Origin of the sequence: Rhizobium leucaenae USDA 9039, from assembly GCF_000426285.1 — a bacterium.
GTDB lineage: Bacteria > Pseudomonadota > Alphaproteobacteria > Rhizobiales > Rhizobiaceae > Rhizobium > Rhizobium leucaenae.
The window spans coordinates 1-57671 of the sequence record NZ_AUFB01000004.1; the positions used below are offsets into that span (position 1 = coordinate 1).

At 60.9% G+C, this 57671-nt stretch carries 51 protein-coding genes (1 of these 51 running past the window's edge); 16 read left to right on the top strand and 35 right to left on the bottom strand.

The annotated features are described in order from the left end of the window. Positions 1-263, top strand: a 263-nt coding sequence (locus K290_RS33880) for an IS256 family transposase (protein ID WP_037135081.1), incomplete at its 5' end; no start/stop codon positions are given. On the opposite strand, the gene K290_RS35830 is transcribed toward K290_RS33880, so the two are convergent. Together K290_RS35830 and K290_RS0107025 are read right to left on the bottom strand one after the other, a co-directional pair. Next, on the bottom strand, positions 238-1062 hold the full coding sequence (locus K290_RS35830; RefSeq protein ID WP_051263953.1) for a DUF2971 domain-containing protein: 825 nt from the start codon (positions 1060-1062) through the stop codon (positions 238-240). The two genes, K290_RS33880 and K290_RS35830, sit on opposite strands and share 26 nt — an antisense overlap. A 519-nt stretch (positions 1063-1581) precedes the next feature. Next, positions 1582-1848 (bottom strand): BON domain-containing protein, encoded by a 267-nt coding sequence (locus K290_RS0107025; RefSeq protein WP_028751236.1) that lies wholly within the window; start codon positions 1846-1848, stop codon positions 1582-1584. Between the two features lie 200 nt (positions 1849-2048). On the opposite strand from K290_RS0107025, the gene dxr reads away from it, so the two are divergent. Together dxr and K290_RS0107035 are read left to right on the top strand one after the other, a co-directional pair. Further along, positions 2049-3242 carry a 1-deoxy-D-xylulose-5-phosphate reductoisomerase gene (dxr, locus tag K290_RS0107030; RefSeq protein WP_028751237.1) on the top strand — a complete coding sequence of 398 codons (1194 nt, stop codon included), beginning with the start codon at positions 2049-2051 and terminating at the stop codon, positions 3240-3242. 87 nt (positions 3243-3329) lie between these two features. Further along, the gene (locus K290_RS0107035) at positions 3330-4244 is read left to right on the top strand and encodes a pyridoxal-phosphate dependent enzyme (RefSeq protein ID WP_028751238.1); all 915 of its coding nucleotides are present in this window, start codon (positions 3330-3332) and stop codon (positions 4242-4244) included. Positions 4245-4324: 80 nt separating this feature from the next. Here K290_RS0107035 and hemA read toward each other — a convergent pair whose 3' ends face one another. From hemA to K290_RS0107055, 4 genes are all read right to left on the bottom strand, one after another. Then, positions 4325-5536 (bottom strand): 5-aminolevulinate synthase, encoded by a 1212-nt coding sequence (gene hemA / locus K290_RS0107040; RefSeq protein ID WP_028751239.1) that lies wholly within the window; start codon positions 5534-5536, stop codon positions 4325-4327. A gap of 219 nt (positions 5537-5755) precedes the next feature. After that, the gene (locus K290_RS0107045; protein WP_028751240.1) at positions 5756-6550 is read right to left on the bottom strand and encodes an FAD binding domain-containing protein; all 795 of its coding nucleotides are present in this window, start codon (positions 6548-6550) and stop codon (positions 5756-5758) included. A 20-nt stretch (positions 6551-6570) separates the two neighbouring features. Beyond that, positions 6571-8916 (bottom strand): xanthine dehydrogenase family protein molybdopterin-binding subunit, encoded by a 2346-nt coding sequence (locus tag K290_RS0107050; protein ID WP_028751241.1) that lies wholly within the window; start codon positions 8914-8916, stop codon positions 6571-6573. Between the two features lie 83 nt (positions 8917-8999). Continuing rightward, entirely contained in the window at positions 9000-9488 is a 489-nt protein-coding gene (locus tag K290_RS0107055) for a (2Fe-2S)-binding protein (RefSeq protein WP_028751242.1), read from the bottom strand. A gap of 298 nt (positions 9489-9786) precedes the next feature. Here K290_RS0107055 and K290_RS0107060 point away from each other — a divergent pair, with 298 nt between their 5' ends. From K290_RS0107060 to K290_RS0107070, 3 genes are all read left to right on the top strand, one after another. Beyond that, positions 9787-10083 carry a YMGG-like glycine zipper-containing protein gene (locus tag K290_RS0107060; protein WP_028751243.1) on the top strand — a complete coding sequence of 99 codons (297 nt, stop codon included), beginning with the start codon at positions 9787-9789 and terminating at the stop codon, positions 10081-10083. A 362-nt stretch (positions 10084-10445) separates the two neighbouring features. Next, positions 10446-12371 (top strand): autotransporter assembly complex protein TamA, encoded by a 1926-nt coding sequence (locus K290_RS0107065; RefSeq protein WP_172831052.1) that lies wholly within the window; start codon positions 10446-10448, stop codon positions 12369-12371. Between the two features lie 62 nt (positions 12372-12433). Continuing rightward, positions 12434-16624 carry a translocation/assembly module TamB domain-containing protein gene (locus tag K290_RS0107070; protein WP_028751245.1) on the top strand — a complete coding sequence of 1397 codons (4191 nt, stop codon included), beginning with the start codon at positions 12434-12436 and terminating at the stop codon, positions 16622-16624. A gap of 189 nt (positions 16625-16813) precedes the next feature. Here the strand turns inward: K290_RS0107070 and K290_RS0107075 are convergent, their stop codons facing one another. After that, positions 16814-17242 carry an Lrp/AsnC family transcriptional regulator gene (locus K290_RS0107075; protein WP_028751246.1) on the bottom strand — a complete coding sequence of 143 codons (429 nt, stop codon included), beginning with the start codon at positions 17240-17242 and terminating at the stop codon, positions 16814-16816. A 198-nt stretch (positions 17243-17440) separates the two neighbouring features. Here K290_RS0107075 and rocF point away from each other — a divergent pair, with 198 nt between their 5' ends. From rocF to K290_RS0107090, 3 genes are all read left to right on the top strand, one after another. Beyond that, entirely contained in the window at positions 17441-18376 is a 936-nt protein-coding gene (rocF, locus tag K290_RS0107080) for an arginase (protein ID WP_028751247.1), read from the top strand. Between the two features lie 19 nt (positions 18377-18395). Beyond that, the gene (gene rocD, locus K290_RS0107085; protein WP_028751248.1) at positions 18396-19598 is read left to right on the top strand and encodes an ornithine--oxo-acid transaminase; all 1203 of its coding nucleotides are present in this window, start codon (positions 18396-18398) and stop codon (positions 19596-19598) included. Positions 19599-19831: 233 nt separating this feature from the next. Beyond that, positions 19832-20311 (top strand): chemotaxis protein CheW, encoded by a 480-nt coding sequence (locus K290_RS0107090; protein WP_028751249.1) that lies wholly within the window; start codon positions 19832-19834, stop codon positions 20309-20311. 115 nt (positions 20312-20426) lie between these two features. On the opposite strand, the gene K290_RS0107095 is transcribed toward K290_RS0107090, so the two are convergent. The 10 genes from K290_RS0107095 to K290_RS0107140 form a co-directional block, all read right to left on the bottom strand. After that, positions 20427-22085, bottom strand: a complete 1659-nt coding sequence (locus K290_RS0107095) for an OFA family MFS transporter (protein WP_028751250.1) — start codon at positions 22083-22085, stop codon at positions 20427-20429. 118 nt (positions 22086-22203) lie between these two features. After that, positions 22204-22461: a formate dehydrogenase subunit delta gene (locus tag K290_RS0107100; RefSeq protein ID WP_028751251.1), complete on the bottom strand. Its 258-nt coding sequence runs from the start codon at positions 22459-22461 to the stop codon at positions 22204-22206. Further along, positions 22451-23278 carry a formate dehydrogenase accessory sulfurtransferase FdhD gene (gene fdhD / locus K290_RS0107105; protein ID WP_028751252.1) on the bottom strand — a complete coding sequence of 276 codons (828 nt, stop codon included), beginning with the start codon at positions 23276-23278 and terminating at the stop codon, positions 22451-22453. The genes K290_RS0107100 and fdhD overlap by 11 nt, the downstream gene beginning before the upstream one ends. A 187-nt stretch (positions 23279-23465) precedes the next feature. Next, complete coding sequence (gene fdhF, locus K290_RS0107110; RefSeq protein WP_028751253.1) at positions 23466-26345, bottom strand: formate dehydrogenase subunit alpha; 2880 nt, start codon at positions 26343-26345, stop codon at positions 23466-23468. A gap of 5 nt (positions 26346-26350) precedes the next feature. After that, complete coding sequence (locus K290_RS0107115) at positions 26351-27907, bottom strand: formate dehydrogenase beta subunit (RefSeq protein ID WP_028751254.1); 1557 nt, start codon at positions 27905-27907, stop codon at positions 26351-26353. Next, positions 27904-28383 (bottom strand): formate dehydrogenase subunit gamma, encoded by a 480-nt coding sequence (locus K290_RS0107120; RefSeq protein ID WP_028751255.1) that lies wholly within the window; start codon positions 28381-28383, stop codon positions 27904-27906. Before K290_RS0107120 ends, K290_RS0107115 begins: the two co-directional genes overlap by 4 nt. A 116-nt stretch (positions 28384-28499) precedes the next feature. Then, the gene (locus K290_RS0107125; RefSeq protein WP_028751256.1) at positions 28500-29396 is read right to left on the bottom strand and encodes a LysR family transcriptional regulator; all 897 of its coding nucleotides are present in this window, start codon (positions 29394-29396) and stop codon (positions 28500-28502) included. A gap of 110 nt (positions 29397-29506) precedes the next feature. Next, a complete protein-coding gene (locus K290_RS37855; RefSeq protein WP_154668564.1) occupies positions 29507-29722 on the bottom strand; it encodes a type 1 glutamine amidotransferase family protein in 216 nt (71 codons plus the stop codon). Between the two features lie 182 nt (positions 29723-29904). Continuing rightward, positions 29905-30240: an ArsR/SmtB family transcription factor gene (locus tag K290_RS0107135; protein ID WP_028751257.1), complete on the bottom strand. Its 336-nt coding sequence runs from the start codon at positions 30238-30240 to the stop codon at positions 29905-29907. Positions 30241-30343: 103 nt separating this feature from the next. Beyond that, entirely contained in the window at positions 30344-31114 is a 771-nt protein-coding gene (locus tag K290_RS0107140) for an SDR family NAD(P)-dependent oxidoreductase (RefSeq protein WP_028751258.1), read from the bottom strand. A gap of 98 nt (positions 31115-31212) precedes the next feature. Here K290_RS0107140 and K290_RS0107145 point away from each other — a divergent pair, with 98 nt between their 5' ends. Both K290_RS0107145 and glpD read left to right on the top strand, forming a co-directional pair. Then, on the top strand, positions 31213-31986 hold the full coding sequence (locus K290_RS0107145) for a DeoR/GlpR family DNA-binding transcription regulator (RefSeq protein WP_028751259.1): 774 nt from the start codon (positions 31213-31215) through the stop codon (positions 31984-31986). Between the two features lie 117 nt (positions 31987-32103). Next, the gene (gene glpD / locus K290_RS0107150) at positions 32104-33615 is read left to right on the top strand and encodes a glycerol-3-phosphate dehydrogenase (protein ID WP_028751260.1); all 1512 of its coding nucleotides are present in this window, start codon (positions 32104-32106) and stop codon (positions 33613-33615) included. Between the two features lie 69 nt (positions 33616-33684). On the opposite strand, the gene soxR is transcribed toward glpD, so the two are convergent. Continuing rightward, positions 33685-34143: a redox-sensitive transcriptional activator SoxR gene (soxR, locus tag K290_RS0107155; protein ID WP_028751261.1), complete on the bottom strand. Its 459-nt coding sequence runs from the start codon at positions 34141-34143 to the stop codon at positions 33685-33687. A 74-nt stretch (positions 34144-34217) separates the two neighbouring features. On the opposite strand from soxR, the gene K290_RS0107160 reads away from it, so the two are divergent. Then, on the top strand, positions 34218-34793 hold the full coding sequence (locus K290_RS0107160) for an NADPH-dependent FMN reductase (protein WP_028751262.1): 576 nt from the start codon (positions 34218-34220) through the stop codon (positions 34791-34793). A 191-nt stretch (positions 34794-34984) separates the two neighbouring features. Further along, the gene (locus K290_RS33895; protein ID WP_051263954.1) at positions 34985-36235 is read left to right on the top strand and encodes an acyltransferase family protein; all 1251 of its coding nucleotides are present in this window, start codon (positions 34985-34987) and stop codon (positions 36233-36235) included. 42 nt (positions 36236-36277) lie between these two features. Here K290_RS33895 and K290_RS0107170 read toward each other — a convergent pair whose 3' ends face one another. From K290_RS0107170 to K290_RS0107180, 3 genes are read right to left on the bottom strand one after another with little or no spacing between them, the layout of a single operon-like run. After that, positions 36278-37399, bottom strand: a complete 1122-nt coding sequence (locus K290_RS0107170) for a mandelate racemase/muconate lactonizing enzyme family protein (protein ID WP_028751263.1) — start codon at positions 37397-37399, stop codon at positions 36278-36280. 21 nt (positions 37400-37420) lie between these two features. Continuing rightward, entirely contained in the window at positions 37421-38920 is a 1500-nt protein-coding gene (locus K290_RS0107175) for an aldehyde dehydrogenase family protein (RefSeq protein ID WP_028751264.1), read from the bottom strand. A gap of 1 nt (position 38921) precedes the next feature. After that, positions 38922-40067, bottom strand: a complete 1146-nt coding sequence (locus K290_RS0107180; protein ID WP_028751265.1) for an iron-containing alcohol dehydrogenase — start codon at positions 40065-40067, stop codon at positions 38922-38924. Between the two features lie 117 nt (positions 40068-40184). On the opposite strand from K290_RS0107180, the gene K290_RS0107185 reads away from it, so the two are divergent. Beyond that, on the top strand, positions 40185-41090 hold the full coding sequence (locus K290_RS0107185; protein ID WP_028751266.1) for a LysR substrate-binding domain-containing protein: 906 nt from the start codon (positions 40185-40187) through the stop codon (positions 41088-41090). 344 nt (positions 41091-41434) lie between these two features. Here the strand turns inward: K290_RS0107185 and K290_RS0107190 are convergent, their stop codons facing one another. From K290_RS0107190 to K290_RS0107230, 8 genes are all read right to left on the bottom strand, one after another. Further along, the gene (locus tag K290_RS0107190) at positions 41435-41842 is read right to left on the bottom strand and encodes a F0F1 ATP synthase subunit epsilon (RefSeq protein ID WP_028751267.1); all 408 of its coding nucleotides are present in this window, start codon (positions 41840-41842) and stop codon (positions 41435-41437) included. Positions 41843-41917: 75 nt separating this feature from the next. Further along, entirely contained in the window at positions 41918-43348 is a 1431-nt protein-coding gene (gene atpD, locus K290_RS0107200; protein WP_028751268.1) for a F0F1 ATP synthase subunit beta, read from the bottom strand. 23 nt (positions 43349-43371) lie between these two features. Then, a complete protein-coding gene (locus tag K290_RS0107205; protein ID WP_028751269.1) occupies positions 43372-44256 on the bottom strand; it encodes a F0F1 ATP synthase subunit gamma in 885 nt (294 codons plus the stop codon). A gap of 29 nt (positions 44257-44285) precedes the next feature. Further along, positions 44286-45815 (bottom strand): F0F1 ATP synthase subunit alpha, encoded by a 1530-nt coding sequence (gene atpA / locus K290_RS0107210; RefSeq protein ID WP_028751270.1) that lies wholly within the window; start codon positions 45813-45815, stop codon positions 44286-44288. Continuing rightward, the gene (locus tag K290_RS0107215) at positions 45815-46381 is read right to left on the bottom strand and encodes a F0F1 ATP synthase subunit delta (RefSeq protein ID WP_028751271.1); all 567 of its coding nucleotides are present in this window, start codon (positions 46379-46381) and stop codon (positions 45815-45817) included. Before K290_RS0107215 ends, atpA begins: the two co-directional genes overlap by 1 nt. 261 nt (positions 46382-46642) lie before the next feature. Continuing rightward, positions 46643-47026: an AGROH133_08824 family phage infection protein gene (locus K290_RS0107220; RefSeq protein WP_028751272.1), complete on the bottom strand. Its 384-nt coding sequence runs from the start codon at positions 47024-47026 to the stop codon at positions 46643-46645. A 109-nt stretch (positions 47027-47135) separates the two neighbouring features. Beyond that, positions 47136-49367, bottom strand: coding sequence for a primosomal protein N' (locus K290_RS0107225; RefSeq protein ID WP_028751273.1), 2232 nt, complete (start codon positions 49365-49367; stop codon positions 47136-47138). A 97-nt stretch (positions 49368-49464) separates the two neighbouring features. Beyond that, on the bottom strand, positions 49465-50421 hold the full coding sequence (locus K290_RS0107230) for a GNAT family N-acetyltransferase (RefSeq protein ID WP_028751274.1): 957 nt from the start codon (positions 50419-50421) through the stop codon (positions 49465-49467). A 245-nt stretch (positions 50422-50666) separates the two neighbouring features. Between K290_RS0107230 and K290_RS0107235 the strand changes: the two genes are divergently transcribed. Together K290_RS0107235 and K290_RS0107240 are read left to right on the top strand one after the other, a co-directional pair. Beyond that, positions 50667-51602, top strand: coding sequence for a tyrosine recombinase XerC (locus K290_RS0107235; protein WP_028751275.1), 936 nt, complete (start codon positions 50667-50669; stop codon positions 51600-51602). A gap of 128 nt (positions 51603-51730) precedes the next feature. Then, positions 51731-52822, top strand: coding sequence for a TraB/GumN family protein (locus K290_RS0107240; protein WP_028751276.1), 1092 nt, complete (start codon positions 51731-51733; stop codon positions 52820-52822). A 188-nt stretch (positions 52823-53010) separates the two neighbouring features. Here K290_RS0107240 and lpdA read toward each other — a convergent pair whose 3' ends face one another. From lpdA to odhB, 6 genes are all read right to left on the bottom strand, one after another. Then, positions 53011-54426 carry a dihydrolipoyl dehydrogenase gene (lpdA, locus tag K290_RS0107245; RefSeq protein ID WP_342425888.1) on the bottom strand — a complete coding sequence of 472 codons (1416 nt, stop codon included), beginning with the start codon at positions 54424-54426 and terminating at the stop codon, positions 53011-53013. A 133-nt stretch (positions 54427-54559) separates the two neighbouring features. Continuing rightward, positions 54560-55198 (bottom strand): LysE family translocator, encoded by a 639-nt coding sequence (locus K290_RS0107250; RefSeq protein WP_028751278.1) that lies wholly within the window; start codon positions 55196-55198, stop codon positions 54560-54562. A gap of 18 nt (positions 55199-55216) precedes the next feature. Continuing rightward, a complete protein-coding gene (locus K290_RS0107255; protein WP_028751279.1) occupies positions 55217-55972 on the bottom strand; it encodes an SDR family oxidoreductase in 756 nt (251 codons plus the stop codon). Further along, positions 55969-56475 (bottom strand): hypothetical protein, encoded by a 507-nt coding sequence (locus K290_RS0107260; RefSeq protein WP_037135136.1) that lies wholly within the window; start codon positions 56473-56475, stop codon positions 55969-55971. The genes K290_RS0107255 and K290_RS0107260 overlap by 4 nt, the downstream gene beginning before the upstream one ends. 20 nt (positions 56476-56495) lie before the next feature. Next, the gene (locus K290_RS0107265) at positions 56496-56738 is read right to left on the bottom strand and encodes a hypothetical protein (protein ID WP_028751281.1); all 243 of its coding nucleotides are present in this window, start codon (positions 56736-56738) and stop codon (positions 56496-56498) included. Positions 56739-56752: 14 nt separating this feature from the next. After that, on the bottom strand, positions 56753-57671 hold the 3' portion of the coding sequence (odhB, locus tag K290_RS0107270; protein ID WP_028751282.1) for a 2-oxoglutarate dehydrogenase complex dihydrolipoyllysine-residue succinyltransferase. The gene runs 308 nt beyond the window's last position; 919 of the gene's 1227 nt are visible here — the last part of the coding sequence; the start codon falls outside the window, past its right edge — the gene reads right to left on this strand; the stop codon is at positions 56753-56755.

Sequence of the window (57671 nt, forward strand, 5' to 3'; positions counted from 1 at the left end):
TCGCCTACATGACCTTTCCCAAGCAGCACTGGACCAAGCTTCACAGCACGAACCCGATTGAGCGATTGAATGGAGAAATCAAGCGAAGGACCGAGGTCGTCGGCATCTTTCCAAACGACGATGCCATCGTCAGGCTCGTCGGCGCTTTGCTTCTGGAGCAAAATGATGAGTGGGCTGTTCAGCGCTCGCGGTACATGACACTGGAAACCATCGCGACAATGAGCGATGATCCGCTCATCAACTTGCCTGCTGCGGCAAGCTGACCCGTTCCCGGCCCTGTCCGGAAAGCTCGACGATCGACCGAGCTACACCACTCCCTGGGACATCATCGGTCTCGGCCAGTTCCTGCTCGCTATGCGGTCCAATCATGATCGAATCCAAGCCCAGATCGGTTTGTCCCTCAACAAGCGATTGCTGCAGCGGAAGATCGAAATAAGGGATTGGAAAGCCGGGGCCTGAGCGGACACGGACCTTGTCGTGATCTATCGTGGTCGGATCTGAGATCAGCCGCCACTCATTCTCCTCCGCAAAGCTTTTATCTTTGAAGCTTGAGGCATAGACATGGAAACCGGCGACCCACCCTTCGGCAAGGTGCCAAATATTTTCGTCTGAAAATTGTTGCTCCTCAAGCTCGAACAGGAACGGCTCGAGGTAATTGTTTATGATCTTGATTTTGTCGCTATCGTCGTAAACGCATTTCAGCAGTTTGAAATGGGTCCGTTGTCCCGCTGCTTCCAGGGCGGATTTATGGAAGCCCAAGGAAACGCCACCGAGTGCGGCATATCCCCGCCATTGGCTAAGCAGGTCCCCATTTTCCGCAAATGAGGCTACGCAGACGAAGTTTCGCCGAACCGTGTGAAGGATTTTCTCTATACTCCCAAGCAGTCGCTTTCCATTTAGACCCTGCGTGTTGATCCGGCCTTCGGCAATCTCGGAAGCGAGAGCAATTCCGTGCCTGAACTCTTCCTTATCGTTCAGAAAATGAATGCACGACGCCCACAGAGACTTCGACCCGAGAATCCCAAGAGCACCGGAAAACGTGGTGTAATGGTACAGCTTCATTTGTCCCTCGTCCTCAAGTGATGCGCTTTGAGTAGCCGCAACATCAATTGACAAAAGAAATGCGCCAGGCTGCCGCAATATCGATCCGTGAGCCGGAAGCTAGAACAGAGGCATTGAAAGTTGCTGCATGGGTTTTTTGTTCCGTCGAGATCGTTGTCGGCGGGACGGGGGCGCTTTTGCGATGCGCTCTTCGTCGAATGATGGCGAACTGATCAGATATCTGAAATTTGGAAACAGGAACGATGTGACAACGAGCGGCGATTATTGCTCTAAGTCACTATTGCGCCTCGATATATAGCATGGAGATTACGCGACTCCGATAGGATATTTTCGCGGAGGATGCGATCGGAGCAGGTTTTGCCTAGCAGTCAAACGATCTTAATTCTCGTTGTTGCGGCTGAAGATACATGGCGCCGTCCGATATCGTCTTCTGGAAGCATCGGCACTCTCAGGATTGGCGTCAGTTATTTCCGTGATGCCCGCCATAAGCAACGGAGTAGTTTGGTGGAATAAAGTGCTTCACCCCACCAGAATCCTGTTCCTCACCAGCCTCACCCCCGGCACCGCTTCCGCGACGACGGTTGCCCGCTCGACTTCCTGCGGTGTGGCCGCGGTTCCGTCCAATCGGATTTCCTGGCCCACGGCGGTGACCGTGACCTCGGAGGCGTCAAGGCCGCCGGCGACGGCGAGAGCGTCTGCGACGGTGGATTCCAGCGCCGAGCGTTTGGCATTTTCGCTTTCTATTTCGGGCTTTGAGCCATGAAACGTCGCTGCTTTGAAAACCATTGCCCCTTCTCCTGCGCCTCTGCCGGATGGGAAACGCGGTATCTGCGTATTGGTTCATTCGCAGCCCGAAATTACCACTAAAGCCAGTAATTTCAGCGGGAAGGGACCGGTATTGCCCGCGCCGACAGAGCTGCGGACTTGCCGCCTCCCGCGATCCCCTGTAGAGCCATGGGCAATCACAGCAAGATGCGGATACTGGAATGACCACCGGGAGCAAGGCGCCGCGCCGCCTGACGATATTGGGTTCGACCGGCTCGATCGGACAGAACACGCTCGACGTCATTGCCCAACTGGGCGGGCGCGAAGCCTTCGATATCGCCGCAATCACCGGGCATGACAATATCGATCTCTTGGCGAGCCAGGCGAAAGCCTGCGGCGCCGCTCTCGCCGTCACCGCCAATGAGGAGCGCTATCACGACCTCAAGGCGGCGCTTGCCGGAACCGGCATTGCCGCAGCCGCGGGCAGGAACGCTCTCATCGAGGCTGCCGCCATTCCTTCCGATTGGGTAATGGCGGCGATCGTCGGCACGGCAGGGCTTGCGCCGACGCTGGAAGCCGCGCGACGGGGCGCCGATATCGCGCTCGCCAACAAGGAATGCCTGGTTTCCGCCGGCGATCTCTTCGTTCGTGCCGTCAGCGAAGGAGGCGGACGGCTGATCCCGGTGGACAGCGAGCACAGCGCGATTTTCCAGGCGCTTGAGGATGACCAGCAGCATGCGGTCGAGCGCATCATTTTGACCGCCTCGGGCGGCCCCTTCCGCACATGGTCGCGCGAAGAGATGGCCAATGTCACGGCAGCGACAGCGCGCGCGCATCCGAACTGGTCGATGGGCCTGAAGATCTCCATCGGCAGCGCTTCGATGTTCAACAAGGCGCTGGAGATGATCGAGGCCAAACATCTGTTCAATGTCGGCCCGGATCACATCGAGGTCATCGTCCATCCGCAATCCATCGTCCATTCGATGGTCGGCTATACCGACGGCTCGGTGCTGGCGCAGCTCGGCTGCCCGGACATGCGCACGGCCATCGGCTATGCGCTGACCTATCCGTCCCGGCCGAAGCTCGATGTCGAGCGGCTGGATTTTGCCAAACTGGCCCGGCTGGATTTCGAAGCGCCGGATGAAGTCCGTTTTCCCGCGCTGCGTCTTGCTCGTGCCGCGCTGGAACGCGGCGGGCTGCAGGGCGCCGTCATGAATGCTGCCGAAGAGATAGCTTTTCAGGCCTTCGTAGACGAGCGCATCGGCTTCCTCGACATGGCCGATATCGCCGAAGCGGTCATGGACCAGATGATCGGCACCGGCAGCGCCGAAACGATGGATGCGGTCTTTGCCGCCGACGATGAGGCCCGCAGCCGCGCCAGCGCGCTTGTCGCGCAAAAGGAAAAGGCGGCGTAACCCGCCTGCAAGAAGGCGTGAAAGCCGGAAACGGATAACTGCTCTCATCGGCAGATCTGCGAATTGTTTGTTAGCGAGAGTCTTTCCATGGCACTGCATCTCGAAACTCCGCTGCTCGAATCCCGCCCCCTGAGTTTGGCGTCGGGGCGATCCGTCTGGTTGAAGATGGATGCGCTTCAGCCGCCCGGCTCCTTCAAAATCCGTGGTATTGGGGCAGCGTGCGAGCATCATGCCAGAAGCGGAAAGCGCCGCTTCGTATCCTCCTCCGGAGGCAATGCAGGCATTGCGGTGGCTTATGCCGGACGCCGCCTCTCGATCCCGGTGTCGGTCTTCGTTCCGCAGACCACGACCGAAAGGGCAAAGTCGCTGATCCGCCAGGAGGGCGCTGAGGTCTTCGTCCATGGCGCGTCCTGGCAAGAGGCAAACGAGCGCGCGCTCGAGGCGGTCGACGCGGAAACCGCATTCATTCACCCGTTTGATGATCCGCTCCTCTGGGCGGGCCACGCAACGATGATCGACGAGGTCGTCAGAGCCGGCATCACGTTCGATGCGGTCGTTCTTTCGGTCGGCGGTGGAGGGCTTTTGGCCGGCGTTTCGGAAGGGCTTGATCGTAACGGCCTTCAAAATGTTCCGATCATTGCTGTCGAAACAGAAGGCGCCGCGTCGCTCGTAGCCTCCGTGAAGGCTGGCAAGCTCACCGAACTGCCCGCCATCACCAGCATCGCAACATCATTGGGCGCACGAAAAGTCGCCGAACGCGCTTTTGAGATTACGCGGAACAGGCCGGTCGATTGTGTTGTTGTCGATGATCGGGTTGCTGTCGACGCATGCATGCGCTTCCTCGACGATCATCGCGTGCTCGTAGAGCCGGCCTGCGGCGCTGCATTGGCCGTAGCCTACGCCCATGCCGATCGGCTGGCGCGCTTCGAGCGCGTGCTAATGATCGCCTGCGGCGGAGCGACCGCCACCCTCACGCAGTTGCAGGCTTGGCAAGCATCCTGATTGTCGCCCGAAATTCACAAGTCAGGGCGCGGAAACAGTATCTCCGCGCCCGGATCAAGAATGAAAATGTAAGCCGCCTCTTACGCGACAGCCCTTGCCAGCGCACAGCGCGACCAGAGCGCATGCAGCGCGCCGACGAGATGCTCGATATCGGCATCCGAATGCAACGGCGTCGGTGTGATGCGCAGGCGTTCGGTCTTCTTCGGCACGGTCGGATAGTTGATCGGCTGCACGTAGACACCCATGTCGAGCAGCAGATCGGAGATCCACTTGCACTTGGCGGCATCGCCGACCAAAACCGGCACGACATGGCTCGGGTTCGGCATATGCGGAATGCCGGCAGCGTCGAGCTGAGCGCGCAGCCTGCGCACCCGATCCTGATGTCGGGCGCGTTCGAACTGGCTGACCTTCAAATGCCGGATCGAGGCGACAGCGCCTGCCGCCAGTGCTGGCGGCAACGACGTCGTGAAGATGAAGCCGGAGGCAAAGGAGCGAATGAAATCGCAAAGTGCAGTCGAAGCGGCAATATAGCCGCCCATGACGCCGAAGGCCTTGCCGAGCGTACCCTCGATCACCGTCAGCCGGTCCATCAGCCCTTCGCGCTCGGCAATGCCGCCGCCGCGCGGTCCGTACATGCCGACGGCATGCACTTCGTCGAGATAGGTCATGGCGCCGTATTTGTCGGCGAGATCGCAGATTTCCTTGATCGGCGCGATGTCGCCATCCATCGAATAGACGCTCTCGAAGGCGATCAGCTTCGGCGCCTTCGGATCGGCGGCCTTCAGCTTCGCTTCGAGATCAGTGAGATCGTTGTGCTTCCAGATGACCTTGTCGCACTTGGCATAACGGATGCCCTCGATCATCGAGGCATGGTTCAGCGCATCCGAAAAGATGATCAGGCCAGGAATCTTCGCGCCGAGCGTGCCGAGCGTCGCCCAGTTGGAAATATAGCCGGAGGTGAAGATCAGGGCGGATTCCTTGCCGTGCAGATCGGCGAGCTCTTGCTCCAGAAGAACATGGTAGTGGTTGGTGCCAGAAATATTCCGGGTGCCTCCCGCACCCGCGCCACAGTGATCGACGGCCTCTTTCATGGCTTCGATCACCTTGGGATGCTGGCCCATGCCGAGATAGTCGTTCGAGCACCAGACCGTTACGTCCTTGGAGCCTTCCGGCGTATGCCAGGTCGCGCGCGGAAAGCTGCCGCGCTGACGCTCCAGATCGGCGAACACGCGATACCGGCCTTCCTGACGAAGACCGTCCAGTTCACCTTTGAAAAATGCTTCGAAATCCATCATCTGCTCCAGAACCATGCGACCGTTTTTCATGATTGCCGGTCTGCACGTCAACCCCTCCGCATCGCTTTCGCACTCGCTGCGGCAAATGGCCCTTAATTTTGAACTATTCCAGACAAGAATTGTCAATCACCGAGATTTGACAATTGAGCCCAATCTCCGGAATGCGCGAAACCGGAAAGGCGGCCAAGCCGCCCTTCCTGCATTTTCCGCGCGAACCTATGCCACCGCAGCCGCGCGCTTTGCCATGACCTTGATCAAATTGGCGCGATATTCAGCCGTGGCATGCAGATCGGACAGGAGCGTCGATGGATCGACGGCTGCGCTGGCGAGCGCATCCGGCGACCAGTTCGCCGCAAGCGCCTGCTCCATTCCGCCGTGACGGAACACGCCATCAGCACCCGCCCCGGTGACTGCAACCCGCACGCCGTCCGTTCCCTTGGCGACGAACACGCCGGTCATGGCATAGCGCGAGGCCGGATTGGGGAACTTGGCATAGCCTGCTTTTTCCGGCGCCTCGAAGGTGATGGCGGTAATCAGCTCACCCTCTTCCAGCGCCGTCTCGAACAGCCCGGTGAAGAAATCATCGGCTGCGATCTGACGCCTGTCGGTCACAATGGTGGCCCCCAAGCCCAGCATGGCCGAAGGATAGTCCGCCGCCGGGTCGTTGTTGGCGACCGAGCCGCCGATCGTGCCCATATGGCGGACATGCGGATCGCCGATCATCCCGGCAAGATTGCAGAGCGCCGGGCAGACGGCGCGGATCGCCGCCGAGGAGGCGACCTCCGCATGCGTCGTCGCAGCGCCGATCGTTACCCTGCGGCCGTCGGCGCGGATGCCCTTCAGCGCCGGGATATGCCTGAGATCGACGAGATCGCTCGGCGACGCGAGACGCTGCTTCATGGTGGCGATCAGCGTCATGCCGCCGGAGACATATTTGCCTTCCGGCATATCGGACAGAAGCTTGACGGCTTCGTCGACCGAGGAGGCGCGGTGATAGTTGGTTGCGTACATGGTTTTCTCCTCCCCTTGTCTCAGGCCACGGCCCGGGCTGCTTCCCACACCTTTAGCGGCGTGGCGGGCATGGTCAGGGCATTGTTGCCGATCGCATCGGTGATGGCGTTGATCAACGCCGGCGGCGAGCCGATGGCGCCCGCCTCGCCGCAGCCCTTGACCCCCAGCGGATTGTTCGGGCAGGGCGTGTTTTGATGCGACAGATTGAAGGACGGCAGATCGTCGGCGCGCGGCATGGCGTAGTCCATGAAGCTCGCCGTCAGCAACTGGCCGCTTGCATCGTAGTGCACGGCTTCCAGCAACGCCTGTCCGACTCCCTGCGCGATGCCGCCATGCACCTGACCTTCGACGATCATCGGATTGATGATATTGCCGAAATCGTCCGCGGCGACGAACTGGATAATATCGGTCTTGCCGGTTTCCGGATCGACCTCGACTTCGCAGATGTAGCAGCCGGCCGGGAAGGTGAAGTTCGCCGGATCGTAGAAGGCCGTTTCCTTCAGGCCTGGTTCCAGGCCGGAGGGGAGGTTATGTGCGGTATAGGCGGCGAGCGCCACCTGGAACCAGGGCAGCGACTTGTCGGTGCCGGCGACTTTGACCTCGCCGTTTTCGATGACGATATCGCTCTCGTCGGCTTCCATGAGATGCGCGGCGATCTTCTTCGCCTTGGCTTCTACCTTGTCGAGCGCCTTCACGACGGCGGACATGCCGACGGCGCCGGAACGCGAGCCGTAGGTGCCCATGCCCATCTGCACCTTGTCGGTGTCGCCATGAACGATCGACACGCTGTCGATCGGCACGCCGAACCGGTCGGCGACAAGCTGTGCGAAGGTCGTCTCATGCCCCTGGCCATGGCTGTGCGAACCGGTAAGCACCTCGACGGTGCCGACCGCGTTCACCCGCACTTCCGCCGATTCCCACAGGCCGACCCCGGCGCCGAGCGAACCGACCGCCTGGGAGGGCGCAAGCCCGCAGGCCTCGATATAGCAGCTCATGCCGATGCCGCGCTTCTTGCCGCGCGCCTCCGCCGCAGTCTTGCGGGCCGGGAAACCGTTCCAATCGGCCTGCTGCATGGCGGCATCCAGCGATGCCTCGTAGTTGCCGGCGTCATAATTCATGATGACCGGCGTCTGATGGGGGAAGGAGCGGACGAAGTTGGCTCGCCTGAGTTCCGCGGGTGACACGCCGAGCTCGCGCGCCGCCGTTTCGACGGTGCGCTCCAGAAGATAAGTCGCCTCCGGACGACCGGCACCGCGATAGGCGTCAACCGGTACCGTATTGGTATAGACGGTGCGAACATTGGCGTGGATCGCCGGGATCGCATATTGGCCTGATAGTAGCGTCGCATAAAGGTAGGTCGGCACGCAGGACGAGAAGAGCGACATATAGGCGCCAAGATTGGCGATGGTATCGACCTTCAACGCCGTGATGCGGTTTTGGGCATCGAAGGCCATCTTCACCTTGGAGACGTGGTCGCGGCCATGCGCATCGGTCAGGAATGCCTCGGTACGGTCGGCCGTCCATTTGACCGGCACGCCGGTCTTCTTCGACGCCCAGAGGCAGACGATCTCCTCGGGATAGATATAGATCTTGGAGCCAAAGCCGCCGCCGACATCCGGCGCGATGACGCGTAGCTTGTTTTCCGGCGCGACATTGTAGAAAGCGCTCATGACCAGCCGCGCCACATGCGGGTTCTGGCTGGTGGTGTAGCAGGTATAGTGATCGTCGCCGGCATCATAGATGCCGAGGGTCGCACGCGGCTCCATGGCATTCGGCGACAGGCGGTTGTTGTGAATTTCGAGCTCCGTGACATGGGCCGCTTCGGCGATTGCCTTGTCGGTCGCGGCGGCATCGCCGAGTTCCCAGTCGAAGATCAAATTGTCAGCCGCTTCCGGATGAAGCTGTGGCGCGCCGGGCTTCAGCGCCTCGACCGCTTCGATAACGGCGGGAAGCTCTTCATAATCCACCACGACGGCCTCGGCCGCATCGCGGGCCTCGCCAAGCGAATCGGCCACCACGATCGCCACGGCATCGCCGACATAACGCACGGTATCGACCGCCAGCGGCCGCCAGGCGCCCATCTTCATCGGCGTCCCGTCCTTGGAGTGGATCATCCAGCCGCAGATGAGATTGCCGATGCCATCGGCCAGCAATTGCTTACCGTCCAGCACGCCGATCACGCCCGGCATGGCCAATGCAGCCGACGCGTCGATGCCGGTGAACTTCGCATGCGCATACGGGCTGCGAACGAAATAGGCATACTTCATGCCCGGCGCCACCATGTCGTCGGTATAGCGCCCCTTGCCCGTCAGAAATCGCTTGTCTTCCTTGCGCGCGACGCGCGCGCCAATGCCTTCAACGCCCATGATATCCTCCCATTGGGGTTCCGGGGTCGGCAATCCGCCAAGATAACGGTCGTTGGCGTTCGCCAGACAATCTCGGTGAAATCTTATTCGGCCGCCTGCTTGGCGGCGTGCATCTCAGCATTGGCAGAAAGGACTGCCTTGACGATATTGTGATAGCCGGTGCAGCGACAGATATTGCCGTCGAGCTCGGCCCGGACCGTCTCTTCGTCCAGCGCGCCACCGTGGCGATTGATCATGTCGACAGCCGTCATCACCATACCGGGCGTGCAGAAGCCGCATTGCAGGCCATGATGCTCCTTGAAAGCAGCCTGGACGGGATGCAGTTCGCCATTGGCGGCCAGACCCTCGATGGTTGTAATATCGGAGCCGGATGCCTGCACGGCCAGAATCGAACAGCTCTTGACCGATTTGCCGTCCATGTGGATCACGCAGGCGCCGCATTGAGTGGTGTCGCAGCCGACATGGGTTCCCGTCAGGCCAAGCTTTTCCCTGATGAAATGGACGAGCAGCGTGCGATCCTCGCACTCGCCGCTGGCCGTCCGGCCGTTCACCGTCAAAGTCACTTTTGACATATTTTCCTCCTCGCCTCTCCTCCAGAGGCAACAGCCATCATTTGACTTTTTTGTAGTGCGATCAACCTCTACTTTAGAAAGGCCGTGGTTTTTTCTCCCGTGCGGTTCCTTTGGTTTACCGAATGTAGACTTAGCGAGTTTAGCACCAAAAAAACCGCAAGTGCCCAATGGACAAACATATTTTGCACGATATTTCTTCTTAGCTGCAGGACTGCAAGGACAGCCCATCGTGGTGGAGCTGAAAAAATGGGACGGCGTTCGCCGGGGGTACCGGCTTAACTAACGTTGGAGAGAATATATGAAGAAAGCTCTTATGCTCGCATTGGTCAGCTTGTCTATCGCAAGCTGCACCCCGACCGAGCAAGGCGCCGGCATCGGCGCTGCCTCTGGCGCCATCATCGGCGGCGCCGTGACCGGTAACGTCCGCGGTGCAGCCGTCGGCGCAGCAATCGGCGGTGTTTCGGGCGCTGTCATCGGCAGCGTCGCCGAACAGCCCGGCCAGTGCTACTACCGTGACCGTTATGGCCGCCGCTACATCGACGATTGCCCGCGCGGCGGCTATCGTCGCAGCTACTATAATGGCGGCGGTTACTGATCGAATAGCGATCGAACTATCGAAGTCCCGGGCCTGAGGTCCGGGATTTTTCGATTCCGGCTCCTCGTCTTTTCATCTCCGAGAGGAGGCAAACCGCCCTCGGGCGGATGCAAACAAGCTAAATTCAACGCTGGATCGAAGGGTGAATAGGCCCCAACGTCCGCCGGCGGCCCCACAAAAAGCACTGAAACCGCCCTAAGTCCCGGAGGAAAATCCGGGATTTTTCATTTGGGCCACCGTCTTTTTGCAGGTTTTTGACTCTAAAAGGTACACGCGGAACGCTTTTGCCTCTATGGTGGCCCCGCGTTAACCCGGGGGAAACGCCAAACTGAGAAAGTTCTTATATAACCGTAAAGCGGCGTATGCATAAAAGAACTGGTCCGAGGAAGAGTATTGCGTATCGGCGAGCAGGCACCGTAATGGCGGTTGCGGCAGCGATTGCACTCGGCCCGCTCTATGCTGGAAACGCGCTTGCCTTCAAACTGTTCGGCATGACGCTCTGGGGCGAAGACGACACGGCAGAGCAGGTTTCCGATCCCGTTCGCTACACCGTGGACTTCAAGACGGACAATCTCGACAAGGATCTCAAGGAGGCCCTGACCGAGAGTTCCATGCTGGTTTCGGACAAGAAGAAGCCTGTGTCCGGCGATCTCGGCGTCGTCATCAAGGCGCGCGACGACCGCGACCGGCTGATCGCCACTCTCTATGAAAAGTCGCGTTATGGCGGCGTGGTCACCATCACCGTCAACGGCACGAATATCGATGCGCTGCCGCCGAATCCCGCCTTCGGACGTTCGAAACCGGTTCCCGTCACCATCAGCGTCGATCCGGGTCCCATCTTCACGCTTGGCAAGATCAGCCTGCTCGGCGATGCGCACAGTCTCGATCCTGCCAGCTATGGGCTTGTGCCCGGCGGCGACGCCGGCTCGCTGACGATCCTGAAAGCCGGCGACAAGATCGTCGCCGATTTCAAGAACGAAGGCCATCCGCTCGCCAAGCTGACCAAGCGCGATGTCGTCGCCGATCACCAGACAAACAGGGTCGATGTCGCGCTCAGCGTCGAAAGCGGCCCCGTGGCGCCCATCGGCAATGTCGGGGTCAGTGGCCAGAAATCGGTCGATCCGGATTTTATCAAGCGCTATGCCCGCATCAACGAGGGCAGGCCCTATTCGCCGGACGAACTGAAAAAGGCCTCCGACCGCCTGCGCAAACTCGGCGTCTTTTCCAGCGTCACCATCCGCGAGGCCGACAAGCTCGCCCCGGACGGCAGCATTCCCATGACCATCGAAGTGTCCGAGGGCAAGCAGCGCTATTTCGGCGTCGGCGCGCAATATTCCACCATAGATGGTTTCGGTCTGCAGGGCTATTGGGGCCATCGCAACCTGACCGGCCGGGCGGATTCGCTGCGCATCGAAGGATCGGTCTCCCGCATCGGCGAAACGACCGATGTCGGCCAGCTCGACTACAGCGCCGGCATTACCTATGTCCGGCCTGCAACCTTCTATCCCTCGGCAACCCTTACAGCCGGCCTGAAGATGCAAAGCCTGCATCCCGATGCCTACGATGCCGACACCATTACCGCGAACGGCAGCCTCGCCTACGAGCTGTCCGATCAGGATACCGTCTCCGCCGGCGGCGAAGTGAGCTATGAGCAGGACAGCACCGACGCCTATGGCGATCAAAACTATCTGACGCTGGCGATTCCGCTCGAATATGTCAGGGACACGCGCGACAACAAACTGGATCCCACCGAGGGCTATCGCGCCTCGATCAGCGCCAAGCCGAGCTATGAAGCACTCGGTGGCACGGTGTTCAGCTCGTTCGAGGGTTCGATTTCCGGCTATCAGGGCGTCGGCGCCAACGATAATGTCGTCTTCGCCGGTAAGCTCTCCCTCGGCTCGCTGATCGGTTCCAACGGCATCTCGGACATTCCGGCGACCCGGCGTTTCTATGCCGGTGGCGGCGGCTCGGTCCGCGGCTATGCCTACCAGGAAATCACGCCCTATAATTCCGATGGCGATGCGCTTGGCGGCCGCTCCTACGCCACCGCCTCTATCGAAGCCCGCGTCAAGATCACCGACAAGATCGGCATTGTGCCCTTCGTCGATATGGGCAGCGTCACCGGCAGCACTTTTCCTGACTTTTCCGATGTTCGCATTGGCGCGGGCGTCGGTGTGCGCTACGCTACACCCTTCGGTCCCATCAGGCTCGACGTCGCCGTTCCTCTCAGGAAATATGAGAACGGTACGGCATACGGCATCTATGCCGGCATCGGTCAAGCCTTCTGACACGCCGTAAAGTCGCAGACGGTTCAGCACGCGGTTAGAAAATTGAGGTTACTGTCGCTCTCATGAGCATGTTGATTCGAATTCTCGGGAGATTGGTGCGCCTCATCGCCTATGCGGTCGTGGCAATCTTCGTGCTTGCGGTCGCCGCCGTGCTCATTGTCGGCTTTGTGCCGGCCGCGACCAGCTATGCCGTCAATCAAGTCGCAAAGCTCGTCTCAACCCCCGACCAGACCATTACGATTGCCGCACCGTCCGGTCTCTTGACCGGCAACCTCCGTGTCGGCTCGATTGCCGTTGCCGATACCAAGGGCACCTTCGCGAAGGTCCAGAATCTCGCCGTCGACTGGTCGCCGGTTTCGCTGCTGACAGGCACTTTCCATGCCGATCGCGTTGCCGCCGACGCCGTCGATTTTCAACGCCTGCCGGTTTCGACGACAAAAGCGGCGGCGGAGCCGCAGGCGGCGACGAGCGAAAGCAAGGGCTTCTCGCTGCCCATCGCCATTGATATCGGCGCTCTCGCCTTGCCGAATCTTCGCATCGGTCAGGCCGTTGCCGGTCAGGATTTCGCGCTTGCCGCCAACGGCAGCGTCAAGGCGAACAGCAGCAGCGTCGACCTCGCCCTCGATGCCAACCGCCAGGATGTCCCCGACGCCAAGCTTTCCACCACCATTGCTTTTGCGCCGGCCGAAAACCGCCTGAACCTGAAGGCCGAAATCGCCGAACCGCGCGACGGCATGCTCGCCGGAATGCTGCATCTGCCGGGCGGGCCGGCGATCAATATCAATCTCTCCGGTGAAGGCCCGCTGTCCAACTGGGCCGGCAAGCTGCAGGCCGCGCTCGATGGCAAGCCTACGGTATCGATCGATGGCCATCATGCCATTTCCGCCGATGGGCTCCACCACGTCGACGTAAAGGGCGGCGGCGACGTCGATTCATTGCTGCCGCCGACCTTTCGACCTCTTTTCGCCGGCCAGACGACGATCGACTTCGCCGCCACGTTCGACGGCAAGGGCAAGATCGACATCCAGACCGGCAATCTCGCCACCGGTAGCGTCGTCATCGCCGCCTCCGGCACGCTCGATCCCTCAGGCAACAACAGCCTCAACGCCAACCTGCTCGGCACTTCAGGCCCCGTGGATTTCCGCTGGCCGATGGAAGACGGTGAGGTACGGGCGATGATTTCGCGTGCCGATGTCGCGCTGACGGGCGCGGCGCAGGCGGTGAAGATCGATGCCAAGGCTTCGCTCGACAGCGCCAGCACACCGCAAGGCCGGATCGGTCAGGTGAACCTCATTGCCAAAAGCGACGCTTTCAACCTGACCAACGGCTCCGGCCCGCTACAGCTTCGCCTGGTGGTCGGCCAGACCGCTTTCATCAGCCCCGATCTCAACCGCCTGATCCGCGCGCCCGTCGCGCTGACTGCGCCCCTGCAGCTTTCTCCCGACACGATCGGCTTCAACAATACGACGTTGGAAAGCGCCAGCATCGGTGGCACCGTCAACGGCAAATATACGCTGTCGTCAAAGTCGCTCACCGGCAACTTCAAGATCTTTGCGCTGCCCGGCGTGCTGCCGGACGGTGTGTCGGACAAGTTCGAGGGGACGATCTCGCTCGAAGGCCAGGTCGCCGGCACGGTGCCGACGAAAATGAACCTCTCGAACCTCGCCCTGAAATCAAATGTCGGCGAAATCAGCGGCAGTGCTGTGCTCAATGGACAGATGTTGACATCGGAGATCACCGGCAAACTGCTCGATCTCTCCAAGCTCGTTCCGAATGCCGAAGGACAGGCCGATATCGGCCTCAAGGCCAAGGGTCCGCTGACCGCGCTCGGCATCGACGCGACGGTAAAGGCGGTCAACGTCAAGCTGGCTGGCCGGCTGCTGGACACGCTCGATGTGGCTCTGACCGGAACCGCCGATCCAAACGCACCGCAAGCAAACGTACAGGCAAACGGCGCAATCGACGGCAAACCGATCAGCATCACCGCCAATGCGATCTCGCAGAACGGCCGCACCAGCATTCCGAAGCTCGCCGTCGAAGTCGGCGCTAACAAATTGCAGGGCAAGCTGGATCTTTCGCCGAGTTTCGAACCATCAGGCGCGTTGAACTTCGATCTTCCCGACCTCAGCCTGCTTGCGGCACTGGCCGGGCAGAAGGCTGACGGCGATCTCAAAGGCTCGATCGATCTCTCCAGCGCCAATGGCAAGATTGGCCTGAAGGTCGACGCCAGCGGTAGCGGCATCCGTCGCGACGATCTCTCGATCGACAAGCCGGCCATTGCGCTGACCGTCGATGATCTCAAGGCCTTTTCGGCCAATGGCAGCATCCGCGCCGGCGCCATCGCCTCCGGCGCCAATCGCGTTACCGATCTCGGGCTGACCTTTACGCAACAGGGCAGCCGCACGGTTTTCGATCTCAAATCGAACTACGACAACGCGCCGCTGACCGCCAGCGGCAATGTCGAAACCGGCGGTGGCCAGACGGTCGTCAGCCTCGACGATTTCGCCGGCGCTCCGCGCACGATCCCGATCAAGCTGGCCTCGCCGACCAAGATCGTCGTCAAGGACGGCATGGCAACGCTGAGCGGCCTGACGATCCGGACCGGCGGCGGCTCGGTGACTGTCAGTGGCACGGCCGGACAGATGCTGAATATTACCGCTGAGATCGCCAACCTGCCTGCCAGCCTTGCCAATGTCTTCGCGCCTACACTGGCGGCAGAAGGCGCGATCTCCGGCAAGGTGACGGTGACCGGGAAGCCGGCCGCACCCGTCGTCGCCTTTCAGACCAATTGGTCGGGGGCTGCGACCAGCCAGACGAAATCGGCCGGCCTCGGCCCGCTCGGCATCAAGGCGAACGGCCAGTTTGCCAACAATACGGTCACCATTGACACGAACCTCACCGGCCAGAATGGCCTGGCGCTCAATGGCGGCGGCACCGTCGCGGTCGCCGGCAACAAAGCCTTGGCGATGAAATTTTCCGGCACTCTGCCCTTCGACGCGATGGCCGGACAGCTTGCCGCGCAGGGCCTCAATATGTCCGGCACCGCGAAGATCGATATACAGATTGCCGGCACGACGGCGGCGCCCGCCGTCACAGGCACGATTTCCACCGACGGCGCCAAGCTCGTCGACGTTCGCCGCAATCTCACCCTCAACGGTCTCGCCGTCACAGTCACGCTCGACGGCAGGCAGGCGGTTATCTCTCGACTGAACGGGAATCTCGCCAGCGGCGGCAGCGTATCGGCAAGCGGCACGGTCGGGATTGCTCCCGACGGTGGCTTTCCCGCCGATATCCAGTTGAAATTCAACAATGCCACCTATGTCGACGGCACGCTGGTGACCGCGACCATCAACGGTACGCTCGGCATCAAGGGGCCGCTGCTGACCGCTCCGGTGCTCAGCGGAAATCTGAAGCTCAACAAGGCATCGATCACTGTACCGGAAAAGCTGCCAGCCTCGCTCTCCGAGATTAATATCAAGCATAAGAACGCACCGGCCGCCGTCAGCGCCCAGTTCAAGGATCAGAAGCCGCAGGGACCGCGTGATAAGTCCACCACCCTTGGCATCGACCTGCAACTCGATGCGCCCTCGCAGATTTTCGTCCGCGGCCGCGGCATCGACGCGGAACTCGGCGGCAGCATCACCGTCCGCGGCACGGCGGCGGATCCGGTCGTCTCCGGTGGCTTCACCATGAGGCGCGGCCGCCTGACCATCCTCAGCCGCCGCCTAGATTTCACCAATTCCAGCAAGATCACCTTCGGCGGCGACCTGACGCCCGCCCTCGACATGGAAGCCACGTCGAGCGTGAGTTCCACCACCATCACCGTCGATGTCACCGGTTTGGCCACAGACCCGAAGATCAGCTTCTCCTCCTCGCCTGCCCTGCCGCAGGACGAGGTGCTGGCGCAACTGATCTTCGGCCAATCGATGTCGAAACTTTCGGCCCTGCAGATCGCCCAGCTCGCCGATGCCGCAAGCCAGCTCGCCGGCGGCCGCTCCACCTCCTTGTTCGAGGGCCTGCGCAGCCATCTCGGCGTCGACGATCTCGACGTGACGACGGACTCAAAGGGTCAGGCGCAGGTCGGCGCCGGCAAGTATCTGAACAAGCGCACCTATATCGAGCTGCAGCAGGGCGCCTCCAACAACACCAAGGCGATCATAAACCTCGATGTGGGGCGCGGCGTTAAGCTGCGGGGTGCGGCCGGCTCGGACGGCGCGGGCGAAGCCGGGATAGTCTATGAGCATGAGTATTGAGGAGCCTTGCTTTCTCCCCGGCGGGGAGAAAGTCGCGCAACGCGCGGGTTGAGGGGGGCGTTGCACCGTAAGGATTGCGCGCTATGTCCCGGCTCGTCGACGGCGTCTTCCCGGCAGCGCCCCCTCACCCGGCATCCCTTCGACAAGCTCAGGGATGCAACTCTTCCCAAGGGGCGAGGGTAAACTCTCCTAAAACCCCATCTTGCTCGTCTTCAGCAAGATATTGGACTCCGTCGTGTTGATGCCATTGATCAGCCGGATCCGGCGCAGCGTCTCGTCGAAGGAGGCGAGATCGCGGTCTTCCAGCTCGGCGATGAAATCCCATTTTCCGTTGGTGCTGTGCAGCGCCCTCACCTGCGGCAGGCCGCGAAGCTGATCGGCGACCTTGTCCGCCAATTTGCCGAGCACCTCGATCATGACGATGGCCCGCACGCCGGCGGAGCGGGCTTCGTGGCCGGTCCTGATGGTGAAGGCAGTGATGGTGCCGTTATCGACCAACCGTTCGATGCGCGCCGTCACCGTGGCGCGCGAGGCGCCGGTCGCCGCCGCCAGTGACGAGACGGAGGTGCGGGCATTGTGGCGCAGCGCACTCAGGAGGTCGCGATCGAGGTCATCCATGGGCTTATCATTCTGCTAAATCGTACTAATCAATCTGTCAAAGACTACTCGATTTTCGACAATTTTCCATCTTTTTGCTGTCATCTCCCTCGTTGATAATCGAGCTCAATAAGCAACCTGAATCTTGGATAACGCATAAGCCTTTTCCGAAAACTGCTTTGCATTTTTCGGGGTTATGCGCTGAACGGAGCGCCGCCGATGAACGTAGAATCCACATCCATCACGCTGATCGGCGTTCCGCTCGAGGAAGGCTCCGGCCGCCGCGGTGCCGGCATGGGTCCGACCGCGCTGCGCATCGCTGGCATCGAAACCACGCTGACCGAGCTCAACCACCGCGTCACCGACAGCGGCGACCTGCATCCGGCCCCTGCCGCCGACCTGCCGGACCATCCGCAGGCGCATAATCTGAAAATCGTCGGCGCCTTCACCCGTGCTCTGGAAGCCAAGGTGTACGACGTTGCCTCCTCCGGTGGCTTCCCGCTGATCCTCGGTGGCGATCACAGCCTCTCCATGGGCAGCGTCTCCGGCATGGCGCGCCATGCGGCTGAGGTCGGCCGACCGCTGTTCGTGCTCTGGCTGGACGCGCATTCGGATTTCAATTCCCCGGCCACATCTCCGTCGGGTAATATTCACGGCATGCCGGTCGCCTTCTTCTGCGGCGAAGCGGAATTTGCCGAGATCCTGCCGGCCTCCCGCCCGCTGGTCGATCCGAAGAAGGTGTTCCAAGTCGGCATACGCTCCGTCGATCCGCATGAGCGCCAGGAAATCCGCGAGCACGGCGTCAACGTCTTCGACATGCGCTCTCTCGACGAGCAGGGCGTGGCGGCAATCATGCGCCGGGTGCTCGACACGATCAGCGCCGCCAACGGCCTGCTGCATGTCAGCTTCGATGTCGATTTCCTCGATCCGGATATCGCGCCGGGCGTCGGGACGACGGTCCCGGGCGGCGCGACCTTCCGCGAAGCCCATCTCATCATGGAAATGCTGTCCGACAGCGGCCTCGTCTCGTCGCTCGATCTGGTCGAGCTCAATCCCTTCCTCGACGATCGCGGCAAGAGCGCCCGCGTCCTCGTCGAGATGGCGGCGAGCCTCTTCGGACGGCGCATTTTCGATCGCCCGACACGGGCAGCATAATTCTTGGGGGGAAATTACTATGAGCGATTCAAGCGATCTGATTGCCACCGAACAGCGCCTCGGCGCCCATAATTACAAGCCGCTCGATGTCGTGCTGACCCGCGGCGAAGGCGTCTACGTCTGGGATACCGACGGCAAGCGCTACCTGGATTGCCTCTCCGCCTATTCGGCGGTCAACCAAGGCCATTGCCATCCGAAGATCCGCGATGCGATGATCGAGCAGGCCGGTAAGCTGACGCTGACCTCCCGCGCCTTCCGCAACGACCAGCTCGCCTATCTCTATGAGGAGCTGGCGGCGCTGACCGGCTCGCACAAGATCCTGCCGATGAACTCCGGCGCCGAAGCCGTCGAAACCGCGATTAAGGCCGTGCGCAAATGGGGCTATGAGGTGAAGGGCGTCCGGGAAAACCAGGCCGAGATCATCGTCTGCTCCAACAATTTCCACGGCCGGACGCTCAGCATCATCAGCTTCTCGACCGATCCGGATGCCCGCACCGGCTTCGGCCCTTATACGCCGGGCTTCCGCACCATCCCCTTCGGCGATGCCGACGCCTTTGCCGCCGCGATCAACAAAAACACCGTTGCGGCGTTGATCGAACCGATCCAGGGCGAGGCCGGGGTCATCATTCCCGCACCCGGTTACTTCACCCGCGTGCGCGAACTCTGCACCGTCAACAATGTCACCCTCATCCTCGATGAGATCCAGACGGGCCTCGGCCGCACCGGTAAGCTGCTCGCCGAGGAGCACGAGGGCATCGAGGCCGACGTGACGCTGATCGGCAAAGCTCTGTCGGGCGGCTTCTACCCCGTCTCTGCCGTGCTTTCCAATTCCGAAGTGCTCGGCGTCTTGAAGCCCGGCCAGCATGGTTCCACCTTCGGCGGCAATCCGCTGGCCTGCGCCGTCGCTCGCGCGGCGCTGCGCGTGCTGACCGAAGAAGGCATGATCAAGAATGCCGCCGTCATGGGCGATTATTTCCTCGAAGGCCTGCGCTCGATCCGCTCGAATATCGTCAAGGACGTGCGCGGCCGCGGCCTGATGATGGCGGTGGAGCTGGTGCCGGAAGCCGGCGGGGCACGGCAATATTGCTATCAGCTCAAGGATCTCGGCCTGCTCGCCAAGGATACGCACGACCACACGATCCGCCTTGCGCCTCCGCTGGTCATCAGCCGCGATCAGGTCGATGGGGCGCTGGAACAGATCGACAAGGTGCTGGCCCAATAGGCCAGCCCTCAGAGCACTTCCAGGAAAAGTGCGCAGCGGTTTTCCGTCCGGAATGCGTCTAAACAAAGGGATAGAGCGGGAAAGCAATTCCGTGAAACGCTGAACCGCTCTGGAGAGAGCTCAACTATATCCTATCGAAATCTCTTCTGCGGTTTAGGTTTGAGCAACATTCTTCCGCTATCTTCGTGATAGCGCGCCAGATTTGGCGCCATGCTTCAATGGGAAGAATGTTCATGGCCACGATCAATTCCACCAGCTTCAGCGGCGACACTTTGGAGATCATTGCTTTCCGGCTTCATGATCAGGAGTTCTGCGTCAAGACCACCACGATCCGCGAAATCCGCGGCTGGGCGCCGTCGACGCCGATCCCCCATTCGCCTGCCGATGTCATCGGCGTCATGAATCTTCGCGGATCGGTCATTCCGATCATCGACCTCGCCTATAAGCTCGGCATGAAGAGCACGGTCGCGAATGAACGCAGCGCCATCGTCGTCGCCGAAGTCCACAACATGGTCATCGGCATGCTGGTCGACCGCGTCTCCGACATTCTGACGATCTCCTCGAGCCAGGTCCAGCCGGTCCCAGAAGTCACCGCCTCCTTCGATCGCGCCTATTGCGAAGGCATCATCGCCACCGAAAGCGGCATGATCTGCTTCCTCAACCTCGCGAAGATGTTCAAGGAAAACGAAACGGACGAACTCGTCGCCGCCTAAAGCGGTTGCAGGAAACGCGCTCAGCGATTTTCCGGCCGAAGTTGCGAAGGCTTAAAGATAAAGCCGCCCCGGTTTTTCGAGGCGGCTTTGTTCATGCAATCAATCTGTCTGGGGTTCAGCCAAACAGCGCGTATGTGCTCTTGATCGTTACCCAGACGCCCCAAAGCAGCGGGATGCCGACAATCGCCCAGGCGATCAACGCCTTGGCGTCGAGGCCGCCCGTGCCGATGCCGAAGGAGCCCGTTGGGCCGGCGTTGGCTGCAGCGCTTTTCGCCTGCAGAGCCGCAACCTCATTGTCGGACATGAACCATCTGTCCGAAAGCGGCTTCACGAACGCATTGGCGATCAGACCCAAGGCCAGCATGCCGGCGAGGATATACATGGTGAAGCTGTAAAGCTGCGCGCCTTCGACACCGGCAGCCTTCTGCGCCTCGCGGATATAATTGACGACCACCGGGCCGATGATGCCGGCTGTCGCCCAGGCGGTGAGCAACCGGCCATGGATGGCACCGACGAACTGAGTGCCGAAGATATCGGCAAGATAGGCCGGGATGGTGGAGAAGCCGCCGCCATACATCGACAGGATGATGCACAGGGCGCCGACGAACAGCACCTTGCTGTGAATGCCCGCCGCCCAGGGAGCAAGCGTATAAAGCGCGATGCCGAGGACGAAGAAGCAATAATAGGTGTTCTTGCGGCCGATCTTGTCGGAGAGCGACGCCCAGAAGAAGCGTCCACCGATATTGAAGAGCGACAGCAGACCGGCAAAGCCTGCGGCGATCGCAGCGACGGCTGCCACCTGGTCCTTGCTGAGAGCGGCGAACTTCACGTCCGGCAGACCGATCAGCGCACCACCGAAGATTTCCTGCAGCATCGGCGAAGCCATGCCGATGACGCCGATGCCGGCCGAGACGTTGAGGCACAGCACCGCCCAGATCAGCCAGAACTGCTTGGTCTTATGGGCATCGCGCAGATGCACGTGCTTGGTCGTGATCATCGTGCTCTTGGCGACGGGCGGCGTCCAACCTTCCGGACGCCAGCCGGCCGGCGGCAGGCGATAGCCGAAAGCGCCGCCCATCATGAAGACGAAATAGATCGCCGCCATGACGATGAATGTCTGCCAGACTCCGATCGAGCCGTCGCCGCGGAAGCTGGTCATCAGCAGGTTGGCGAGCGGCGCGCCGATCATCGCTCCCCCGCCGAAGCCCATGATGGCCATGCCCGTTGCCATGCCGCGTCGGTCGGGAAACCATTTGATCAGCGTCGACACCGGCGAGATATAGCCGAGACCGAGACCTACGCCGCCGACGACGCCGGCGCCGATCCACATCAGCCAGAGCTGGTGGAAGATGACGCCGATCGCAGCGATCAGGATGCCGCCACACCAGCAGCAAGCGGAGACGACGCCCGCTTTGCGTGGCCCCACCCGCTCCAGCCAGCCGCCCCAGATGGCGGCCGAGGAACCGAGCAGCACGAAAAACAACGTGTAGATCCAGCCAAGATCGCTGACGCGCCAATCGCAAGTGGTGGTAACGAGGGCAGAGAGAAGATTAAGGCTGGCGCATTCGGCCGCCGGCGTCGATATGCCGAGCGCTTTCGACAATGGCAGCCAGAAGACGCTGAAGCCGTAAGCCATGCCGATGCAAAGATGGATCGCCAGGGCTGCCGGCGGCACCAGCCATCGGTTGAAGCCGGGTTTGGCGATGATGCGCTCGCGATCGAGCAAACCTGATGTTACCGTTTCTCTTGAAAGATCTGTTTCCGCAGTCGTCATCAACAACTTTTCCTTGATTCAAAGACTTAGGATCGGCAATTACTCTATTTTAAATTGTAGCAACGAACAAAGTTCGCCGCTCCTCTATCATACTATTAATACTTAATGATTAGAAGGATTAATCCTGTTGAGCCGGCTGCGGCCTGTGGATCAAGGTCGCCGCCTCCAGCACCAGGGGATCCAGCCCGCTGTTTCCATTGTCGATTATTTCGAAAAACTGCCGCCGCATACGCGGCTCCCAGAATTTATTGATATGCGTCGCAACGCCCTGCACCGCCTCATTGGCAGGCTGCGTTTTGAAGAAAGTTGCGATCTGGTTCGCCATATAGACGAGCTTGGCTGACGTTTTGCCGTGGTGTGTTTCGTCAGGCGACATCGGCGATGCTCCCTGGGGTGATGCGCTGCGGATGGGTGAAAATTTCGAAATCGTCGCCGCGCACCAGTGCCACCAGCGTCATGCCGGCCTCCTCGGCGGTGCGGATGGCGAGTGCCGTCGGGGCGGAAATGGCAATGAGGACGGGGCTGCCTAATATCGCCGCCTTCTGCACCATTTCGACCGACAACCGGCTGGTGACGGCAACGACGCCCTGGGCGCGCTTATGGCCGGAACGGATGACGGCGCCGCAGAGCTTATCCAACGCGTTATGGCGTCCGACATCCTCCCGCACGGCAATCAATCCCTCGCCCGGAATATAAAAGCCCGCCCCATGCACGGCGCGGGTCTCGCGATTCAACAACTGTCCGTCGCTCAAAAGAGCGACTGCTTTGACGATGTCCCCATGCGAAACCGTCAGCCCGACCGTCGAAACATCCGGCACCTTGCGCACCGCCTGCTCGATCGATTCGATGCCGCAAAGCCCGCAGCCGACCGGTCCGGCCATATGCCGCCGCCGGGTACGCAATGCATCGGCCGCGTCCTCGACAAGGGTGATCTGCACATCGATCCCCTGCTCGTCCTCGATCGGCTCGACTGCGGCGATCTGATCGATATGGGTGATGATGCCTTCCGTCAGACTGAATCCAACCGCAAAATCATTGATGTCGGCAGGCGTCCCCATCATAACCGCATGCGAGGAGCCGCCATAGGAAAAAGCGATCGGCACCTCTTCGGGTACGATGCGCGTTCCGGAGCGGACGATGCCGTCGCGGCGCACGGTCTCAGTGGCGGTGGTGGTCGGTTTGAAGCGGGTCATGCGGGTGCCCTCCCTTCTCCCGCACGGGGAGAAGGTGGCGCGGAGCGTCGGATGAGGGGGGCGAGGAGCGATAGTTCCGAGCGTTCTGAGCGCAAGCGAAGGACAGTTCCGCCCGCGCGGAAAGCCCCCCTCATCCGCCCTTCGGGCACCTTCTCCCCGAGGGGAGAAGGGATCGGCCCATCCATTCTCACTCAGCGGCCTCCAGCTTGCCGGCAATCCGACGGGACTGCCGCGCCTGTTCGTCATAGTCCATCTGCCATTGCGACGGCCCGTTGGAAGGCGAGACCTGCACCGCCGTCACCTTGTATTCCGGGCAGTTCGTTGCCCAGTCAGTGTAGTCCGTGGTGATGACATTTGCCTGCGTGTTCGGGTGATGGAAGGTCGTATAGACGACGCCCGGGGCAACGCGGTCGGTTATCAGCGCCCGCAGCGTCGTGTCGCCGGAGCGGCTGGCAAGCTTGATCCAGTCGCCATCGCGGATGCCGCGCTGTTCTGCATCGTGCGGATGGATCTCCAAGCGGTCCTCCGCATGCCAGACGACATTCTCCGTCCGCCGCGTCTGCGCGCCAACATTGTACTGGCTGAGAATACGCCCGGTGGTGAGCAGCAGCGGGAAGCGGGGTCCGGTGCGCTCGTCGGTCGCGACATATTCGGTGCGGATGAACTTGCCCTTGCCGCGCACGAAGCCGTCAACATGCATGATCGGCGAGCCGAGCGGCGTCTCTTCATTGCAGGGCCACTGCACCGAGCCCATCTTTTCCAGATAGTCGTAGGAGACTAGGGCGAAGGTCGGGGTCGTCGCGGCGATCTCGTCCATGATCTCGGACGGATGCGTGTAGTTCCAGGCAAGCCCCATGGCTTGCGCCATCTTCTGCGTCACTTCCCAATCGGCATAGCCGTTGCGCGGGGTCATAACCTTGCGCACGCGGTTGATACGCCGCTCGGCATTGGTGAAGGTGCCGTCCTTTTCCAGGAAGGTCGAGCCGGGCAGGAAGACATGCGCATAGTTGGCCGTTTCGTTCAGGAAGAGATCGTGGACGACGACGCATTCCATCGCGGCAAGGCCGGCTGCGACATGCTTGGTATCCGGATCGGACTGGAGGATATCCTCGCCCTGGATGTAGATGCCCTTGAACGTGCCGTCGACGGCCGCATCGAGCATATTCGTGATGCGCAGGCCGGGCTCATTGTTGAGCTTCACGCCCCACAACTTTTCGAAGACTTCGCGCGTTGCGTCGTCCGAGATGTGGCGATAGCCCGTCAGTTCGTGCGGGAAGGAACCCATGTCGCACGAACCCTGCACATTGTTCTGGCCGCGCAGCGGATTCACGCCGACGCCCGGACGACCGATATTGCCGGTCGCCATGGCAAGATTGGCGATCGCCATGACCGTGGTCGAACCCTGGCTGTGCTCGGTGACGCCGAGGCCGTAATAGATCGCGCCATTGCCGCCCTTGGCATAGAGGCGCGCTGCGCCACGAACGAGATCGGCGGGAACGCCGGTGAACTTTTCCGTTTCTTCCGGGCTATGCTGCGGCTCGGCGACGAAGGCGGCCCAATCTTCGAACTCCGACCAGTCGCAACGTTCGCGGATGAACTTCTCGTCGAACAGCCCTTCGGTGACGATGACATGGGCGAGTGCCGTTAGCATGGCAACATTGGTGCCGGGCTTGAGCGGCAGGTGATAGCTCGCCTCCACATGCGGCGTGCGCACCAGATCGATGCGGCGTGGATCGATGACGATAAGCTTGGCGCCCTGACGCAGCCGCTTCTTCAGCCGCGAGCCGAAGACCGGATGGCCATCCGTCGGATTGGCGCCGATGACGATGACGACATCGGTATGTTCGACGCTGTCGAAATCCTGCGTGCCGGCCGAGGTGCCGAAGGCTTGGCCGAGACCGTAACCGGTCGGCGAGTGGCAGACGCGGGCGCATGTATCGACATTGTTGTTGCCGAAGCCGGCGCGGATCAGCTTCTGCACCAGGTAGGTCTCTTCATTGGTGCAGCGCGACGAGGTGATGCCGCCGACGGAGTCGCGGCCGTACTGATATTGCAGCCGCTTGAACTCGGTGGCGATATGGGCAAAGGCCTCATCCCAAGTCACTTCGCGCCACGGGTCGGTGATCTTCTCACGGACCATCGGATTGAGGATGCGGTCCTTGTGGGTCGAATAGCCATAGGCGAAACGGCCCTTGACGCAGGAATGGCCACGATTGGCCCGGCCATCCTTCCACGGCACCATGCGTACCACTTCCTCGCCGCGCATCTCCGCCTTGAAGGAGCAGCCGACGCCGCAATAGGCGCAGGTGGTGACAACAGAATGTTCCGGTTGGCCGATCGAAATCACCGACTTTTCGGTCAGCGTCGCGGTCGGGCAGGCCTGCACGCAGGCACCACAGGAAACGCATTCGCTGTCGATGAAATTCTGGTGCATACCGGCCGAGACGCGGGAGTCGAAGCCGCGGCCCTCGATGGTCAGCGCGAACGTGCCCTGCACTTCCTCGCAGGCGCGCACGCAGCGGGAGCAGACGATGCACTTCGAAGCATCATAGGTGAAATAGGGATTGGACTCGTCCTTCGGCGCCCATTTCAGATTGATCTCGCCGTCATTGCGCGCCTTGACGTGATTGTCGCCGTCATAGCCGTAGCGCACATCGCGCAGGCCGACCGCACCAGCCATGTCCTGCAATTCGCAATCGCCATTGGCGGCGCAGGTCAGGCAGTCCAGCGGGTGATCCGAAATATAGAGTTCCATCACGCCGCGGCGGATGTCCTTCAGCCGGCCGGTCTGCGTATGCACGACAATGCCGGAGGCAACCGGCGTCGTGCACGAGGCCGGCGTACCGTTGCGGCCTTCGATCTCGACGAGACAGAGCCGGCAGGAGCCGAAGGCATCCATCATATCGGTGGCGCAGAGCTTCGGCACCTCAATGCCGGCTTCCATCGAGGCGCGCATGATCGACGTGCCTTCCGGCACCGTGATCTGGCGTCCGTCGATGGTGAGCGTCACCAGGGTTTCGGATTGGGAGGCGGGTGTGCCGTAGTCGATTTCGTGAACGAGGGACATGGATCTTACTCCGCCGCTTCAATCAAGGGAGCCGGAGAAAAGTCCTCCGGGAAATGGGTCATCGCGCTCATGACAGGATAGGGCGTGAAACCGCCGAGTGCGCAGAGCGAGCCGAACTTCATCGTGTTGCAGAGATCGGCAAGCAAGGCGCGGTTCTTCTCTGGTTCGATGCCGCGTGCAATGTTGTCGGCCGTTTCTACGCCGCGGATCGAACCGATACGGCAGGGCGTGCACTTGCCGCAGCTTTCGACCGCACAGAATTCCATCGCAAAACGTGCCTGTTTCAGCATATCCGCAGTATCGTCGAAAACAACGATGCCGGCGTGACCGATCAGACCATCCTTGGCGGCAAAGGCCTCGTAGTCAAACGGCGTATCGAACAGGGCACGCGGGAAATAAGCGCCCAGCGGCCCGCCGACCTGCACCGCCTTCACCGGCCGGCCAGTTCTCGTGCCACCGCCGATCCTGTCGACGATATCGCCGAGCGACAGGCCGAAGGCGGTCTCATAGAGGCCAGCATATTTGACGTTGCCGGCGATCTGGAGAGGAATCGTGCCGCGCGAGCGGCCCATGCCGAAATCGCGATAAAAGGCTGCGCCCTTGTCCATGATGACGGGAACTGAGGCGAGCGAAATGACGTTGTTGATGACCGTCGGGCAGTCGAACAGCCCCTTATGCGCCGGCAATGGCGGCTTGGCGCGCACGACGCCGCGTTTGCCTTCCAGGCTGTTCAGCAGCGATGTCTCTTCGCCGCAGACATAGGCGCCTGCACCGGTGCGGATCTCCATATCGAAAGCCTTGCCGGAACCAAGCACCGAAGCACCTAGAATGCCGGCAGCTCTGGCAATCTCGACCGCCTCGGTCATCACGGCGATCGCATGCGGATATTCCGAGCGCGTATAGACGAAGCCCTTGGTCGCGCCGGTTGCGAGGCCGGCAATCGCCATGCCCTCGATCAGCACGAAGGGATCGCCCTCCATGATCATGCGGTCGGCGAAGGTTCCGCTGTCGCCTTCGTCGGCATTGCAGACGATGTATTTGCGGACGCCGGGCGTGTCGAGCACGGTCTTCCATTTGATGCCGGTCGGAAAACCCGCACCACCGCGACCGCGCAGGCCGGAATCGGTCACTTCCTTCACGATGTCGGCCGCAGCCATGCCGGCAGCACGGCGCAGGCCCTTGAGACCGCCATGGGCTTCATAGTCTTGCAGCGAAAGGGGATCGGTGATGCCGCAACGGGCGAAGGTGAGACGGGTCTGTTCTTTGAGGAATGGGAGGTTTTCGACCTCCCCGAGACAGAGCGGATGAGCGCCGCCGGTGATCAGCCCGGCCTCGAAGATATCGGCCACATCCTTGGCCTTCACCGGCCCGTAACCGATACGCTTTCCCTCAACCTCGACTTCGACCAGCGGCTCCAGCCAGAACATGCCGCGCGAGCCGTTGCGCACGATCTGCGCATCAAGGCCGCGGCTGGCAATCTCCTGCGCGACAGCCTTTGCCACCTTCTCGGCCCCAAGGGAAAGAGCGGCGGCATCGCGGGGAATGTAAATCTTCACCGTCATCGGCGCGCCTCCATCACCAGATCCTCGACAGCCTCATCGTCCAGACGGCCATGAAGCTCGCCGTCCAGCATCGCCGACGGCGCACAGGCGCAAAGGCCGAGACAGTATACCGGCTCCAGCGTCACGCCGCCATCCAGTGTCGTCTGGTGGAAATCGATACCGAGCAATTGCTTGACCCGCTCGGCGAGCCGGTCGCCGCCCATCGACTGACAGGCTTCGGCGCGACAGAGCTTTAGCACATGCCGGCCAGCCGGATGATCGCGATAATCATGATAGAAGGTCATCACGCCATGCACTTCGGCGCGAGACAGGTTCAGCGCCTTTGCGATGAGCGGCAGCGTATCCTGCGGCACATAGCCGAACTCGTCCTGGATCCCGTGCAGGATCGGCAGGAGCGGCCCTTCCATCGACTTCATGCGGTCGATGATAACGCCGGCGCGGGCTGCGATCTCGCCCGAACCAAGATGCAAACTCATAAGCAGCCTCCCAGGCTTCTCCTCTGCGAACACACGAACGCATGGCCAATGAAACGAAAATCGCAGGGAAGAACGGAGGAATCAATAACGCAGCCTCGTCAATCGATAGAAAATTTCTATCGATTCTTATCTGCTTCAGCAAGCAATCGCGCCTCGTGCAACAAAGCGGAGACGAGCGGCGTGAATGGCTCGCGATGTGTCGCAACCAGGCCGACGAGATGTTCCGCATCCGGTTCCGTGATGGGGATCTTGTGAATATCAGCGGGAAAGCCGAAGGAATCCGCGATATTCTTCGGCATGATGCTCGCCCAGCGTCCGGTCTGGACGTGGGCAAACAGCACAATCATCGAATTGGACTCCAGTGTTGGCTGCACCACCGCGCCCGCTTCCGCGAGATGTCGGTTGATGATCCGGCGGTTCTGCATGTCAGCGGTCAATAGACAAAGCCGAAGATGGCCGACTTCCTTCCAGGTCACGCTTTCACGCTCGGCCAGCGGACTGCCCGCTGCCGTAATCAGATGATAGCGCTCGGCATAGAGCGGCACGCTGGTGACGCGGCCGAGCGGCTCGTTTTCGAGATAGGTGATGCCGGCGTCGATCTCGAGATTTTCGAGCAGGCTCAACACCTGCAGCGAATTGCGCGAGGTGATGGAGAAGGTGACGTCGGGATGCCGCTCCTGAAAGGGCGCCGTGATTTTCGGCACCATGGCCAGCGCCGTCGGAATGGCGGCGATGCGGATATGACCGGCAAGCCCCTTGCGCGCCGCCCGCATTTCCTCGCGCATGGTTCTGGTATCGCCGACGATGCGACGGGCCCATTCCAGCACGCGCTGACCCTCCGGCGTCAAACCCTGAAAGCGCGAGCCGCGGCTGACGAGCATGACGCCGAGCTGATCCTCCAGCTGCCTGATCGCCGCCGACAATGTCGGCTGCGTCACGCCGCATTCCTCCGCGGCGCGGCCGAAATGCTTCTGGTTGGCAAGCGCGATGAAGAATTCCAGCTTGTCGATCATTTAACTCTCCTGAATACGAGAGTTAAACGGGGCAGGCCATCAGCGCAACATTGGAAACGGGAGCGTGGCGGGAGGTGTCCGACTTGAGGCTGCACCTCTACGGAAACGCCTTAGAGACCTGCCTCGCCACCAGCAGATGGACGCTCCATGAAAACGGGACGGACGAGCGGCATCGCACCTTCTTCGACGGAAGCGGCATGTCTCGCACGGGCCGTTTTCTTCAGAAGTCTCGCAAAGTCGCTCAGCGACACGCGGTCAGCACGGAGCATCTGCCGGATCATCGGATCTCGCAGAACTTCCGACATCGTCATCTCATTATTCTGCACGGACCTATCCTCCTTATATGTCTTGGAGAAGTATTAGCGTCCCTGCATAACATTGTCGTGTCAGCCAGTTGACGATACGATGATCAATTGAAGGCCAAAACGAGACTTCCGGAATTTCCGAGCATCTCAGGTGCCGTTCAAGTCTGACCGAAGGTCATTGCACAATTGGCCAGATGGGATCATCAGCAACCGCCGCAAAAGATCTGCTGCAGCGAATTGACCACGGTGCAGATTTCGGAACTGGCGACGGCATAGTAGACGAGCCGGCCTTGCCGGCGGGTGTCGACCAGCTTTTCCAGCCGCAACCGCGCCAGATGCTGCGAGACCACCGCCTGCTGCAGGCCGAGAAGTCCCTCGATTTCCGTCACGGTCTTCTCGCGCTTGGCCAGCATGAAGAGAATGATCAGCCGCGTCTCGTGCGACAGAGCTTTCAGCAGAATGCTCGCCCTTCGAGCGTTCGCAGCCAGTTCCTCGACATTAGGCTCGACAGCACCGCCAGGCGGTGGAGACAGCGACATAGGATAGCCTCTAGTGATAAACTCACATAGAGATATGCTTATAATATTATGAGTCTATATGCTGGCTCCAAAAGCGGCAGAACACCAAAAAAGGTCCGATTTATCAGCAGATAAGCTGTCCGCCATTGATCTCGATCACCTGTCCCGTGATGTAGCCGGAAAGCGTCGGCGCGGCGAGGAAGAGATAGGCAGGCGCACAATCCTCCGATGTGCCCAGACGCTGCAACGGGATCGATCGGCGGGTCTGTTCGAGCTTGTCCTTCGACGAGTAACGCTCGTGAAAATCGGTGGCGATAGTCCCCGGCGATACACAATTCACCCGGATACCGTCCGGCGCCAGCTCGCGCGCCAATGCTTTCGAATAGGTGGCGACGAAGGCTTTGGAGGCGGAATAGATCGCCGAGCCCGGACTGCCGCCGGTCAGAGCCGAGATCGAGACCGTATTGACGATTGCCGCCTGCCCCGCCGCCCGCAATAGCGGCAACAGCGCCCTTGTGACCTCGACGACGGAGGTCTGGTTGAGCTGAACGATCCGGTCATACCACTCATCGGTCAATTCGCCGGCCGGAAAGCGGCCGACCATGGTGCCGGCATTGTTGACCAGCACATCGATGCGGTCGAACACGTCGGCAGCGGCAAGAGCAAAGTCCCTCGTTCCGCTTTCACTGGTGAAATCAGCCGGAACGAGAAAGGCACGGCGGTCGACCTCGGCCTCCAGCAGAAAATCGGGCAACTCGCGGCCGGGATCGCGGCCGACATGGACGAGGACACGTGCGCTGCAGTCGAGAAACTGCCGCGCCACCTCCAGGCCGATGCCGCGACCGGCGCCGGTGACCACGACATTGCGATTTTCGAATAGCTTCGGATGAAACACCATGACCTCCCCAAATTGCAGATTCCGCGCGTCGGCAATTGCGGAATTTTCACTTTATCATATGATGACGAAAAAACGAAAGAAAGGGAGCGTCGACAATGTTCCTATCCGGACGCCAGACGGAAATTCTGGAAATCGCCAAGGCTGAGGGGCGCGTGCTGGTGGAGGAACTGGCGCTCCGCTTTTCCGTAACGCCGCAGACCATCCGCAAGGACCTGAACGATCTTTGCGACGGCCGCGTTCTATCGCGCGTCCATGGCGGCGCCATCTTTCCGGGTGGTACGGAAAACGTCAAATACGAAGCCCGCCGCTCCATCGCCGCCCCCGAAAAGCAGGCGATCGGCCGCGCCGCCGCCGGCCTGATCCCCAACAATACCTCCCTTTTCATCAATATCGGCACCACCACAGAAGCGGTCGGAGAGGCTCTTCTCGGCCACCATGAATTGATGGTCATTACCAACAACATCAATGTCGCCAATAAGTTACGCATCTTCCCGTCGATCGAGGTGGTCATTGCCGGCGGCGTCGTGCGCGGCTCGGACGGTGGCATAGTCGGCGAGGCCGCAGTCGACTTCATCAAGCAATTCAAGGTGGACTACGCCATCATCGGCACCTCGGCCGTCGATTCCGACGGCGCGCTTCTGGATTTCGATTTTCGCGAAGTGAAAGTCGCGCAGGCGATCATTGCCAATGCCCGCCACGTCATCCTGGTGGCCGACAGCACCAAGTTCGAACGCACCGCCCCGGTGCGCATCGGCCATCTCTCGCAAGTCCACACCTTCGTAACCGACGAATGCCGCGTCGAGTCCGTTCGCGCCGCCGCGGCCGAACACGGCGTCCGTCTGTTGGAAACCTCCCGCCGCCAGAATTGATCATCTCATCGCTTTCGTCACGAAACGTTCGTTTGACATTCGGATTGATTTCGTTTTAGATGAATCAGTTTTCGGATTTTCCGTTTCTCGGGATGGAAAACCTTTTCGGAGGGGCGGGTGAGCGAGCAGATTTACGACATTTTCGTTATCGGCGGCGGCATCAACGGCTGCGGCATCGCTCGTGACGCTGCCGGACGCGGCTATAAAGTGGCTCTTGCGGAAATGAATGATTTCGCCTCCGGCACTTCGTCCGGAGCGACCAAGCTCATCCATGGCGGCTTGCGCTATCTCGAACATTACGAATTCCGTCTCGTGCGCGAGTCGCTGATGGAGCGTGAAGTGCTCTGGGCGATGGCGCCGCACATCATCTGGCCGATGCGTTTCGTGCTGCCCTATCACAAGGGCGGCATCCGCCCGGCCTGGCTCATCCGCCTTGGCCTTTTTCTCTATGATCATCTCGGTGGACGAAAGCTGCTGCCCCCGACCGCTACGCTCGACATGAAGAAGGATCCGGCGGGAAAACCGCTGAAGGCGCTGTTCACCAAGGCTTTCGAATATTCCGACGGCTGGGTGGACGACGCCCGCATGGTCGTGCTCAACGCCCGCGACGCGGCCGATCGCGGCGCAACCATCATGCCGCGGACCAAGGTAACCTCTGCTCGCCGCGAAGGTGCTGCCTGGACGATCGAAACGCAGGATACCATTACCGGCGAGAAGCGCGCGTTACAGTCGCGCATGCTCGTCAACGCCGCCGGCCCCTGGGTCGATCATGTTCTGTCCGACGCGTTCGGCAAGAATCAGGTGCACAATGTTCGCCTCGTGCAGGGCAGCCATATCATCGTCCGCAAGAAGTTCGACGATCCCCGCGCCTATTTCTTCCAGAATCCGGATAACCGCATCATCTTCGCCATCCCCTACGAACAGGATTTCACCCTGATCGGTACGACGGACCGCGACTACAAGGATGATCCGAAGGATGTGAGGATTTCCGACGAGGAAACCACCTACCTCTGCAATGCCGCCAGCGAATATTTCAAGGAGCCGGTGCGCCGCGAGGACATCGTCTGGACCTACTCCGCCGTACGCCCGCTCTATGACGACGGCGCCTCGAAGGCGCAGGAAGCGACGCGCGATTACGTGCTGAAGGTCGAAGGCGCCGAAGGTCAGGCGCCGTTGCTGAACGTCTTCGGCGGCAAGCTCACTACCTATCGCCGCCTTAGCGAACATGCGCTGGAAAAGATCGGCGAAGTCATCGGCTTGAAAGGTACGCCGTGGACGGCCAAGAGCTCCCTTCCGGGCGGCGACTTCCCGGTGCGCGGCTATGAGGCCGAAGTCACCAAGCTGAAGGCGCGCTATCCTTTCCTCGCCGACCCGCATGCCCGCCGGCTGGTGCGCCGGTACGGCACCCGCGCCGCCATGCTTCTCGGAGATGCGAAGACCACGGCGGACCTTGGCCGTCACTTCGGCAGCGATCTCTATGAGGCGGAAGTCCGCTATCTCATGGCGCATGAATGGGCCTATACCGCCGCCGACGTCCTCTGGCGCCGTTCGAAGAAGGGCCTCTATCTTTCGAAGGATGAAGCCGCCGCGCTGGATGATTATATGGCCGGCACGCGCGTTCATGCCTGAGTAGGCGAAGGCTTCAGCCGAATTCCCCACAAGTGCCTCGGGATCAGCCGAGCGCCATTGGCTTCGGGGTTATGGATCCAACAGACGCGGCCCAGGCCCTTCTTTTGCCAGCTCATCCCAGGGATTGCGCAGCGGACAGCTCTGCATCGAGAGGCAACCGCAGCCGATGCAGCCGTCAAGCTTATCGCGTAGGCCCTGCAGCCGCCTGATCCTGTTGTCGAGATCATCCTTCCACCGCGCCGAAAGCGCCCGCCAATCGGCGCCTGTCGGTGTCCGGCTTTGCGGCAGCGTATCAAGTGCCGCCTGAATCTCCGCAAGCGGAATGCCGACACGCTGCGCCACCTTGATGACCGCCACCCGGCGCAACACCTCGCGGGCGTAACGCCGCTGATTGCCGCGGCTGCGATGGCTCTCGATCAGTCCCTTTGCCTCGTAGAAATGCAGCGCCGAAACCGCAATGCCGCTGCGCGCTGCCACCTCGCCCACCGCCAATAATTTGGAAAATTCATCGGATTCGATTTTTCCCATAATGAGCCCTTGACCTCAACTTTACTTGAGGTTCTATAGGTCCTGCTCCCAAGCGCGTAAAGCAGGAGCAACGCATGACAGAACCAACCCGCCTGGCAATTCTCTACGGCAGCACCCGCAAGGGTCGACTATGTGACCGCGTGGTCAATTGGGTCGTCCGTGAGCTGGCGAACTATCCATTGATCGATCTCGATATTATCGATCCATTGGAATTCGGCCTGCCGGTCCAGCACGACAAGGAGCATCCGGCTGTCGCGGATCTCGCCGAGCGGCTCTCCGAGGCGGACGCCTTCATCGTCGTCACGCCGGAATACAATCACAGCTTCACGGCCGCGCTGAAATTCGTGCTCGATCTCGTTTACGAGCCATGGCAGGGCAAGCCGGTCGCCTTCATCTCCTACGGCGGCATTTCCGGCGGGCTTCGCGCCGTCGAACAGTTGCGGCTGGTCTTTGCAGAACTGCATGCCGTCACGGTGCGCGACACCGTCAGCTTCGCCAATCCATGGGGCCGGTTCGCAGAAGACGGCTCTCTCGAAAACCCGATCGAAGCCCGTCGAGCGCTGGTACAGATGATGGCGCGGCTGAATTGGTGGAGCGCGGCCTTGAAACCAGCCCGGGCAACGCGCCCCTATCGCTCCATCGCCGCCTGATCGCCTTCAGCAATATTCGAATCCGGTCTTTCGTTTCTGGCAGGTACGGAAGAGCGGCTTGACGCCCGAACCTGGCGTTTCAGGTTCGGGCGTCTGTTAGGCACTCAGAAGTTTACCTTGCCGGAACGCCGCACTTGCCGAAGTCGACTCGATGACCTAACCCAAAGGAAGGCAGTTTCGGCGGTATGGGGATGGAGAACGAGAAACGTCTGGGAGGAGCGGATTTCATGCGCGCCGTCGCATGTCTGATGGTGCTCGTTCACCATCTTTCGCTTCGAATGGATTTCAACAAGATTCCGCCGGCCTTAGACCTAACCTTCATATTGGCGCGCTTCGGCAATCACGGCGTCACGGTCTTCTTCGTTCTCAGCGGCTTTCTTCTCTCGCGCCCCTTCTGGCTGGCCCTGGATAGAGCCCAGCCCTTACCGTCATTGAAGACCTACACCATGCGCCGCGCCGCGCGCATCCTGCCGGGATTCTGGTTTGCCCTCACGGTCGGCTTCGTGCTCAGCTTCACGATCTATAGATTTCCGCTCGATGGAGAGCTGGTCGGCCGCTATATCGCCGGCTTTTTCCTGATGAGCCAATGGCATTGGCGCACCTTTTTTCCGGTGCAGGGTGACGGTCCATTGTGGTCGATCCCCTTCGAGACGACTTGCTATGTGCTTTTGCCGATCGGCTTTCTGCTGCTGTTTTATGCGGTGCCGAGATCACGCTCCGTTCTCGTCAGCCGCCTGCTCTGGATCGGCGTCATCGCAGTCTCCCTGATCGGCCATTGGCTGGTGGCGACCTATCTGCCGACGGACACCGTCGGGCGGGGGTGGCAATATGGCTTCCAGGGTGGCGCCAAGGAATGGATGCCACGCTTCAATCCCATCGGCTTCTTTGCGATATTTGCGATCGGGGCGCTGGCCGCCGGAATCCAGACCATCCTCCCGGCCCGCCGCTCGGCAATCTACGACGTCATCGGAGCACTCGCGATCGTCATGGGCGCATGGCAATTGCCGCAGTCCGTCGGCGGCGCATCGGAAGGCTATGCCTGGCTTGGCATTCCCTATCAATTCCCGCTGCTTCCCCTGGCGGCCGCCATCGCCCTTTGCACGCTGCCGCAATCGCTGCTGCTGGCAAAGCTGCTCGACAATCGTCTCAGCCGCTATGTCGCGACGGTCTCCTTCGGCGTCTATATCTGGCAGGATATCGTGCTGACGCTGATGACCACGCTTTTCACCTGGACCTTCGGCACCGGCTCAAGTGATGTGCTCCGCGGCTGGATCACATCGAGCCTCGTCGCAACCGTCATCATCTTCACGATCGGAACTGCCAGCTATTTCTTACTGGAACGCCCGGTCATCCGCTGGGCTCGCAGGCGCGAGCAGACCGGACGCATATCGCCCCTATCCGAGAAAAAAGCCGTCCAACGGAAACCGTTGGGCGGCAAATAAGGTGGGAAACGAAACCCGACCGGGGAGAGGCCGAGCATCATGTCAGATGCGGGTGGCTTTCAGACGCTCTTCATCGAGAACAACGCCGAGGCCGGGAGAAAGCCCTAAATCCAGCCAACCCTCATCGTGCTTGAGCGGCATCGCCATCGGATAGTCACGACGGGCCTCGCTCCACTCCGGATTGTCATAGGGATATTCGAGCCAAGGCGCATCGCCGACACCCGCTGTCAAATGCGCGTTCGCCAGCACACCGATACCATTCGTCCATGAGTGCGGCGTAAATTGGACACCCGCCTCGCGCGCCTGATAGACCAGCCGCCGGCAGCCGGTAATGCCGCCGACCAGCGCCACATCCGGCTGGATAACATCGAAGGCGCGCTCCTCGATGATGTCTCGAAACTCATAGAGCTCGCGGGTCATCTCGCCGCCGGCAATGCGCACCGAAGTCGCCTGCTTCAGCTCTTTCATGCCCTTGCGGTCCGAACGGTGCAGCGGCTCCTCCATCCAGTATATGCCGAGGCGCTCCAGCTCTTTGGCAACCGCCAGCGCGTCCTTGAAGGTCCATGGCAATGTCGTATCCCAGGGCATGCGCCAACCCTGGTTGCAGTCGACCATCAGCTCAAGCTTGGTGCCGACCCGGGCGCGGATCGCCTCCAGGGCCTTTACATCGTCCCGCCAACTGCCGCGCCCACCCGCGGACGAAGAGAAACGCACCTTCATCGCCGGAAAGCCTTCTTCGAGATAGCGTTCCGCCTGCTCGGCCATCGAAGCCGGCTCGCGCAGCACGCCGGAGGACGCATAGAGCCGCACGCGGCTGGCGCGGCCGCCGAGCATCCGCCAGACGGGCTCGCCGGTAATCTTGCCGGAAAGATCCCACAGCGCCAGGTCCATCGGCCAGCAGCGGCCATAATGGAAATTGATATGCGACAGGACCTCGTAGTGACGCTCCAGATGCCGCGGATCCTCGCCGATGAAAAGGTCCTCGTGCCCCTCGAAGCCTTTCATGAGGTCACCGGAACCGATGCCTTCACGGCCATCGTCATCGCGAACCCGGACGATCGTCGCATCGAAATGCCGGCGCTGCCGTCCATCCCAGCTCGCCTTGAACGGCGGATCGAGCGGCAGGCGGTGATGGGTGATCTCAATGGAAACGATCTTGCTCATGGTCGTGCCTCCCCGCAAACCTCAGCCGAACTGCTGCCAAATGGTCTTGTAGTCGCAATATTTGTCGATCGCATGCACCGAACGGTCGCGGCCGAAACCGGATTGCCTGAAGCCGCCAAAAGGGGTCGCGAAATTCGACATATCGTAGGTATTGATCCACACGGTGCCCGCATGGATCGCCTCGGAAAGGCGGTGGGCGCGGTCCATGTCTTTGGTGAAGACTGCGCCGGCAAGGCCATAGATCGTATCATTGGCAATCGTGAGCGCCTCCTCCTCGGTATCGAAGGGAATGGCGGCAAGCACCGGCCCAAAAATCTCCTGCCGCGCCAGGCTCATATCGTTGGTCATATCGACGAAGACGCCGGGCGAGACATAATAGCCGCCGGTCTCGCTCAGCACCCGCTCGGCGCCGAAGGCGCGTCGGGCCCCTTCCTTCTCGCCGGCGGCGATCATGGAAAGCACCTTGTTCATATGTTCCTCCTCGATCAGCGCGCCGATCTGGGCCGAGGGGTCGAGCGGATGCCTGAGCGCTATATCGGACCGCGTTACCGCCTCGATCTTCTGGATCAGCTTCTCCTGCACCGAGCGCTGCACGATCAATCGCGTCGAGGCGTGGCAGGTCTCGCCGGAATTGTAGAAGCAGCCCCAGGCAGCCGCACTCGCCGCCGCGTCGAGATCGGCGTCTTCGAAGACGACCAGCGGCGACTTGCCGCCGAGTTCGAGCGCCACGCGCTTGACGTTGGACTGCGCCGCATAACCCATGATCAGCTTGCCGACCTCTGTCGAGCCGGTGAAGGCGATCATGTCGACATCCATGTGCAGCGCCAGCGGCTTGCCGGTCTCTTCGCCATAGCCGGTAACGACATTGAAGACGCCGGCGGGCAGGCCTGCTTCGAAGGCAAGTTCGGCGAGGCGGATGGCCGAGAGCGAGGATTGTTCCGCCGGCTTCAGCACCACCGAGTTACCCGCGGCAATCGCCGGCCCGAGCTTCCAGGCATCGATGATCATGGGATAGTTCCAGGGCGTGATCGCTCCGACCACGCCAAGCGGGACCTTGCGCACCAGCGCCCGCGCGTTCGGGCCAGTCGGCGCAATCTCGTCGTACATCTTGTCGATCATCTCGCCATAGAACTGGATGCCGTCGGCGCAGAGGCGCACATCGACACCAAGCGACGCCATGACCGGCTTACCGACATCGATCGTCTCCAGCATGGCGAGTTCTTCGCCATGGGCGCGGATCAGCTCGGCCCATTTCAGCATGATCCCCTTCTTTTCCAGTGGCTCCTTCTTACGCCAGACGCCGCTTTCGAAGGCGGCGCGGGCGGCAACCACGGCAGCATCGATATCGGCAGCATTACCGCGAGCGAGCTCTGCGCCCGGCTTGCCGTCCATCGGCCGGATGCGGGTGAAGGTCGCGCCCGATGCAGCAGCGCGATGGGCGCCGTCGATGAAGTGACGCCCTTCGGGCTTGAGGCCGGAAAGAACGCTTTCCCAATAGTCGCGCGTGTAAATCTTGCTCATCTCAGATTCCTTTCGGCAGCGCCATGACGGAGGCAGCAAAGCGGTCGATATCGGCATCCGTCACATCGCGGATCGTCGAACGCCGCATGGGCTGGTTTTCGGTCGCACGCATTTCCCGCGCGAGATCGGAGGCATCGAACGGCTTGAAGGGAGCAGGCAGCGAGCGCGTAATTCCACAGCGGTTCATCCAGCCCGAAACGAAGGCAGGAAGCTGCGCGGCATTATCGAGACCGCACGCCTTGGCCGCGGCATTGAGATCTGCCGTATCCGCCTCGGTGAGCCATGCAAGCGTCGCTTCAAAGCCGAGCGCCGTCGCAAGCCCGTGGTGAACCGGCGCAAGACCCGCCAGTGCATGGCTGACATTGTGGGCGATCGCCGTGCCGCAATTATCGATGGCGATACCTGCAAAGCAGGAGCCGAGCAGCACATCGCCGCGTGCTGCGATATCATCGGGCCGCTTGACCGCCGTTTCCAGAGCGCCGGTGATCAGCCGCAGCGCCTGATGGGCGTAGAATTGCGCGCCGCGATGCGTGTTGCGGTTCGTCGCCGCCTCGAAGGCATGAATGAAGGCATCGAGGCCGCACCAGGCGGTGAGATTGGCGGGCAGCGTCTTCGTCAGCGCCGGATCGAGAAAGACGAGGTCGGCCTTCGTCTCCGGTCCCCAGATCCAGAGCTTCTTGCCTTCAGGCCCGGCAAAGATATTCGTCGCCGAGGTTTCCGAACCCGTGCCCGCCGTGGTGGGCACCATGATTTTCTTCAGCGGATTCCTGGCCAACGGGTTGGCCGCCAGCGCGTAATGCATGGGGTCCTGACCGGAAGCGATGCAGCAGGCGACGATCTTGCCGATATCGAGCGCCGAACCGCCGCCGACGCCGATCACCATATCCGCACCCTGCCCAACCTCGATTGCGGAATGCAGATGCGAAAGCTTCGGCTCACCGGAAAAGGCGGAAAAAACCTGCGTCTTCACGCCCGCTTCGGCAAGCTCGGCGCTGATCCTGCCAGCGAGACCCGACTGCGCCAGGAAAGCATCGATGACAAGTAGAACGGTGCCAACGCCATCGAAGGATTTGACCGCAGCCGGAAGGCCGGAGAGCACACCCTCGCCGAAACGAATGTCTGGAATGGCGGATATGGAGAAGGACACGAAAGAATCCTCTTGGAAAAGCGGCTGATATGATGCCGCAATTCTGCATCACAATTTCAGCTCTTCAAATCCGGGCAATTATCGGGAATATTGATGATCTGAAGTCATGGAGAGGCCATGCTCGACAAGATTCCATTGGAGGCCTTCCGCGTGTTCGACGCCGCTGCGCGCGCCATGAATTTTTCCCGCGCCGGCCGCGAGTTGAACATCACCCAGGCAGCCGTCAGCCGCCGCATCAAGGGGCTGGAGGATCACCTCGGCGCAACGCTCTTTACCCGGCGCGGCCGAAATCTCGCGCTGACACCGGATGGCGAGCGGCTATTCCAGCGCGTGCGCGCCACGCTGGAATATCTTGAGGAAAGCCTGGAGCCCTTTCGCGCCGGCACGGGCGAAATCATCTCGATCGCGGCGAGCGGTTCCATCTCGCATCTCTGGCTCGGACAACGGCTGAGAGATTTCGGTAAGGAGAGCCCCGGCATCTCCGTGCGCCTGCTGACGACAGACGTCCATTCCGAACTTGCGTCGGAGAACAACGATCTCATCATCATCTACTCGACAGGCGAACACCCACGCTGGAGCCTGACGCCGCTGATGAAAGAGGTGCTGGTGCCCATCGCATCGCCGGACTATCTGGCGATCCGCGGCTTGGACCCTCAGGCACTGACATCAGTCGAGATAGTCGGGCTCGATCTCATCGATTACGAGCGTCCCAACGCCCACTGGATCAGCTTCCGCCAATGGTTCGACCGCATCGGCAATCCTTTGAAAGGCAAACTGCCAAGACCGCGTCTATCCTTCTCGACCTATATCATGGCCGTGGAAGCAGCACTCAGAGGCGAAGGTATAGCACTCGGCAGCCTCGGCCTTATCGAAGAATATCTCCAGTCCGGCACCCTCGTCACCGTCGGCAACGATCGCGTCGAGAGCGGCTTCGGATATTTTCTTGGTGCGCCGCGCTTTCGCTCGCTCTCTCCGGAAGCGGCCCAGTTGCACCGGTTCCTGCTGCAGGGTCAACAGGTTTGATACGACTTCGAAAAGAATGCCCGTTGCCCCAGGGCAATCACATGTGAAATCGTTGCTGCACACCTCCTTCTCCCCTCGGGGAGAAGGTGCCGCAGGCGGGATGAGGGCGTGCCTGCCAAGAGCAGGAAAATTCATGAATTCAAATCGGAAAGCCCCTCATCTGACCCTTCGGGCCACCTTCTCTCCGAGGGAGAAGGTGCTCACGTTACCAACCTACCTTATATGCAACTGCCCTAGCTCGGTCGTGACTCACCGAACAACGGCGTCAGCAAAGGCCCGACATCGCAAACAAAAAAGCGGCCCGTGGGACCGCTTTCAGCTCAATCATCACTGTCCGGAGCGCATCAATCCTGCGGGATCGAGCCACGCAGATGCGAGAGTTCCATGATGAAATGCTCCAGGCGTGACTTATGCTCATGATGCTCGGCATCTTCGAGTTCAGCCTTGGCAGCATTGATGCGGCGGTCAAGCTCGTCGCGGCTCATGTCTTCCACCGGAATTGCGGATTCGGCAAGCAGCGTGCAACCGGTCGGCAGGATATCGGCGAAGCCGCCGAATACGACATAATCCTGTTTCTTGCCCGATGCCGAATGCACCTTGACGACGCCCGGCTTGATCGTTGTCATCGTCGGCGCATGATGGGCCATGACGGTCATTTCGCCTTCGCTGGCGGGAATGACGACATCGACAACCTGCTCCGACAGAAGCAGACGCTCCGGAGACACCAGTTCGAAATTGAAATTGTCAGGCATGACCGGTCACTTCTCGATTGTCTTTATTTCAAGGCAACGGCGCACGAAGCTTCGCGCGCCGTTCGATCGGCTTTATTAGGCAGCCAGCTTCTTGGCCTTTTCGATCGCTTCTTCGATCGAGCCGACCATGTAGAAAGCGGCTTCCGGCAGGTGGTCGTATTCGCCGTTGACCAGGCCCTTGAAGCCCTTGATCGTGTCTTCGAGAGCGACGAGCTTGCCCGGCGAACCGGTGAAGACTTCAGCGACGAAGAACGGCTGCGACAGGAAGCGCTCGATCTTGCGGGCGCGGGCGACGGCAAGCTTGTCGTCTTCGGAGAGTTCGTCCATGCCCAGGATGGCGATGATGTCCTGCAGGGCCTTGTAGCGCTGCAGCGTCGACTGAACCTTACGAGCAATTTCGTAGTGCTCTTCGCCGACGACCAACGGGTCGAGCATGCGCGAGGTGGAGTCGAGCGGGTCGACGGCCGGGTAGATGCCCTTTTCAGCGATCGAGCGCGACAGAACCGTCGTTGCGTCCAGGTGGGCGAACGAGGTGGCCGGCGCCGGGTCGGTCAAGTCGTCGGCCGGAACGTAAATGGCCTGGACCGAGGTGATCGAGCCCGTCGTCGTCGTCGTGATGCGTTCCTGCATCTGGCCCATGTCGGTGGCGAGCGTCGGCTGATAGCCAACGGCCGAAGGAATACGGCCGAGCAGAGCCGACACTTCCGAACCTGCCTGGGTGAAGCGGAAGATGTTGTCGACGAAGAACAGAACGTCCTGGCCTTCATCGCGGAAGTTTTCAGCAACCGTCAGACCGGTCAGAGCGACGCGGGCGCGCGCGCCCGGCGGTTCGTTCATCTGGCCGTAAACGAGCGCGGCCTTGGAGCCTTCGCCGCCGCCATGCTTGTTGACGCCCGATTCGATCATTTCGTGGTAAAGGTCGTTGCCTTCGCGGGTACGTTCACCAACGCCTGCGAACACCGAATAACCACCGTGCGCCTTGGCGACGTTGTTGATCAGCTCCATGATGAGAACGGTCTTGCCGACGCCTGCGCCGCCGAACAGACCGATCTTGCCGCCCTTTGCATAGGGAGCGAGCAGGTCGACGACCTTGATGCCGGTGACGAGGATCTGGCCTTCCGTGGACTGCTCGACGTAGGACGGAGCATCCTGGTGAATGGCGCGCTTCTTGGAAGTGTTCAGCGGACCTGCTTCGTCGACCGGCTCGCCGATGACGTTCATGATACGGCCCAGCGTCTCATGACCGACCGGAACAGAGATCGGCGCGCCCGTGTCCGAAACCGGCTGGCCGCGAACCAGACCTTCGGTCGAGTCCATGGCGATGGTGCGAACCGAGTTTTCGCCCAGGTGCTGTGCGACTTCCAGAACAAGGCGGTTGCCGTTGTTGTCGGTTTCGAGAGCATTCAGGATCTTCGGCAGATCGCCATCGAAAGAAACGTCCACGACGGCGCCGATAACCTGCGTAACCTTGCCGACCGAAACTGCGGCCATAGCTGCGTCAGCCATATTCTTACCCTCTTTCCCTAACCTCAGAGCGCTTCCGCGCCCGAAATGATTTCAATCAATTCCTTGGTGATCTGTGCCTGGCGCTGACGGTTGTAGTTCAGCGTCAGCTTGTTGATCATCTCACCAGCATTGCGCGTCGCATTGTCCATCGCGCTCATCTTGGCGCCCATCTCGCCGGCGACGTTTTCGAGCAACGCGCGGAAGATCTGGACGGAGATGTTGCGCGGGATCAGGTCCGCGAGGATCGAAGCCGCATCCGGCTCGTATTCGTAAATGGCGCCCTTATGAGCGGCATCTTCTTCGACAGCCGCCGGAGCAGAAGCCGGCACGAGCTGCAGCGCGGTCGGCACTTGGCTGATCACCGACTTGAATTCGGAATAGAACAACGTGCAGACGTCAAACTCGCCGCCTTCGAACATTTCGATGACACGCTTGCCGATGGCATCGGCATTATCGAAGCCGATGCGCTTGACGTCGCGCAGTTCCTTGCGTTCGACGATGAGCGAAGCGTATTCGCGGCGCAGGATGTCATAGCCCTTCTTGCCGACCGTGAAGATCTTCACGGTCTTGCCTTCGGCCAGCAGCTTGCGCACGTGATCGCGGGCAAAACGTGCGATCTGAGAGTTGAAACCGCCGCAAAGGCCGCGCTCGGCCGTGCAGACGATGAGCAAATGCACATCGCTCTTGCCGGTGCCGGTCATCAGCGGCGGGGCACTGTCCGCATCGCTGACGGCAGCGGCAATATTGGCAAGAACGGCGCTCATGCGCTGCGAATAGGGCCGTGCGGCCTCGGCCGCCTCCTGGGCACGCCGAAGCTTCGCCGCGGCGACCATTTTCATCGCCTTGGTGATCTTCTGCGTCGCCTTGACGGAGGCGATCCGGTTTTTCAGATCCTTAAGTGAAGGCATCCGGTATCCGTCCTAGAAGTGAGGCCCGATCAGGCGAAAGACTTGGCGTAGCTGTCGAGAGCAGCGATGAGCTTGCCCTTGGTCGCGTCGCTGATGGCCTTTTCGGTGCGGATCGCGTCGAGGATGTCCTTGCCTTCCGACCGAAGGTAGGAAAGCAGGCCCTGCTCGAACTTGCCGATCTGCGCAACCGCGATCTTGTCGAGATAGCCGTTGACGCCGGCGAAGATCACCGCAACCTGCTCTTCCGTCTTCAGCGGCGAGAACTGCGGCTGCTTCAGGAGCTCGGTCAGGCGGGCGCCGCGGTTCAGCAGGCGCTGCGTTGCGGCATCGAGGTCCGAACCGAACTGAGCGAAGGCGGCCATTTCACGATACTGGGCGAGCTCGCCCTTGATCGAGCCGGCAACCTGCTTCATCGCCTTGATCTGTGCGGACGAACCGACACGCGAAACCGACAGACCGACGTTAACGGCCGGACGGATACCCTGATAGAACAGGTCGGTTTCAAGGAAGATCTGGCCGTCGGTGATCGAAATCACGTTAGTCGGGATGAAGGCCGAAACGTCGTTGCCCTGCGTTTCGATGACCGGCAGAGCGGTCAGCGAACCGGCGCCCTTTTCGTCGTTCATCTTGGCGGCGCGCTCGAGGAGGCGCGAGTGCAGGTAGAAAACGTCGCCCGGATAAGCTTCGCGGCCTGGCGGGCGGCGCAGCAGCAGCGACATCTGGCGATAGGAAACAGCCTGCTTCGACAGATCGTCATAGCCGATCAGCGCGTGCATGCCGTTGTCACGGAAATATTCGCCCATGGCGCAGCCGGCGAACGGCGCCAGGAACTGCATCGGAGCCGGATCGGACGCCGTTGCAGCGATGATGATCGAGTACTTCAGCGCGCCGCGCTCTTCGAGCACCTTGACGAACTGAGCAACAGTCGAACGCTTCTGGCCGACGGCGACGTAGACGCAGTACAGCTTTTCGCTGTCCGGACCGGCATCGTGGATGGCCTTCTGGTTCAGGATCGTGTCGAGAATGATGGCGGTCTTACCGGTCTGGCGGTCGCCGATGACGAGCTCGCGCTGGCCGCGGCCAACCGGGATCAGAGCGTCGATGGCCTTGAGGCCCGTCGACATCGGCTCATGAACCGACTTGCGCGGAATGATGCCCGGAGCCTTGACGTCGACGCGCGCGCGGCGGGTCGCGTTGATCGGGCCCTTGCCGTCGATCGGGTTGCCGAGCGCGTCGACGACGCGGCCGAGAAGTTCCGGACCAACCGGAACGTCAACGATCGCGCCGGTGCGCTTGACGGTGTCACCTTCCTTGATGTCACGGTCCGAACCGAAGATAACCACACCGACGTTGTCGGATTCGAGGTTCAGCGCCATGCCGCGGATGCCGCCGGGGAATTCGACCATCTCGCCGGCCTGAACATTGTCCAGACCATAGACGCGGGCGATACCGTCACCGACGGAGAGAACCTGGCCGACTTCGGAGACTTCAGCTTCCTTGCCGAAGTTTTTGATCTGATCTTTCAGAATTGCGGAAATTTCCGCGGCGCGGATATCCATCAGCCGACCTCTTTCAATGCAAGCTTAAGGGTGGAGAGTTTGGTGCGAAGGGACGTATCGATCTGGCGGGAGCCGACCTTGACGATCAGGCCACCAAGGATCGACGGATCGACGGTGACGGCGATCGCCACGTCCTTGCCGGTGACGCCCTTCAGCGCCGCCTTCAATTCATCTTCCTGCGCCGGGGTCAGCGCATGCGCCGAGGTGATCTCGGCGGAAACTTCGCCGCGATGCTGCGCGGCAATGATGCGAAAAGCCTTGATCATGCCCGGCAGCGCAAAAAGGCGCCGGTTGCCTGCCACGACCTTGAGGAAATTGGTGACGTAATTGCCGAAGCCCGCCTTGGTCGCCAGCGCCTCGACGGCGCCGACCTGCTCTTCGGCCGAAAAGACCGGGCTCAAGATGAAACGCTTCAGATCATCGCTGTCATCCAGCATGGCTTGGAACCGATCGAGATCGGCGGTCACTGCCGGGATGACACCCTCGTCGAGGGCCAGCTCGAACAATGACGAGGCATATCGCTCTGCGACACCAGAAATATGCTGGGATGTGTCTGCCACGGGCACAAAATTCCCTGATTTCAACCCAAGAATCCTGCTTCCGGGAGACGGAAGTCACATGTTCTTGAATTCGTTTTGATTTCCCCCAGAAATCAGCAGGGGCTTCCCCCTACCTCATCCGAAATTCGGGGTTCGTCTAACATAGGATATTGAGACTCGCAACACGCGTAATCGCCGAATACGCTATTCGGGTGAATTTATGATGGCAAAAATTCAAAACCATGGGGATAGCGCGGGCAATCACAGCCGAAGCGAGAGCATTTTCGCTCAAATGTAGCCCAATCCATAGAGAATCGGTAGAGCCGCCAAAATCGCCTGCACAACCAGAAGTAAAAGATTCACGAGAACGCTTCCGCGATCCGACATGATCGAGAGAATGCGGCCGAAGGCAGCAACCGCAAAGGACGCCCCGAGTGCCAGATAAACCATCGGCTGGGCCAGCAGGATCGCGACCAGCCCGAAACCGAGATAGAAGCCGCCGGCCGAACGCCCCTCGGCATAAGCTTCAGGCCGCCCTTCGCTCACCTGCAGCTTGAGAAAACGATAGGTGTAGCCGGGGGCAAACATCGCGAGGAAGCCGATGAGCGCCGTAAACGCCGCGGAGCAATAGGCAAGCTGCTCGCCGATATCTGTCGGAAAATAAAGCTCCATCGGTCGTCCCCAAAATCAACCTAAACCAAATCAATCACATCAACAGGCCGACTTATGGCATGAACACGCGAAACAGGGGAAGACGCCGGAAAGGCGCGGTTTCGCCAAACTACAGGAAACTCTGTGGATCGATGTCGAGCTGCACCTGCACGGAGCCGCGCTCCTTTGGCGATTGTGCCAGCAAAGCGCGAAGGAATCCCTGCATGTCCGAGTTGCGCCGGCCATGCACAAGCAATCGAAAGCGGTGGCGGCCGCGCACCAGCGCAAGCGGCGCTTCGGCCGGCCCAAGCACCGAAATGCCCGAGACCTGGGGCGCGGCATTGCGCATGCCGCGCGCATGCGTTTCCGCATCCTGCCGGGTATCGGCCGAGACGATGATCGAGGCGAGCCGGCCGAAGGGCGGCAATATGGCTCTTTCGCGCTCCGAAATCTCGCGCTCGTAAAAAGCGCTGGCATCACCGGAGACGATCGCCTGCATCACGGGGTGCTGCGGCTGATAGGTCTGCAACAATCCATGGCTCTTGAGACCGGTTCGGCCGGCGCGGCCGGTCACCTGGGACAGAAGCTGGAATGTCCGCTCGGCGGCACGCGGATCGCCGTTGGCAAGGCCGAGATCTGCGTCGACGATGCCGACCAGTGTCATCAGCGGGAAATTGTGGCCCTTGGCGACGAGCTGCGTGCCGATGACGATATCCGCCTCACCCTTGGCGATAGCTTCCAGTTCCAGCCGCAGCCGCTTGACGCCACCCATGATATCCGAGGAGAGCACGATCGTTCGCGCTTCAGGAAAATGCCGCTCGACCTCTTCGGCGATGCGCTCAACGCCCGGACCGCAGGCGACGAGATGGTCGAGCGTGCCGCATTCCGGGCAGGCCTCGGGCGTCCGTTCGGCGTAGCCACATTGATGGCATTGGATCTGGCTGCGGAAACGATGTTCCACCAGCCAGCTCGAACATTGCGGACATTGGAAACGGTGCCCGCAAACGCGGCAGAGCGTCAACGGCGCATAACCGCGCCTGTTGAGGAACAGCAGCGATTGCTGGCCCTTCTCCACCGTCTTGCCGATCGCCCGGATCAGCAGCGGCGAGAGGAACCCGCCACGCTCCGGCGCATGCCGGCGCATGTCGATCAGATGCAGGTCCGGAAGAGCCGCATCTCCGAAGCGGGTCGGCAGATGGATGGTGCTGTAGCGCCCGCTCTGGCCGTTGACCTGGCTCTCGACCGAAGGGGTTGCCGATACCAGCACCACCGGAAAATCGCCGATCCGGCCGCGCACGACCGCCATGTCGCGGGCATTATAATAGACGCGATCCTCCTGCTTGTAGGCAGGATCATGCTCTTCGTCGACGATGATCAAACCGAGATCTTCGAAGGGCAGGAACAGCGCCGAGCGCGCACCGGCAACGACCCGCACCTCGCCGGTCACCGCCTGCCGCCACACCTTTTCACGCATGCGCGGCGCCAGATCCGAATGCCACTCGGCCGGCTTGGCGCCGAAACGATCCTGGAAGCGCTCGAGGAAACTGGCCGTCAGCGCAATTTCCGGCAACAGGATCAACACCTGCTTGCCGCGCTTCAGCGTCTCGGCGATCGCCTCGAAATAGACCTCGGTCTTGCCTGAGCCGGTGACACCGTCGATCAGCGATACGGAAAACGCGCCCCTGCGCACCTCCGCAAGGATTTCATCCGCCGCTTCACGCTGCGGGCCTTCGAGTCGCGAGGCGATGTAGTCCGGATCGGGCCTCGCGACAACGGGCGGCGGCGGCAGGAACACGGTTTCAAAAATGCCTTGCGCAATCAGCCCGTCGACCACACTGGTCGAAACACCAGCCGCGTGCGCCAGGCCAATGCGCGTCCAGGAAAGCCCATCGGCGGCCGTCTCCATGACCCGCGCGCGCGCCGGTGTCAGCCGTTCCGGCGCACCGCCGACAAAACGAAGGCCCTCGACCATTGGCTCGGGATCGAAGGCTGCGGGCGCACGCAGCGCCATGCGCGCCACCAGCCCCGGCGGCGACAGCGTGTAGGTGGCCACCCAATCGATGAAATCGCGCATTTCCTTGGTGAGCGGCGGGCAATCGAAAACATGGCTGATCGGCCGCAGCTTCTTCGGATCGACGCCGCCTTCGTCGCCACCGGCCCAGACCACGCCGATCACCTGCCTGGGCCCGAGCGGCACCTGCACGACCGAGCCGGGCTCGACCGCCATGCCTTCCGGCACCGCATAGGAATAGGGCTTCGGCGCCGGCATCGGCACCAGAACCGGGACCGTGCGGCTCATGGTCGGGTGTACGGGCGCGGCTTCGAAAAGCGCGCCGAACAGATCGGACGAATCTTTGGTCATCGCGCCAGACCATGCCCCGAGCGGCGGTAAAAAGAAACCCGGGAGTGGCTCGGCACAGTATCGTTCGAAAGCCGCTTCAATGAACTGCAGACAACCGTCAAATGGAATGTTCCGCGACGGTCGCGCCCGTATCCTGGACCGGAGCCAAAGGACCGAGCGGCGTGAAACTGGCATTTCCGTCCGCCGCCAGATCGAACACCGTATGCTTCTCCAGCGCCTTGGTCACCTCGTTAACGTCGCCATCGAGATGCTCAACCGGGATGAGGTTGCCGATCAGGAAATCGAAGCGGTCGCCGCGTTTGTTCAGGAGTTCGTGGAACACCGTCATGTCGCGCAGCTCGGTCGACCATTTGGCGAACCAATAGAACAGGCCGGAATTGCGCGCCGTCAGATGCACCGGCAGGATAGGCAGATTATACTTGCGCGCCAGCCCGACGGCCGAGGTCTTCCATGGCCGCTCGTTCAACTTGCCGTTAGCCCAATAGGCGATGCGGCCGGAGGGGAAGAGCACGGTAACCTTGCCCTCGGCAACGGCGCGGTTGGTGAGCTGCAGCGTTTCGCGCGTCTTCAGCTTGCTCTTATATTCCTCACGCCATTCGACGGGAATAATCATCTCGGCGAATCGCGGATTGACGCGGACAGCGTCGCGATTGGCGAAAACCATCATATCGGGGCGGCGCGTCTTCAGGAGATCGAAAACGGCGACGCCGTCGGCAATGCCGGTCGGGTGGTTGCTGACGAGAATGAAGCCGCCGGAAGCCGGTATGCGCTCGGCATGGGTCACCCCGATATCAAGCCGCAGCAGATCGCTCATATATTCGAAGCACTGGAAACCCGGCAGATTGGCGATATCGTCGGCAAATTCGATCGCCTTGTTGTAGCGCAGCAGCGTGTAGAGAAAGGGCCGCATCAACGGCCAAAGCGGGTTGCGAACGATCTTCTGGCCACGTTCCGCAATCAGCGTATCGACGATATGCCCGGGCTGGCCCTGGGACACCAAAGCGATCGCTTCCGCAAGTTGTCCCAATGCAGTTATCGAACCGCGACGTGCCATGAAATGCCCTGGATGGTTGGCTTATACTCTATTGCAATCGAATATGATCGAAGCATGACGAACGCCTCGCGTACACCCGCTTAAATCGATATTGATTTAAGGAACGGCTTATACGCAGTTGAAAAGGACCACTGCGATCTTTCCGTACACAAAGGAGAGGCACGGCACAGTAGGAATGTTAGCGATTCCATAACCTTCCCTCCTTCAAAGTGGCAGAATGAATTTGAGTTTCAAGGGGTTTTCCACTGAACGAGTTGCTGATTATCGCCGCTCCCGAGCTGATGGCCGAGCGCAGCCGATGGCTGGAAACGCTCCGTGAGGAGCGGCGGCTTTCCGCGCATACGCTGGATGCCTACGAGCGTGACACGCGGCAATTCCTGACGTTTCTGACCGGCCATCTCGGTGGCCCTGCGACGATCAAGGATATACACGCGTTGCGCCCCGCCGACTTCCGAGGCTTTCTGGCTGCGCGCCGCAAGGACGGCGCGGGGGCGCGTTCGCTCGGACGCAACCTCGCCGGCCTTCGTTCGCTGCTGCGTTATCTCGAAAAGAAGGGGCTGGTGAATGCGGCCGGCGCTAGCGCGGTGCGGTCGCCAAAACAGCCGAAATCGCTGCCGAAGCCGCTGTCGGATACCCAGGCGATCACCGTCGTCAGCGACGAAGCGCAGATGCATGACGAACCATGGATCGCCGCGCGCGATACGGCCGTGCTGACCCTGCTCTACGGCTGCGGCCTGCGTATCTCCGAAGCACTGGATCTGACGCCGGAACATGTGCGCCCCGGCGCGACGGCGCTGCGGATCACCGGCAAGGGCAACAAGACACGCTTGGTGCCGCTGCTACCCATCGTCGTCGAAGCGGTCGAAAGATATCGCGCTCTCTGCCCCTATCATCTCGATGCAGGTACGCCGCTTTTTCGCGGTGCGCGCGGCGGCAAACTGCAGCCGGGCATTATCCAGCGCGGCATGCAGAAACTGCGCAGTGCCTTCGGGCTACCGGACACAGCGACGCCGCATGCGCTGCGCCATTCTTTCGCCACGCATCTGCTCGCAGGTGGCGGCGACCTGCGCACGATCCAGGAATTGCTCGGCCATGCCAGCCTTTCGACGACGCAGGTCTATACCGGCGTCGATTCATCGCGGCTGCTGGAAGTCTATGATCGGGCTCATCCGCGGGCGTAAGAAAGCGTTAACCTCTCGCGTTAAGGGAATATGCGTTTCAGGCGGATAGAGCAGAAACATGTATCGGCATCCCGGCCAAAGTCGCTTCGCGCCTTTGTGGTCATGTTTTCTGCTCTCGAAAGGTTGAGATGATGTCTGCTCTCGGACTCAAGACAGCGCGGCTGACGGCGCCGAGATTCGGTGACATTGCCTTGTGGTTGGCGGCCGCCTTCCCTTGGATGCTGGCGACTGCGCTAATCGTGGTTCTGCTGTCGCTGGCGCCCGCACATGCCGGAGAAGCCGTATCCGAGACCTGCGGTGGGAAAAACCTCATGACCGGACTGCAAACGGCCGACCCAGCGAAATATGCCTTGGTCCTCGCCGAGGGTGACAAGGTGGTGAACGGCAAAAGCATCTTTTGGAAGATCGAAAAGCCCGGCTTGAAACCTTCCTGGCTGCTCGGGACTATGCATGTCAGCGATGCGCGCGTACTGAGCATGCCGAAAGGCGCAGCCGAAGCAAGTGCCGCGGCGGATACGATCGTCGTCGAATCCGATGAAATCCTCGATGATAAGAAAGCGATGGCGACGCTCTTCATCAATCCGTCGTTGACCATGCTGACCGATGGCTCGACCATCAGCCAGCATCTGTCGCCCGAAGAAAATGCCAAGCTGGAAGCGGGCCTGAAGCAGCGCGGCGTGCCGCTTGCCGCCGTCGCACACATGCAGCCCTGGTTGATTTCGAGTTCCTTCGAAATGACCGCCTGCGAAGTCCGCCGCAAGGCAACCGGCTTGAAATTCCTCGATCAGAAGCTTGCGGGCGACGCCGCCGCCAGCGGCAGGCAGGTCAAGGGCCTGGAAACGCTCGCCGAACAGGCCAAGGCGATGAGCGATCTGCCGATCCAACTTCACCTGAAATCACTGATTCAGACGCTGGAACTCGGCGACGAGATCAACGATGTCAATGAAACGATGACCGATCTCTATCTGGCCGGCAATATCGGCGCGATCATACCGATGCTGAAGAATATCGTGCCGGACCAGACTTTGTCCGACGACGATACTGCCGCCTTCGAACAGCGCATCATTCTCGACCGCAACAAGGTGATGGCCGAGCGCGCCGCACCGATCCTCGCCAAGGGCAACATCTTCATCGCCGTCGGTGCGCTGCACCTGGTGGGTGATGAGGGGTTAGTGGAACTGCTGCGCAAGCAGGGTTTCACGGTGACGGCTGTAAATTAACCGACAGTTCGAAAGACCCCTCCCCAACCCTCCCCACAAGAGGGAGGGGGTTAACGCGTTGCGCAACCGCGCCAAACGATGGCGTTCAGTTTGCGTGGCGAGCCATTTCGCATAGCCACCGGTGGCGAGGTTTGAGCTGGAAGGTATGGCATGTGAAGCCCCTCCCCCCTGTGGGGAGGGTTTACATATTACATATGGATTGGCTTGAAGAAGGTCGCGAGGGCGGCTTCCTTCACGGCTTCCGACATGGTCGGATGCGCATGGCAGGTGCGGCCGAGATCTTCCGACGAGCCGCCGAATTCCATCAGAACGGCAATCTCGTGGATCATTTCGCCGGCGCCAAAGCCGACAATGTGGCCGCCGAGAACGCGATCGGTCTCCTTGTCCGCCAGGATCTTGACGAATCCATCCGTCGCCAGCATGGCGCGGGCGCGGCCGTTGGCGGTGAAGGGGAATTTGCCGACCTTATAGGCAATGCCTGCAGCCTTCAGTTCTTCCTCGGTCTTGCCGACGGAGGCGACTTCCGGCTGCGTGTAGACGACGCTCGGAATAACGTCGTAGTTCACATGGCCTGCCTGGCCGGCGAGGATTTCGGCGAGCGCCACGCCCTCGTCTTCCGCTTTGTGCGCCAGCATCGGGCCCTTCACCACGTCGCCGATGGCATAGATGCCCGGGACATTGGTCTTGAAATGGCCATCGATTTCGACGCGGCCCCGGTTGTCGAGGGCAACGCCTGCCTTTTCGAGGCCGAGACCGGCCGTGTAGGGCTTACGGCCAGTCGATACCAGCACGACATCGGCATCGAGCACCACCTTGTCTCCGCCCTTGACCGGCTCGACGGTGACCTTGGCGCCATTGCCGACCTTCTCGACGCCGGTAACCTTGGCGCTGAGATGGAAATCGATGCCCTGCTTGGCGAGCATGCGCTGGAACTGTTTGGAAACTTCGCCATCCATGCCGCCGAGAATGGTGTCGAGATATTCAACGACGGTGACTTTGGCGCCGAGGCGCGACCAGACCGAGCCGAGTTCGAGGCCGATGACACCGCCACCAACGACGATCATGTTGGCCGGCACCTTGTCGAGCGCGATCCCGCCGGTGGACGAAATGATCACCTTCTCATCGATTTCGAGGGATACGCCCGGAATGCCGGCAACGTCGGAGCCGGTGGCGATGACGATGTTCTTGCCCTCGATCTCGGTCACCTTGCCATCGTCGGCCGTGACGGAAACCTTGCCGGCAGCGACGATCTTGCCGGTGCCCTGAAAGGCGTCGATCTTGTTCTTCTTGAAGAGGAAGGCGACGCCATCGACATTCGACTTCACCGTCGCATCCTTATGCGCCATCATCTTCGAAAGATTGAGCGTGGGTGCGGTGACTTCGATGCCGAGCGCGTCCATGCCATGGCCGGCATGATGGAACATTTCGGAGGCATGCAGCAGCGCCTTGGACGGAATGCAGCCGACATTGAGGCAGGTGCCGCCGAACGTGGTACGCTTTTCGATGACTGCCACCTTGAGGCCGAGCTGCGCCGCCTTGATAGCACAGACATAGCCGCCGGGGCCGGTTCCGATAATGATCACATCGTAGGACATGGTTTTAATTTCCTTGTTTTGTAACTCTGTTAGAGCATGATGCCGAAAAGTGTGAGCGGTTTTCGGACGACATCATGCTCTACTTCTTTGATTCTAGAGCGGATTCAGATTTTAGGTCGTTTCGACCTAAAATCATCCGGCTCTAGTCAGCCGCCCGCGCCAACGCGAGGCGGATGCCGAAGCCGACAAGTGCCGCTCCGGTGATGCGGTTGAACCATTTGCCGCTGGCGATGAAACGATCGCGGACCGGCTTGACGGTGAAGAAGACGGAGACGCCGGCAAACCAGGCGACCAGCGCCGTCGCCATGCCGATGCCATAGGAAAACTGGATCAGCGCCGGCGTGTCGTGACGCACGAGCGTCGAAAACAGCGACAGGAAAAACAGCACCGGCTTCGGATTGAGCGCATTGGTGATGAAACCCGTTCCCAGGCAGCGCCAGATGGAAATCGGCCTGAGGTCCTCCTCGCCGATCTCGATCTCCTTCACCTTGAAGCCAGGCTCCCGGAAGGACTTGATGCCGAGATAGACGAGATAAAGGACGCCGGCCCATTTGATCAGGCTGAAGAGCATCAGCGATTGCGAGACGATGAGGCCGAGGCCGAGAATGGTGTAGCTGATATGGAAGAGAAGCGAGAAGCCCATGCCGAGGCCCGTCATGACGGCTGCGCGGCGGCCATGGACGATGCTCTGGCGGAGGATGACGGCGAAATCAGCGCCCGGTGCGACGATGAAAATCGAAAACACCGCCATCAGGCCGAGGAATTCCAAAATATACTGCATGATTTCCGCCCTTTCCGATCAACGGCCGCCGCTCACATCGAGGATGGCGCCCGTTATATAGGATGCCTGGGAGCCTAAGAGGTAGAGGATGGCGTCGGCCACCTCTACCGCCGTTCCTGCCCTCTTCATCGGCAGTTGCGGGGCGATCTCGCGAGGCCGGTCGGGGAGGCCGGCGGCAGCGTGGATTTCCGTATCGATGATGCCGGGCCTGACCGCGTTCACCCTTATGCCCTCGGCCGCCACCTCTCGCGCCAGACCGACCGTGAACGTGTCGATCGCACCCTTGGACGCCGCATAATCGACATACTGTCCGCCGCCCCCAAGAGTGGCTGCCACGGAGGAGAGATTGACGATCGCACCGCCCTTGCCGCCATGGCGGGTGGACATGCGGCGAATGGCTTCCGCGGCCGCAAGCATCGAGCCGGTGATGTTGATGCGAAACATGCGGTCGAGTCGCTCCGGTGTCATCTCGTCCAGGCGCTGCACGCGATCGACGATACCGGCATTGTTGACGAGACCGTCCAGTCGGCCGAAATGCCCGTCGACGGTTGCGAAAATGGACCGGATGTCCTCGGGCGAGCCGACGTCGCCGGCGATTGCAATCGCCTCGCCGCCAGCATCGCGGATCGCCGCGACGACCGCTTCCGCAGCCGCTTTGTTCGAAGCGTAGTTGACGGCCACGGCCCAGCCTTGCCGGGCAGCCGCAATCGAAACCGCCGCCCCGATGCCGCGGCTGCCGCCGGTGACGAGAAGAACAGGGGATTTGCCAGTCATTCGCCGCATCCTTTCAAGGCTAGGACATCCCAGGGGGCGACGGTCGCTTTGCCTTTGCCCCAGATGGAGGAGTCACGAATCGAAGGTCCGAGCGCCGGCAGGACCAATCGCGCCGCAGCGCCCGCGCCCTCCGCCGGCAAGACGCTGATATTGCCCGTCAGGTCGGAGGCATAGATCATGCCCTGCCAGACGGTACAGGCGCGCAGATCGGCGCCCGTCACATCGCCTTCCGGGCAGTTGAACATGATCAGGCCATTGGCACGCAGTTGATCATCCGAGCGCATCACCACGCCATCCGCCACGATCGGCGTATTGCGTACGGCGAATTTGAACTTGTTGCTGGCAGCCGCTGCTTCAGAACCGACAGGTTCGAAACGCAGTTCGTAGGCATTCTCCATGTCGCCGTAGACAGCTTTTTCCTGCACGCATTCATCCGCCAGCACCGGCGCAGGAATGGCCGCGAATGCCATTATCGCCCAGTGCACGGGGGTCAATCGCGCCATCGTATGGCTCGCCGGCATGGTTATTTCCCCCTCGGCTTAACCAGAGGATCGCTGGCGACAATGAGGCCGGACGGCCGTTCGACATCGCCCATATGAAAGACGATGATCGACCGGGCGGCGAGATCGGCATCACTCAGCGACGCCAGATCGAGATTGCTGCTGAGCTTGGCAAGGTCGAATTCATCCGCGGCAGCGGAAAATGGCATCCATGCGGCGACGGCGCATAAGAATCCGCGCATCGTCCGCATGGGCCATTTCGACATGAGCCGGCGCTCCCTTAGAGATCGAGAACCAGACGTTCCGGATCTTCCAGGCTTTCCTTGACGCGCACGAGGAAGGTCACGGCTTCCTTGCCGTCGACGATGCGGTGATCGTAGGAGAGCGCCAGATACATCATCGGGCGGATAACGACCTGACCGCCGATGGCAACCGGACGCTCCTGGATCTTGTGCATGCCGAGAATGCCGGACTGCGGCGCATTCAGGATCGGCGAAGACATCAGCGAGCCGTAGACACCACCGTTGGAGATGGTGAAGGTACCGCCCTGCATGTCGGCCATGGAGAGCTGGCCGTCACGGGCTGCCTTGCCGAGGCGGCCGATTTCCTTCTCGATCTCGGCGATCGACATCTGGTCGGCATCGCGCACGATCGGAACCACGAGGCCCTTGTCCGTGCCGACGGCGACGCCGATGTGGCAGTAGTTCTTGTAGATGATGTCCGTGCCGTCGATCTCGGCGTTGACGGCCGGGAGTTCCTTCAAGGCGTGCGTGACGGCCTTGGTGAAGAAGCCCATGAAGCCGAGCTTCACGCCATGCTTCTTCTCGAAGATGTCCTTGTACTTGTTGCGCAGGTCCATGACGGCCTTCATGTCCACCTCGTTATAGGTGGTGAGCATGGCGGCGGTGTTCTGCGCATCCTTGAGGCGCTTGGCGATCGTCTGACGCAGACGGGTCATCTTGACCCGCTCTTCGCGGCCGGCGTCTTCGACAGTAGTCGGAGCACGGGCGGCAACCGGAGCAGCCGGTGCGGCAGCAGGGGCCGAAGCGGCCTTGGCGACGGCGGCAATGACATCACCCTTCAGGACCTGGCCGCGCTTACCGCTGCCATCGACCTGATCAGCGGAGAGATTGTTTTCGGCAAGCAGCTTGGCGGCTGCGGGCGCCGGCGGCATGGCGGAAGCGGGTGCGGCAACCGGA

Excerpts from the sequence above, each read along its gene's own strand:
- K290_RS35830 (WP_051263953.1), bottom strand. The coding sequence starts at position 1,062 with ATGAAGCTGTACCATTACACCACGTTTTCCGGTGCTCTTGGGATTCTC.
- K290_RS0107025 (WP_028751236.1), bottom strand. The coding sequence starts at position 1,848 with ATGGTTTTCAAAGCAGCGACGTTTCATGGCTCAAAGCCCGAAATAGAA.
- dxr (WP_028751237.1), top strand. The coding sequence starts at position 2,049 with ATGACCACCGGGAGCAAGGCGCCGCGCCGCCTGACGATATTGGGTTCG.
- K290_RS0107035 (WP_028751238.1), top strand. The coding sequence starts at position 3,330 with ATGGCACTGCATCTCGAAACTCCGCTGCTCGAATCCCGCCCCCTGAGT.
- hemA (WP_028751239.1), bottom strand. The coding sequence starts at position 5,536 with ATGGATTTCGAAGCATTTTTCAAAGGTGAACTGGACGGTCTTCGTCAG.
- K290_RS0107045 (WP_028751240.1), bottom strand. The coding sequence starts at position 6,550 with ATGTACGCAACCAACTATCACCGCGCCTCCTCGGTCGACGAAGCCGTC.
- K290_RS0107050 (WP_028751241.1), bottom strand. The coding sequence starts at position 8,916 with ATGGGCGTTGAAGGCATTGGCGCGCGCGTCGCGCGCAAGGAAGACAAG.
- K290_RS0107055 (WP_028751242.1), bottom strand. The coding sequence starts at position 9,488 with ATGTCAAAAGTGACTTTGACGGTGAACGGCCGGACGGCCAGCGGCGAG.
- K290_RS0107060 (WP_028751243.1), top strand. The coding sequence starts at position 9,787 with ATGAAGAAAGCTCTTATGCTCGCATTGGTCAGCTTGTCTATCGCAAGC.
- K290_RS0107065 (WP_172831052.1), top strand. The coding sequence starts at position 10,446 with ATGCATAAAAGAACTGGTCCGAGGAAGAGTATTGCGTATCGGCGAGCA.
- K290_RS0107070 (WP_028751245.1), top strand. The coding sequence starts at position 12,434 with ATGAGCATGTTGATTCGAATTCTCGGGAGATTGGTGCGCCTCATCGCC.
- K290_RS0107075 (WP_028751246.1), bottom strand. The coding sequence starts at position 17,242 with ATGGATGACCTCGATCGCGACCTCCTGAGTGCGCTGCGCCACAATGCC.
- rocF (WP_028751247.1), top strand. The coding sequence starts at position 17,441 with ATGAACGTAGAATCCACATCCATCACGCTGATCGGCGTTCCGCTCGAG.
- rocD (WP_028751248.1), top strand. The coding sequence starts at position 18,396 with ATGAGCGATTCAAGCGATCTGATTGCCACCGAACAGCGCCTCGGCGCC.
- K290_RS0107090 (WP_028751249.1), top strand. The coding sequence starts at position 19,832 with ATGGCCACGATCAATTCCACCAGCTTCAGCGGCGACACTTTGGAGATC.
- K290_RS0107095 (WP_028751250.1), bottom strand. The coding sequence starts at position 22,085 with ATGACGACTGCGGAAACAGATCTTTCAAGAGAAACGGTAACATCAGGT.
- K290_RS0107100 (WP_028751251.1), bottom strand. The coding sequence starts at position 22,461 with ATGTCGCCTGACGAAACACACCACGGCAAAACGTCAGCCAAGCTCGTC.
- fdhD (WP_028751252.1), bottom strand. The coding sequence starts at position 23,278 with ATGACCCGCTTCAAACCGACCACCACCGCCACTGAGACCGTGCGCCGC.
- fdhF (WP_028751253.1), bottom strand. The coding sequence starts at position 26,345 with ATGTCCCTCGTTCACGAAATCGACTACGGCACACCCGCCTCCCAATCC.
- K290_RS0107115 (WP_028751254.1), bottom strand. The coding sequence starts at position 27,907 with ATGACGGTGAAGATTTACATTCCCCGCGATGCCGCCGCTCTTTCCCTT.
- K290_RS0107120 (WP_028751255.1), bottom strand. The coding sequence starts at position 28,383 with ATGAGTTTGCATCTTGGTTCGGGCGAGATCGCAGCCCGCGCCGGCGTT.
- K290_RS0107125 (WP_028751256.1), bottom strand. The coding sequence starts at position 29,396 with ATGATCGACAAGCTGGAATTCTTCATCGCGCTTGCCAACCAGAAGCAT.
- K290_RS0107135 (WP_028751257.1), bottom strand. The coding sequence starts at position 30,240 with ATGTCGCTGTCTCCACCGCCTGGCGGTGCTGTCGAGCCTAATGTCGAG.
- K290_RS0107145 (WP_028751259.1), top strand. The coding sequence starts at position 31,213 with ATGTTCCTATCCGGACGCCAGACGGAAATTCTGGAAATCGCCAAGGCT.
- soxR (WP_028751261.1), bottom strand. The coding sequence starts at position 34,143 with ATGGGAAAAATCGAATCCGATGAATTTTCCAAATTATTGGCGGTGGGC.
- K290_RS0107160 (WP_028751262.1), top strand. The coding sequence starts at position 34,218 with ATGACAGAACCAACCCGCCTGGCAATTCTCTACGGCAGCACCCGCAAG.
- K290_RS33895 (WP_051263954.1), top strand. The coding sequence starts at position 34,985 with ATGGAGAACGAGAAACGTCTGGGAGGAGCGGATTTCATGCGCGCCGTC.
- K290_RS0107170 (WP_028751263.1), bottom strand. The coding sequence starts at position 37,399 with ATGAGCAAGATCGTTTCCATTGAGATCACCCATCACCGCCTGCCGCTC.
- K290_RS0107175 (WP_028751264.1), bottom strand. The coding sequence starts at position 38,920 with ATGAGCAAGATTTACACGCGCGACTATTGGGAAAGCGTTCTTTCCGGC.
- K290_RS0107185 (WP_028751266.1), top strand. The coding sequence starts at position 40,185 with ATGCTCGACAAGATTCCATTGGAGGCCTTCCGCGTGTTCGACGCCGCT.
- K290_RS0107190 (WP_028751267.1), bottom strand. The coding sequence starts at position 41,842 with ATGCCTGACAATTTCAATTTCGAACTGGTGTCTCCGGAGCGTCTGCTT.
- atpD (WP_028751268.1), bottom strand. The coding sequence starts at position 43,348 with ATGGCTGACGCAGCTATGGCCGCAGTTTCGGTCGGCAAGGTTACGCAG.
- K290_RS0107205 (WP_028751269.1), bottom strand. The coding sequence starts at position 44,256 with ATGCCTTCACTTAAGGATCTGAAAAACCGGATCGCCTCCGTCAAGGCG.
- atpA (WP_028751270.1), bottom strand. The coding sequence starts at position 45,815 with ATGGATATCCGCGCCGCGGAAATTTCCGCAATTCTGAAAGATCAGATC.
- K290_RS0107220 (WP_028751272.1), bottom strand. The coding sequence starts at position 47,026 with ATGGAGCTTTATTTTCCGACAGATATCGGCGAGCAGCTTGCCTATTGC.
- K290_RS0107225 (WP_028751273.1), bottom strand. The coding sequence starts at position 49,367 with ATGACCAAAGATTCGTCCGATCTGTTCGGCGCGCTTTTCGAAGCCGCG.
- K290_RS0107230 (WP_028751274.1), bottom strand. The coding sequence starts at position 50,421 with ATGGCACGTCGCGGTTCGATAACTGCATTGGGACAACTTGCGGAAGCG.
- K290_RS0107240 (WP_028751276.1), top strand. The coding sequence starts at position 51,731 with ATGATGTCTGCTCTCGGACTCAAGACAGCGCGGCTGACGGCGCCGAGA.
- K290_RS0107250 (WP_028751278.1), bottom strand. The coding sequence starts at position 55,198 with ATGCAGTATATTTTGGAATTCCTCGGCCTGATGGCGGTGTTTTCGATT.
- K290_RS0107255 (WP_028751279.1), bottom strand. The coding sequence starts at position 55,972 with ATGACTGGCAAATCCCCTGTTCTTCTCGTCACCGGCGGCAGCCGCGGC.
- K290_RS0107260 (WP_037135136.1), bottom strand. The coding sequence starts at position 56,475 with ATGGCGCGATTGACCCCCGTGCACTGGGCGATAATGGCATTCGCGGCC.
- K290_RS0107265 (WP_028751281.1), bottom strand. The coding sequence starts at position 56,738 with ATGTCGAAATGGCCCATGCGGACGATGCGCGGATTCTTATGCGCCGTC.